Source organism: Fibrobacter sp. UWB1 (assembly GCF_002210325.1).
Lineage (GTDB): Bacteria > Fibrobacterota > Fibrobacteria > Fibrobacterales > Fibrobacteraceae > Fibrobacter.
On sequence record NZ_MWQL01000001.1, the window covers coordinates 1 to 57,671 of the forward strand.

The 57,671-nt window shown below is 51.0% G+C and carries 41 protein-coding genes and 2 pseudogenes (1 of these 43 running past the window's edge); 32 read left to right on the forward strand and 11 right to left on the reverse strand.

From position 1 onward, the window contains the following. Positions 1-395: 395 nt before the first annotated feature. Positions 396-626 carry a hypothetical protein gene (locus B7988_RS00005; protein WP_088656373.1) on the forward strand — a complete coding sequence of 77 codons (231 nt, stop codon included), beginning with the start codon at positions 396-398 and terminating at the stop codon, positions 624-626. 284 nt (positions 627-910) lie between these two features. Here B7988_RS00005 and B7988_RS00010 read toward each other — a convergent pair whose 3' ends face one another. From B7988_RS00010 to B7988_RS15350, 4 genes are read right to left on the reverse strand one after another with little or no spacing between them, the layout of a single operon-like run. Continuing rightward, positions 911-1,420, reverse strand: a complete 510-nt coding sequence (locus B7988_RS00010; protein WP_249268795.1) for a TIR domain-containing protein — start codon at positions 1,418-1,420, stop codon at positions 911-913. Further along, positions 1,407-1,850, reverse strand: a complete 444-nt coding sequence (locus B7988_RS14785) for a hypothetical protein (RefSeq protein ID WP_141225500.1) — start codon at positions 1,848-1,850, stop codon at positions 1,407-1,409. The genes B7988_RS00010 and B7988_RS14785 overlap by 14 nt, the downstream gene beginning before the upstream one ends. Positions 1,851-1,856: 6 nt before the next feature. After that, the gene (locus tag B7988_RS00015) at positions 1,857-2,333 is read right to left on the reverse strand and encodes a hypothetical protein (protein WP_088656375.1); all 477 of its coding nucleotides are present in this window, start codon (positions 2,331-2,333) and stop codon (positions 1,857-1,859) included. Continuing rightward, complete coding sequence (locus B7988_RS15350; RefSeq protein WP_283160522.1) at positions 2,326-2,460, reverse strand: hypothetical protein; 135 nt, start codon at positions 2,458-2,460, stop codon at positions 2,326-2,328. Before B7988_RS15350 ends, B7988_RS00015 begins: the two co-directional genes overlap by 8 nt. A 195-nt stretch (positions 2,461-2,655) precedes the next feature. Here B7988_RS15350 and rhuM point away from each other — a divergent pair. The 6 genes and pseudogenes from rhuM to B7988_RS00050 form a co-directional block, all read left to right on the forward strand. Further along, positions 2,656-2,889: pseudogene (gene rhuM, locus B7988_RS15420) on the forward strand (RhuM family protein); the annotation flags it as partial. Between the two features lie 114 nt (positions 2,890-3,003). Then, positions 3,004-4,176, forward strand: a complete 1,173-nt coding sequence (locus B7988_RS00025; RefSeq protein ID WP_088656377.1) for an AAA family ATPase — start codon at positions 3,004-3,006, stop codon at positions 4,174-4,176. Continuing rightward, positions 4,173-4,640: a hypothetical protein gene (locus B7988_RS00030; protein WP_088656378.1), complete on the forward strand. Its 468-nt coding sequence runs from the start codon at positions 4,173-4,175 to the stop codon at positions 4,638-4,640. The genes B7988_RS00025 and B7988_RS00030 overlap by 4 nt, the downstream gene beginning before the upstream one ends. Positions 4,641-4,658: 18 nt before the next feature. Further along, a complete protein-coding gene (locus B7988_RS00035; RefSeq protein ID WP_088656379.1) occupies positions 4,659-4,841 on the forward strand; it encodes a hypothetical protein in 183 nt (60 codons plus the stop codon). 338 nt (positions 4,842-5,179) lie between these two features. Beyond that, positions 5,180-5,275: pseudogene (locus B7988_RS15205) on the forward strand (integrase core domain-containing protein); the annotation flags it as partial. 876 nt (positions 5,276-6,151) lie between these two features. Continuing rightward, the gene (locus B7988_RS00050; protein ID WP_088656382.1) at positions 6,152-6,346 is read left to right on the forward strand and encodes a hypothetical protein; all 195 of its coding nucleotides are present in this window, start codon (positions 6,152-6,154) and stop codon (positions 6,344-6,346) included. A 286-nt stretch (positions 6,347-6,632) separates the two neighbouring features. On the opposite strand, the gene B7988_RS00060 is transcribed toward B7988_RS00050, so the two are convergent. Then, on the reverse strand, positions 6,633-8,825 hold the full coding sequence (locus B7988_RS00060) for an NADP-dependent isocitrate dehydrogenase (protein ID WP_088656384.1): 2,193 nt from the start codon (positions 8,823-8,825) through the stop codon (positions 6,633-6,635). Between the two features lie 545 nt (positions 8,826-9,370). Here B7988_RS00060 and B7988_RS00065 point away from each other — a divergent pair. The 5 genes from B7988_RS00065 (at position 9,371) to B7988_RS00085 (ending at position 17,100) form a co-directional block, all read left to right on the forward strand. Next, a complete protein-coding gene (locus tag B7988_RS00065; protein ID WP_088656385.1) occupies positions 9,371-10,006 on the forward strand; it encodes a hypothetical protein in 636 nt (211 codons plus the stop codon). Positions 10,007-10,403: 397 nt separating this feature from the next. Beyond that, the gene (gene pelA / locus B7988_RS00070; protein ID WP_088656386.1) at positions 10,404-12,137 is read left to right on the forward strand and encodes a pectate lyase; all 1,734 of its coding nucleotides are present in this window, start codon (positions 10,404-10,406) and stop codon (positions 12,135-12,137) included. Between the two features lie 301 nt (positions 12,138-12,438). Beyond that, complete coding sequence (locus B7988_RS00075) at positions 12,439-14,550, forward strand: pectinesterase family protein (protein WP_088656387.1); 2,112 nt, start codon at positions 12,439-12,441, stop codon at positions 14,548-14,550. Positions 14,551-14,701: 151 nt separating this feature from the next. Beyond that, a complete protein-coding gene (locus B7988_RS00080; protein ID WP_088656388.1) occupies positions 14,702-15,637 on the forward strand; it encodes a hypothetical protein in 936 nt (311 codons plus the stop codon). After that, positions 15,637-17,100: a pitrilysin family protein gene (locus tag B7988_RS00085; RefSeq protein WP_088656389.1), complete on the forward strand. Its 1,464-nt coding sequence runs from the start codon at positions 15,637-15,639 to the stop codon at positions 17,098-17,100. Before B7988_RS00080 ends, B7988_RS00085 begins: the two co-directional genes overlap by 1 nt. A gap of 176 nt (positions 17,101-17,276) precedes the next feature. Here B7988_RS00085 and B7988_RS00090 read toward each other — a convergent pair whose 3' ends face one another. Then, positions 17,277-18,176, reverse strand: a complete 900-nt coding sequence (locus B7988_RS00090) for a cation diffusion facilitator family transporter (RefSeq protein ID WP_088656390.1) — start codon at positions 18,174-18,176, stop codon at positions 17,277-17,279. Positions 18,177-18,341: 165 nt separating this feature from the next. Here B7988_RS00090 and B7988_RS00095 point away from each other — a divergent pair, with 165 nt between their 5' ends. The 9 genes from B7988_RS00095 to rnc all read left to right on the forward strand — a co-directional run bounded on the left by B7988_RS00095 (position 18,342) and on the right by rnc (position 27,481). Continuing rightward, entirely contained in the window at positions 18,342-19,673 is a 1,332-nt protein-coding gene (locus B7988_RS00095) for an efflux RND transporter periplasmic adaptor subunit (protein WP_088656391.1), read from the forward strand. Between the two features lie 70 nt (positions 19,674-19,743). After that, positions 19,744-20,259 (forward strand): DUF177 domain-containing protein, encoded by a 516-nt coding sequence (locus tag B7988_RS00100; protein ID WP_073056896.1) that lies wholly within the window; start codon positions 19,744-19,746, stop codon positions 20,257-20,259. 2 nt (positions 20,260-20,261) lie between these two features. Then, positions 20,262-20,450 carry a 50S ribosomal protein L32 gene (gene rpmF / locus B7988_RS00105; RefSeq protein ID WP_072800982.1) on the forward strand — a complete coding sequence of 63 codons (189 nt, stop codon included), beginning with the start codon at positions 20,262-20,264 and terminating at the stop codon, positions 20,448-20,450. Positions 20,451-20,485: 35 nt separating this feature from the next. Further along, positions 20,486-21,469: a phosphate acyltransferase PlsX gene (gene plsX, locus B7988_RS00110; RefSeq protein WP_073318959.1), complete on the forward strand. Its 984-nt coding sequence runs from the start codon at positions 20,486-20,488 to the stop codon at positions 21,467-21,469. Positions 21,470-21,785: 316 nt separating this feature from the next. After that, the gene (locus B7988_RS00115; protein ID WP_088656392.1) at positions 21,786-24,230 is read left to right on the forward strand and encodes a glycoside hydrolase family 9 protein; all 2,445 of its coding nucleotides are present in this window, start codon (positions 21,786-21,788) and stop codon (positions 24,228-24,230) included. A 145-nt stretch (positions 24,231-24,375) separates the two neighbouring features. Then, positions 24,376-25,296: an ACP S-malonyltransferase gene (fabD, locus tag B7988_RS00120; protein ID WP_088656393.1), complete on the forward strand. Its 921-nt coding sequence runs from the start codon at positions 24,376-24,378 to the stop codon at positions 25,294-25,296. Positions 25,297-25,450: 154 nt separating this feature from the next. Further along, positions 25,451-26,191 carry a 3-oxoacyl-[acyl-carrier-protein] reductase gene (gene fabG / locus B7988_RS00125; protein WP_088627091.1) on the forward strand — a complete coding sequence of 247 codons (741 nt, stop codon included), beginning with the start codon at positions 25,451-25,453 and terminating at the stop codon, positions 26,189-26,191. 51 nt (positions 26,192-26,242) lie between these two features. Then, positions 26,243-26,482 (forward strand): acyl carrier protein, encoded by a 240-nt coding sequence (acpP, locus tag B7988_RS00130; RefSeq protein ID WP_073056887.1) that lies wholly within the window; start codon positions 26,243-26,245, stop codon positions 26,480-26,482. Positions 26,483-26,662: 180 nt separating this feature from the next. Continuing rightward, positions 26,663-27,481, forward strand: a complete 819-nt coding sequence (rnc, locus tag B7988_RS00135; RefSeq protein WP_088656394.1) for a ribonuclease III — start codon at positions 26,663-26,665, stop codon at positions 27,479-27,481. A gap of 207 nt (positions 27,482-27,688) precedes the next feature. Here the strand turns inward: rnc and B7988_RS00140 are convergent, their stop codons facing one another. Continuing rightward, complete coding sequence (locus B7988_RS00140; protein WP_088656395.1) at positions 27,689-28,915, reverse strand: hypothetical protein; 1,227 nt, start codon at positions 28,913-28,915, stop codon at positions 27,689-27,691. 3 nt (positions 28,916-28,918) lie between these two features. Next, positions 28,919-29,764 (reverse strand): DUF4423 domain-containing protein, encoded by an 846-nt coding sequence (locus B7988_RS00145; RefSeq protein ID WP_073318739.1) that lies wholly within the window; start codon positions 29,762-29,764, stop codon positions 28,919-28,921. Between the two features lie 175 nt (positions 29,765-29,939). On the opposite strand from B7988_RS00145, the gene B7988_RS00150 reads away from it, so the two are divergent. Further along, entirely contained in the window at positions 29,940-31,670 is a 1,731-nt protein-coding gene (locus B7988_RS00150; protein WP_088627095.1) for an arabinofuranosidase catalytic domain-containing protein, read from the forward strand. Between the two features lie 221 nt (positions 31,671-31,891). Here B7988_RS00150 and B7988_RS00155 read toward each other — a convergent pair whose 3' ends face one another. Continuing rightward, on the reverse strand, positions 31,892-33,529 hold the full coding sequence (locus B7988_RS00155; protein ID WP_088627096.1) for a fumarate hydratase: 1,638 nt from the start codon (positions 33,527-33,529) through the stop codon (positions 31,892-31,894). A 306-nt stretch (positions 33,530-33,835) separates the two neighbouring features. Between B7988_RS00155 and B7988_RS00160 the strand changes: the two genes are divergently transcribed. From B7988_RS00160 to B7988_RS00205, 10 genes are all read left to right on the forward strand, one after another. Next, positions 33,836-34,522, forward strand: a complete 687-nt coding sequence (locus B7988_RS00160; protein WP_088656396.1) for a hypothetical protein — start codon at positions 33,836-33,838, stop codon at positions 34,520-34,522. Between the two features lie 366 nt (positions 34,523-34,888). Then, positions 34,889-41,404 carry a glycoside hydrolase family 9 protein gene (locus B7988_RS00165; RefSeq protein ID WP_249268772.1) on the forward strand — a complete coding sequence of 2,172 codons (6,516 nt, stop codon included), beginning with the start codon at positions 34,889-34,891 and terminating at the stop codon, positions 41,402-41,404. A 70-nt stretch (positions 41,405-41,474) separates the two neighbouring features. Then, positions 41,475-47,354, forward strand: a complete 5,880-nt coding sequence (locus B7988_RS00170; RefSeq protein WP_088656398.1) for a glycoside hydrolase family 9 protein — start codon at positions 41,475-41,477, stop codon at positions 47,352-47,354. A 1-nt stretch (position 47,355) separates the two neighbouring features. Next, positions 47,356-49,707 (forward strand): ATP-binding protein, encoded by a 2,352-nt coding sequence (locus B7988_RS00175; protein WP_088656399.1) that lies wholly within the window; start codon positions 47,356-47,358, stop codon positions 49,705-49,707. Further along, positions 49,707-50,081, forward strand: coding sequence for a response regulator (locus B7988_RS00180; protein WP_073318720.1), 375 nt, complete (start codon positions 49,707-49,709; stop codon positions 50,079-50,081). Before B7988_RS00175 ends, B7988_RS00180 begins: the two co-directional genes overlap by 1 nt. Positions 50,082-50,090: 9 nt before the next feature. Then, positions 50,091-51,563: a sigma-54 dependent transcriptional regulator gene (locus B7988_RS00185; RefSeq protein ID WP_088656400.1), complete on the forward strand. Its 1,473-nt coding sequence runs from the start codon at positions 50,091-50,093 to the stop codon at positions 51,561-51,563. Then, positions 51,556-52,968 carry a replicative DNA helicase gene (dnaB, locus tag B7988_RS00190; protein ID WP_073318949.1) on the forward strand — a complete coding sequence of 471 codons (1,413 nt, stop codon included), beginning with the start codon at positions 51,556-51,558 and terminating at the stop codon, positions 52,966-52,968. Before B7988_RS00185 ends, dnaB begins: the two co-directional genes overlap by 8 nt. Before the next feature lie 10 nt (positions 52,969-52,978). Beyond that, positions 52,979-53,761 (forward strand): ABC transporter permease, encoded by a 783-nt coding sequence (locus B7988_RS00195; protein ID WP_088656401.1) that lies wholly within the window; start codon positions 52,979-52,981, stop codon positions 53,759-53,761. Between the two features lie 9 nt (positions 53,762-53,770). Beyond that, complete coding sequence (locus tag B7988_RS00200) at positions 53,771-54,556, forward strand: ABC transporter ATP-binding protein (RefSeq protein WP_088656402.1); 786 nt, start codon at positions 53,771-53,773, stop codon at positions 54,554-54,556. Between the two features lie 183 nt (positions 54,557-54,739). Next, on the forward strand, positions 54,740-55,996 hold the full coding sequence (locus B7988_RS00205) for a hypothetical protein (protein WP_088656403.1): 1,257 nt from the start codon (positions 54,740-54,742) through the stop codon (positions 55,994-55,996). 219 nt (positions 55,997-56,215) lie between these two features. On the opposite strand, the gene B7988_RS00210 is transcribed toward B7988_RS00205, so the two are convergent. Then, entirely contained in the window at positions 56,216-56,947 is a 732-nt protein-coding gene (locus tag B7988_RS00210) for a DedA family protein (RefSeq protein WP_088656404.1), read from the reverse strand. A gap of 110 nt (positions 56,948-57,057) precedes the next feature. Further along, a protein-coding gene (locus B7988_RS00215) for a hypothetical protein (RefSeq protein ID WP_088656405.1) crosses the window boundary here: on the reverse strand, positions 57,058-57,671 show its end. 1,057 nt of this gene lie beyond the right edge of the window; 614 of the gene's 1,671 nt are visible here — the last part of the coding sequence; the start codon falls outside the window, past its right edge; it ends in the stop codon at positions 57,058-57,060.

Here is a 57,671-nt window from a genome sequence, read left to right on the forward strand (position 1 = left end):
GGGCGGTCACTGGGAAGTCGTCAAGAAATAGCTTTTATAATCTAGGCAGTTTCAAGTCGCTAATGCAACAATTGTCATTCTTGCGATTGAGTTGGGCCTCCAGCCTCTTGCGACTATGCCGCGAGAGCCCGCCCCTGCGCAGCAGGGAATGCCCGGGGAGGATTCTCCTTTGGTCAAAGCGGATGAAGCGCTTGTTAATACATTGTTGGCAGCTGCAAACTATTGATTGCAAAATGAAGTGTTTTGTAATCATTTCTACAAAGTGCCAGTTTTTGTCATTTTGCGTCAAATCGTTTTATTAGTTTTGTATTGCACAAATTCTGCTATCGGAGGTTGACTTGTTCCGAATATTAATGTATTTTCATGCTGTTAACGCACATGTTTCGAGGTGAAAAATGGATTCCTTTGCATTAATTGAAAAGAATGCCGAAAAAGTTACGGGATTGTCCGTTTCGAAACTTCGTGAATATGGCCCGGGCAGATTCCGTGAGTATCTGGAATCGAGGAAAGGAACGCTTCGTTTTCGTTCTTTTTTCCCTGTTATCGGCCGTGGAAACGTGTTGCGTGACAGCCTAGTCTCCTCCTGCGAAATAGATTCTGAAATCGACAAGATTTTGGAGGACTAGGTGACCGAAATATGGCGGAGAATTCCGCCCACCCAACCCACCCTTTGTAGTTGTTTTATGGTGGTGGAGGCTTTGTAGCGGATTGCCGGTGAACATGCCGCTAGATTGTCTTCCCGGGCTCCGACCCGGGATCTCCTTTGATGAGTGCTAAAGAGGCATTTGGTAATTAAAAAAAATGGAATAACGCAAAATTTAGGGATGATAACAACAAACCGGAGCCGTTAGGCTCCGGTTTGTTGTTATTTCCTTGCAAGTGTGAGCGGCTAATAGATTGAGTTGCAAAGCTACTTCTTATTACTTGTGTTAGAATTTGACGGTTGTAGATTCTTAAGATTGTTGAAACTTGCGCCTGCATTTGTCGGACGAGTTTGAACCTGTATCTTAGAAAGCCCCTCAAAACTATCGTGATGAGTTATTCTAGTATTGTTATCGGCTGTCATTTTTTTTTCCTCTATTATGTGTTGTTTGATAAATAATACAATGTTTTTTTCGTTGTCATTGCTTCTAGTATTTAACGGAACGTGATAAATTGGAATGTGTCTATTAATAGCCTCTTCTACTTCTTTTTTTACCCACACTGATTGTCCTGTTGAGGGGGTTTCTAGTACGCATAGATATTGCGATGTTCTTAGTTCAGACATTACCCGATTCTGCTTGTCTGAGGAATCATTGTTAATCAGGTCTATGAAGACGTCTAATTGAGGCGAAATGTCCTCATAGACTTTTGATAACAAATCTCTATCTATAATTGAATCTTGTAATGTGTAGCTAATGAAAACCTTATTGCGCTTCACATGATTTGCAGACAAATCGGGTGACCTCCAAAATGGTTGGAATGAACAATGATATTAAGAAAAAATAATAAATGATATGCGACCAATTAAAAAGGGATTGTAGTATAGAGGCTTTTTGAGGAAGGGCCGAATCATATGGCCAAGTAGAATCAATTGTTTTAAATTTTTGACCCATTAACCATCTCAATTTCTTTTGATAAAAATAACAATAGGAATCAAGAATCCAGAATAGAAAAGCAATCCCGAAAATACATGATGCAAGATGCGACGCTGACAAAAAAAATTTTTTTTCTAGTGCGATAGGAATGATTGCGGCGATTATTGTAACGCATGCTTTTTTCATCCAGTTGGTTGAATTAGAAAAGTGGTTTGTCGCGCGTTCTAATTGATCGATTTCTTTCAATATGATGGTTTGTTTTGTTTCGTTCATAAGTGTCTACTTACAAAAAGGTGGTAAAACATGGTATGCTACATTGCAGATGTATATCAATGCGAAGACTATTCCCAAAACGAATGTTATCCATGAAAATTTGTCAAAATGTCCTATTGAAGGGGATTCTTTCCCATTGATAATGTTTTCGATTAGCGTGGCGTTTTTTTGAAAAATAACTTCCGAAATGATTATTGTTGTTAAGAAAAATAGAATTGAAACCATCATACAAAAAAAGGTTGTCCAGGAGGCGTTATCTTGATTGCTGCAAAAGCAAAAAAGAGTAATGAGAAGTCCTATTGCTCCTGATGCCAATGTGACTTTTGTTTTGTCATGTTCTAAATTTGTTTGAAACCATGCACCTACGGATTGCTCATAAAAAGCTAGTTCTTTTGAATCGACCTGTTTCGTTTCGTCAGGTGGGCAGTTTGGCTCAGGTAAATGGGAAATCTCGAAAAATTTAAATTTCCAGTTTTTAAGCATTTTTTGAGCGTCCTTTGAATTCTTTTGATATTTCTTCTAAATTTGGCTTGTTTGTCTCATTTGTTTTGGGCTTGGGTTGCTGGAGATTGCCTATCTTATCAAAACTTTCGTCTATCCTTTTTGCCATATTCTTGCTCCTTTGGGATTATTGTCTATTCCTGACATAAATATAATCAAAAATATTCTAGATTATATTAATTGGTTGGGAAAAACGACTTTTTGAGGGGTACGATTCGGTTGCGTTGTGGATTATCAAAAAAAGTGCGAAAATACTTGACAGAGCCTGAATGTTGGTTTTGGAAATGTGCTGCTTTATCAGACGGCCAATCTTTTCCAAAGGAACAAGTCTACAATTTCTAGACACATAAAGGGAATTCTGGATTCCGGCGAACTCGTTGCAGATTCAGTTGTTGCATTTTTTGCAACAACTGCCGCAGATGGGAAAGTTTACAATGTAGCCTACTATAATCTAGACATGATTATCAGCGTAGGCTATCGCGTAAACTCCCACAGGGGTGTACAATTTCGCATTTGGGCTACCAATGTTCTGCGAGAATGCCTCCGGGAAAAAGGCGGAATTCTGCGGATTTTGCCAGCTATTTGATTTTCTTGAACGACTTTGCAGTATTTTTTTCAAAAAATTTGCTATTTTCCAAAGACAGGTTGTAAAATGTCAAAGCTGTCAATAAAAAATTTTGGACCTATCAAGTCAGTTTCATTAGACTTCAAAAGGATCAATGTTCTCATTGGCCCCCAGAGTTCCGGTAAAAGTACGATTTTAAAAATCGCAAGCTTTTGCAATTGGCTAGAAAAGAATATTCAATTGACTCAGAATCCGAGTGAATGGTTTGATTCGAAGGTTATCAGAGATCAGCTTATCACATTTCACAAGCTAGACGGTTATGCATCTGCTGGATCTGAAATCCTATTTAAGACAGAGACTCTACAGCTTGCGGTCAAGTTCCTAGAGAATAATAATATTGATGTAAATTTCAAATGGGGCAAGAAACGTTGGGACTATAAACGAACAAAGAACGCCTACATTCCTGCAGAGAGAAACATTGTTGCCTCTATTCCCAACTGGCTGGACATCAATTTCGATAGATTCAACAATGTCCGCAACTACATGGCGGAATGGGATGTCGCTCGCAGAAAGTTCGACAAGATGCATAAGCTCGACATCCTGGACACGGGTGTGTCGTATTTTTATGATGAATCTAGCAATTCTGACTTTATTTCCTTAAATAAGCGTACGCTTAATTTTTCGAACGCTTCTAGCGGACTTCAATCTGTAATTCCCCAATATGCACTTTTGTCTTATTTGTTTGATTACTCTCTTTTGTTCGAACAGACGAGTCTACGAAGGGTGCTTACAGAGTCGAAACTCCGAGATCTCATCGAGCAAAATCCGAAATTACAAAAAAGGGGCATTGGCGATTATTATCTGAGCAACTGCGGCGTGAAAGTTTTTCTTGAAGAACCCGAACAGAATCTTTTCCCGCAGACCCAATATGCTCTTGTTAAATGGTTGGCTCGCAAATTGAACGGCAATCCTTGCAACTCATTGTTTTTGAGTACTCACAGTCCGTACATTTTGTCGTCCATGAATAATTTAATCCAGGCCAAGGAATCGGCGACCAAGGATGCAGGAGCTTCCGCTCGTGTAAAAAAAATCGTTGGACAATCTGATTTTATGAATTTTGATGAAATCAGTGTTTACGGCATAAACAATGGTCGTGTCAAGAGCCTTTTGGACGAAGAAAACCGCTTGATTGCTCAATCTTTCTTAGACTCCGTTTCCATTGATATTTCAAAAGAATTTAGCGACTTGATAGATGTATGAAAAATAATCCTAAAGAAAACTTAGATGAGTGGACCAAGGGGCTTCCTGATTCTTCGTACACCACAACAAGTGAATCTAACATTAAGTTCGAAGAAAATAAAAGCAAAATCACGTTTTCTAACGAGTCTAAAAAGAAGTGTTTAAAGGTTGACGTTGATGGTGGTGTTTACCCTAAAGGCGGAAAAAAACTGAGATGCGACAAGTTGCTTGTTGAAAAAGAAAAGTTGCGCTTTTACTTTGTAGAGTTAAAGGGCCGTCATATAGAGCATGCTGTTGAACAACTGGCCAGTTCCGTCAGAGATCCAAAACTCAATCCGGATTGTTCTCAAGACAAGTTTGCTTTTGCTGTCGGGAGAAATAATGTTCCAAAGATATCCACACAAATTCAGGGGTGGATAAAAAATTTCAAGAGATCTGGCGTCACATTGAAAATAGAAGATACTCCCGCCAAGTATGACTTGTAAATTAATTGAGGGTTGACCATGCGAGTGATTTCTAAGGAATTTAGGCAGATGTTGAAAGAGTGCTATGCGCTCGCCCTGTTTTCGAAATCTCGCAGGCCTGATTATTCCAAGTTGGATAAGGAAGTCGAGCAGTTTGAGAAGTGGATTGCCGATGAGCATGCAAAAGACCGCCGTCTGCTGCTAGAGGCGTCTAGTAAATAGCTTCTTATAAGCTCAAGTACGACGAAGGCTGCATCTTCATTTGCCAAGTTATCTAGGGCCGAAAGGCCTTTTCTATGGCGCGGGATTCCGCCCGCCCAACCCACCCCTTTAAGGCTGATGATCGCACAGTGCGTTATAATGCGGCTTTAGTGTAAGCTTCCCCATAATTAGGACTGTTCATAACTAGACAAATGGCAATTCTGCCAGCGTCAAAATGCTACCTTTGGTAGCAAAGGAACAGCCATGAAAAAACTCTAGAGCCGAATGTCGCATTGGCCATGCTTGCATGAGCCAATATGACTGAGGCGAATTGGCGATTCATTTCGCATGAATTTCAAGATTGGTGCGATGGAAACGGAATCAAAATTTTGTACACGCAGCCCGGGTGTCCGACACAGAACAGCTATATCGAACGGTTTAACGGATCGTACCGAAGATCGGTTGATGAAAACTGGGTGATTTTGTATACTTTAAACCTGTCCTAAAAATGGGTAGCTGACAATTATGGGGAAGCTTACAGAGGTATTCAGAAAATCAAGGCTGGATTTGAAAACGCCGGTCTTGTTGCACCGTCGATCCAGGCGACTATGGGTGGCATGATGGTCAGCATTTTGAGGCGGGAAAACCCGTATGTAAATCCGCATGTAAATCCGTATGAAAATGCGTCTGGGCTTGATGCGCGAATTATATCAGAAATTCAAAGCAATGCAAGAATAACTATCCAAGCGTTAGCGGAAATATGCGGAAAGAATCGCGATACGATAAGGGTTCATCTCAGAATATGCAACAAAAGGGTCTTGTCAAGCGTGTTGGCCCCGACAAGGGCGGTCACTGGGAAGTCGTCAAGAAATAGCTTTTATAATCTAGGCAGTTTCAAGTCGCTAATGCAACAATTGCCTTTCTTGCGATTAAGTTGGGCCTCCAGCCGCTTGCAATAGAGCATCTTTTTTCCCGCTTTCTGCGTTAGGCCTCCAGCCACTTGGCAACTTTATACGACACTTGGACATTTATGTCCTTAGTGGAGTTATCCTCTTTGGGGAGTTGCCTTAGTGGCTATGGTCCCCTTTAGGGGAGATCGAAGCCCGAAGGGCCGCTGGTGTCCTGCGCTCGGCCCTCTAGGTGGAAAAATTGCGGAGTGATGCCGCAATTTTATGCCGCGAGAGCCCGCCCCTGCGCAGCAGGGAACGCCCGTTTTTTTACAAACTTTGCAATCAATAGATTGCACAATTTTTGATTTTAGTGTCTAGATTTGTATTTTGAAAAGTGCAATTTGCAAAATTCAAGGCAAAAATGTATATTAGGAGTTAATTATGGCCTTAGCGATTAGCAACATACCGATCTTGACGGGTGCGGCTGCGGCGTCTTTCGTAGAGAATGCGAAGGCTGCCGAAGAGAACCGCGGTTCCGTCGATTTCTCCCGGCAGGCAGCTGAGTGGAGCGGTTTCGACATGCGCAATGCCGCACGTATCGCTAAGCTGAAGGCCGAAGGAAAATGGCCTTTCTAACTTCTGCGGCAGGCGTCCTTGATGCGGTCTTCGCTAATGTTCCCTTCGGCAAGATTCATCGACGACGTTGCCCGTAATGGCTGCTTGCGAAAAACCGTAGGCGGCAACGGCGAAAAGAGCGATTTTAGAAAAACTCATAATAATACCTTCCAAGGTAAATTTGCATTCAAAAGGTCTTTGGGTGAAAAAGAACTCGTGATTTCGCATGTACATAAGAAAACGGCCTTATTTCGCGAGGAAATAAGACCGAATTTCGTTTGTGGCGTGCGAATTACAGCGCGTAAAATTACAATGCGTCTATAACCGCATTGAATTCCGCTACCGGGCGCATCCACTTCTTCAGCAGATCGGCCTTCGGCAGGTAATAGCCACCGATGTCGGCGGGTTTGCCCTGCTCGGCGGCAAACGCGGCGACGATTTCGGATTCGTGGGCCATCAATGCGTCGGCGACCGGGGCGAACTTCTTGGCAAGTTCGGCGTCGTCCTTCTGGGCGGCAAGCGCCTCGGACCAGTAGAGTGCCAAGTAGAAGTGTGAGCCGCGGTTGTCCAGTTCGCCGATTTTGCGGGCGGGTGTGCGGTTGAATTCGAGAATCTTGCCGTTCGCTTCGTCGAGCGTGTCGGCGAGGACCTTCGCCTTCTTGTTACCGTCCTTCAGCGCGACCTGTTCAAAAGCGGGCACCAGTGCGAAGTATTCGCCGAGGGAATCCCAGCGGAGGTAGTTTTCGGCCAGGAACTGCTGCACCTGCTTGGGGGCGGATCCACCTGCACCCGTTTCGTAGAGGCCACCGCCCGCCATGAGCGGCACGATGGAAAGCATCTTTGCAGAGGTTCCGACTTCAAGAATCGGGAAGAGGTCGGTGAGGTAGTCGCGCATCACGTTGCCCGTGACGCCGATGGTATCGAGACCGGCCTTCGCGCGCTTCATGGTTTCGACAATCGCCTTGCGCGGGCTCATAATCTTGATGTCGAGACCGTTCAAGTCGTGTTCCGGCAAGTAGGCTTCCACCTTCTTCTGGATTTCGCGGTCGTGGGCGCGTTCCGGGTCGAGCCAGAAAATCGCGGGCGTGTTGCTGAGGCGAGCGCGCGTCACAGCGAGTTTCACCCAGTCGCGCACCGGAGCATCCTTCGCCTGGCACATGCGGAAAATGTCGCCCGCTTCTACATTCTGCTGCAAAAGCACTTCGCCCTTGCTGTTCACGGCACGAATGACGCCCTTGCTCTTTGCGACAAAGGTTTTGTCGTGGCTGCCGTATTCTTCGGCGCCCTGAGCCATGAGGCCCACGTTCGGCACGGTGCCCATGGTCTTCGGGTCGAATGCGCCGTTCTGCTTGCAGAATTCAATCGTCTCGTCGTAAATACCGGCGTAGCAGCGGTCCGGAATGCAGGCGATCGTCTCTTGCAGCTTGCCTTCTTTGTTCCACATGCAGCCGGAATTACGGATCATCGCAGGCATCGAGGCGTCGATAATCACGTCGCTCGGCACATGCAGATTTGTAACGCCCTTGGCAGAATCGACCATGGCGAGATCCGGACCCGCAGCGAGTGCGGCGTCAATGGCGGCCTTGACTTCAGCTTCCTTGGCGTTGCCTTCGAGGCGCTTGTACAAATCGCCGAGGCCGTTGTTGGCATCGATGCCGAGTTCCTTGAACAAGTCGGCGTACTTCGTGAATACATCCTTGAAGAACACGCGCACGAACGCACCGAACAGCACCGGGTCAGAGACCTTCATCATGGTAGCCTTCAGGTGCACCGAGAACAGCAGGCCCTTCGCCTTCGCTTCGGCCATGGTAGCGGCGATGAACTTTTCGAGCGACGCCATGCGCATGACGGTCGCATCGATGATTTCACCCTTCAGGAGCGGCTTTGCAGCGCGGAGTTCCGTGACTTCGCCTGCTTCATTGACAAATTCAATCTTGAACGTGTCGGCGTCAGCCATGGTGATGGATTTTTCGTTGCCGTAAAAGTCGTCCGCATCCATGCTTGCCACGTGAGTCTTCACGGAGGTGTTCCAGTTGCCGTTGCTGTGCGGGTTGTTGCGGGCAAAGTTCTTCACTGCCTTGGGGGCGCGACGGTCAGAGTTGCCCTGGCGAAGCACCGGGTTCACGGCAGAACCCTTCACCTTGTCGTACTTGGCACGAATTGCCTTTTCTTCGTCGTTCGCCGGAACGTCCGGATAGTCGGGCACGTCAAAGCCGTTCTTCTGGAGTTCGGCGATGGCGGCCTTGAGCTGCGGCACAGAAGCCGAAATGTTCGGGAGCTTGATGATATTTGCATCCGGTTCAAGCGTGAGCTTGCCGAGGAAATCCAGGTCGTCGCTCGCCTTGCCGAAAGCGGCCAGAATGCGGCCCGGCAGCGAGATGTTCTTGGTTTCTACATCGATATCGGCGGCCTTTGCAAAACCGCGCACGATGGGGAGCAGGGATTGAGTCGCCAGGAACGGCGACTCGTCTGTGAGGGTATAGTAAATTTTGGTATTCATACGGGGGTAAAGATAGAAAAATTATTTATGGCATTCCTCTTTCGCTGTCATGCCGGGCTTAGACCCGGCACCTCCTTTAATACATGAAAAGGGGAGAAGTCTCTCCCTCGCTACAGCCTAGCCTGTGTCATCCTGAGCTTGTCGAAGGATCTAGGCAAGGCTTCCGCTACCCTCTCTAACGGGCACTCAATCGCCGTGCCCGTAACGCCTAGGCTTTGGATTGTCCGCAGCTCCAGAGATAAGCTCGCCTCGCTCACATGGATTCGGCCTTCGGCCTCTAATGTTCGCTCACCGACTTATCTTCTTCCGCCTCGCAAGATTTCTGTGAGGTGATCAAGATGGCTACATTTTTTATGAGATAACTTGTTTTTTATATGAGTGATGCGCATCTAGTTGCCATTAATGTATATTTTTATTAATATGATGCGTTAGAACTGTTCACCTGTTTTGATGTAGATGATTTTGGAGAACATTTCTAAAGCGTACCTCTACTATTCAAAAAAGTTGAAATTTGATTTTCTAAAAATTCAAAGGAGGTTGGCGTTATGAAGCCAATTTTAAAAACAATAGATTTGTTAATGATACTAGGTTGTGTATTGGGAGTATTGATTTCCTTTTATTATGTTGAACGCCTTTCGCATGTGTATGAAATGCTAAAATACATATGGATTATTTTGTTGCTGGAGGCTTTTTTTGTTGCTTTAACCGGACGAGGACTTTGGTTAGTCATAAAAGAATATAAGAAAGGTTGTGCTGCGGAAGATGATTCGACAGGCAAATTAGATGATGATATTTATTGTTCTGGTAAAGTAGAAATAAAGAAAAAATCCCTTGTACGAAAAATTGTTGATGCAATGATTTATGTAGTGGATTGTATAGCTTATATTGTCGTTGGTTTTGAGTACCTTGGCTTTTTGTTTCTCCCTTTGGGAGTGTTTTTTTGGTTGTCTAAAGAAAATCACGTTGTTCAACTTGAAAATATGGAGCCGATAAGTCTAGATTCCATTGTGTTTGCAATCGTTGCCTTTGTTCTCCTGCTTTTATCAGGTTTGTATATGATTTTTGAGCGTGCGATGAGACAATACTCTCTTGATTTGAAAAAGGATATAAAGCTTTTAACTGATAATTGCGAAAAAATGGCTGCCGAAATAAAAAGCTTAAAAGAAAATTCGTTAAAATAGCGATAATCATCTAGAAAAAAACTCGTTCTTCTGAATCGCGAAAAACGGGGTTTTAGGGGTGGAGCCCCTAGGCGTGAGGGTGCTGGAAGACCCGGCTAGATCCTTCGACTTCGGCACGGCGTGCCTCCGTTCAGGATGACAGAGCCGGGGCTGCAAGCAGGGAGAGACTTCTCCCTTCTATAAATCCTTTCCCTGACGCACCGAATTGTAGACATCAATTCGTGTAAATTTTTATCACTATTTTGCACAAAAACCTTCATTTTTGTACAAATGTGGACTAAAATACACGAAAAAGTTGCCCGCAGACTACGAAAAATTGCTTTTATTTGACCGCAATTTCTATAAATAAGGTAGATTTAAAACGAATGTGCGGGTGTGCCCGCAAAATGAGGATGCTATGAGTGTTTGGAAAAGGTCTACGCCGGTAATGGGCGTGTTCGGTTTGGCGTTTGCGGTGTCGTCGTATGCGGCGGATTATGTTCCCCCTTCGACGGCGGTTTCGAAGGTTAACAGCTACCGCGGCTATTCGGAGCTTACCACGGCTGCGTCTGGCATGGACATTGACCAGTACACCTACAACATGACCACGTGGCAAATTGGCAACGGCGGTTTTTACAAGGCCATGGCCGACAAGTACAAGAGTGCCTATTCCGGCGGGCAAAAATCGGAATGGCGAGCTAAAGATGGCGGCGACCTCGGCACTATCGACAACAATGCAACCATCCAAGAAATGCGTTTATTGGCTCTCCGGTATAAGGAGACAACGAATTCCAACTACAAGGCTGCTTTTAAGACAAGCTTTAACAAGGCTCTGAACTTTATTCTCACCATGCAACGCTCCACGGGCGGGCTTCCGCAGGTGTGGCCCAAGCGCGGTAACTACAGCGACCACGTGACGCTCAACGACAATGCCATGGTGCGCGCTATGGTCACGATGATGGATATCGCTAACAAGACTTCGCCTTTTGATTCCGATATCATTGACGATGCGACACGAAGCAAGATGAAGTCTGCACTCGACAAGGCAATTCAATACTTGCTCAAGGCGCAGATTGTGAACAATGGAAATTTGACGGTTTGGTGCGCCCAGCATGATACCGCAAATTATGCACCGCGCCCGGCCCGCGCCTATGAACTGGAATCTAAGTCGGGGAGCGAATCTGCCGGCGTTGTGTGGTTCCTGATGAATTGGCCCGAACAGACCGAAGCAATCCAGAAGGCGGTCAAGGGGGCTATTGCTTGGTACAAGAAGACTAAGGTTACGGGGCTTTACTTTAACAAGAAAGCGGGTACATTTGACAAGCGCGATGGTAATGTTTTGTGGTATCGCTTTTACGAAGTGAACAACGACAACTATTTCTTCTGCGACCGCGACGGGGCTAGCACCAAGACGCAGGACTTTACCAAAATTAGCGAAGAACGTCGCACGGGTTACCAGTGGGCGGGCGACTACGGCAGTGCGCTTCTCTCGACGGAAGCCGCTTATTTAGAAGCGCTTGAAAAGATGTCTGGCACCTACGTTCCGCCTCCGCCGCCGGCAGTACTTTGCGGGAGCGATACCTGCAAGACATTCATCGATGGCGTGAACTTTGTAGACATCAAGGGCGCTAAAGAAGTGACCAACACGGGCTTTGTGGGCGAGGGCTACGCCAATGTAGACAACGAAACGGGTAGCTACGTAACTTACGGCGTGACCGCTGCGAAGGCGGGCGAATACGATTTGACAATCCGCTTTGCAAATGGTGGCTCGGGCGCTCGCGGCTACGACATATACGTGGGCGATGTGCTTGTTGTTCAAGGCGTGAGCATGGGCTCTACGGGTGGCTGGACCACTTGGGAGGCACAAACCATTAAGGTGCCGTTCGAAAAGGGCTACAGCGAACTCAAGTTTGTGAGCACCTCGAAAGACGGCATGGCAAACATCGATTACGTTGGCTGGATGAGCGCTGACCTGTACGCCGGCGAAAAGGATATCGGTGGATCGACCGTGATCGGGGACCGCGCCGTGCAAGCTGTTCCGGCAAATGCTGCCGCCCGCTACTATGTAGACTTTGGTAGCCGCGACAACGCCGCCGGCGTTTACCTGAAAAAAGCAAACGGCAAGATTTTCCGCATAAACGGAGCGAGGTGACGAACGTCTTAGTGTGAATGTCTTCCTGGCTTGCCAATATCCACTTGCAGATTCGCTGCATAGTGGATATGGTCCTCGGGACGGGGAAGCCGGGATCTCCTCTAGCAGCCTACAAGAAAAGAATCTTGGAAAGCCGTAAAAGGAGGTGCCACCTTGGTGGCCATGCGCACTAAGCACTTCCCCAAAGAGGATAACTCTACTATGGCAACAAGTTGCCAAGTATCGTATAAAAGTGTTAAGTGCTGTCCGCCCGGGTCAAGCCCGGCATGACAGTGGGAGAGGAACGAAGAAAAGGAATTTTATGAATACGAATACTTGTAAATTTCTTCTGGTAACGACGCTTGCTTTTGCGGTAAGTGCCTCCGCAGTCGAGAAAAAGAAAATCGATTTCGTGGTCGGTGTCGATGGCGACTTTAAGGCGGCTGTTGCGGCAGCGGGCAAGTCGGGAGCATCTGCCAGCAACCGCTTCGTCATTTTTGTTCCCGATGGCGAATACGATATCACCAAGCTTACGGGCGACAGCCACGGAAAATCGACTGTGAGCGCGTCGTACCTCTCGATTATCGGGCAGAGCCTTGAAAAGACAATCATCGCGAACAAGACCGATACCGAGGGCATCAGCCTTACGGCGACAATATACTTCCCGAAGAACAACGAAATGTACATGCAGGATATCACCCTGCAGAACAAGGGCACCTATAACTCTGGCAATGCGGCGCGTCAGGTGGCGTTGCAGCAGAACGAAGGCGACAAGTTTATCTACAAGAACGTGCGCCTTTTAAGCGGCCAAGATACCTATTACACCAAGAAAGGCCGCACTTACTGGGAAGGTGGCGAAATTGACGGAACGGTCGACTTTATTTGCGGTGGCGGCGATGTGTTCTTCGAGGGCACCAAACTCGTGATGACGCGCAACGGCGGGTACATTACCGCATCGCAAAATCCGGGAGACTGGGGCTACGTCTTCAACAACGCGACCATTACCGTGAGCAACAACAGTTTCAACGGTACATTCTATCTCGGGCGTTCCTGGGGGCACGCGAAGACGGTCTTCCTGAACACGAAAATGATTGCGCAGCCCAAGGGCGAAGGCTGGGGCCCCGACATGAATTCGGCTCCGCAGGTCTTTGGCGAATACAACAGCAAGGACGGTAACGGCAATGCGGTGAACACGAGCCAGCGCAAGACCTATTTCAACGGCGGCAAGGACGGTTCGACGGCGACTACGCTCAAGACGGTGTGGAACGCAAGCGATGCTGCCAAGTACACGCTCCAGAACGTACTCAAGGGTAGCGACAACTGGGATCCGACCAAGTTGACGGCGCAGGTTTCCGCCCCGAAAATCACGCAGGAAGGCGCCGAAATCGTATGGGCCGACGACAATAATGCCCGCTGCTGGGTGGTGTTCGTAAACGGCAAGTACAAGGCGAATGTAGTCGCTCCGAGTTTTTCGCTCGAGGGTGTTGTCACGGGTTCCAAGATTACAGTGCGTGCTGCAAACAGCATGGGTGGCCTCGGCGCGTACTCCAACGAAGTCGCAACAGTCGACGCGAATGTGACTTACTACAAAGTAACGCTTGGCGATGCGATCGGCGGCAAGGTGACGACAAACCTTTCGGGCGACAAGGTGGCCGAGGGCAAGACGGCGACCTTTACCGCAGTCCCGAATGCGGGCTGGGAATTCGCAAGCTGGAGCGGCAAGAGCGCGAGCCAGATTGATGCGGGCAAGGCTGCGGTTGAAATCGTCGCGACGGGCGATATCGAACTCATTCCGAGTTTTACCGCCAAGGGAACGACCGTGTTCCAGGCGGAAGACGGTATCATTACGAACGCCGCAGCCGAAAGCAACAATGCGGGCTTTAACGGAAGTGCCTTCGTGAATTTTGCAGCCGGCGACTTGAGCATGATTCAAGTGCCCGTATACGCTGAAGTCGCGGGCGAGTACGAAGTTATGGTGCGCTACGCCAACGGTAGCGACAATGCACGTAGCCTGGCGGCCGCGGCCCCGGGCGTGTGCACCGTCGGCATTGACGGCTGCAAGAGTGCCGAGTCGCTGTCCTTTGCGGCAACCACGAATTGGACGACCTGGGAAACGCTTTCGTTCAAGGCGAAACTCGCCGAGGGCGCAGGCTACATGACGTTTGCGACCATAGGCGGTAGCGATGGCCCGAACCTGGACCAGGTGGAACTCAAGCTGCTCAAGGCCGATGCGACGACTGCAATTCGCGGGCTTGCAACGCCGAGCCAGTCGCTCACTCCGACAACTCGCGTGCGCCTGTTTACCTTGACGGGACAACTGATTCGCGAATCCGTGGGGCCAAGCGTAAGCACCGAAAATCTGGCGCCGGGCATGTACTTGCTGCAGCGCGGCAACGGCTCCCTACTCCGCCAGCAAATCATCCGCGTGAAATAGTTTGCAGAAAAAGACGATGTATAATGTGTGATGTGTAATGAGTAATTTCACATCTCACATCTCACATCTCACCCCCCACACCCCACGCCTCACACCCCACACCCCACACCCCACACTCCACACTGTCTACTTTTACTATATTGCTCCCAGTATGTTAGGTATTGAGCAGAAAAAAGGAAACGACGACAACCTGTGCGGGCGTATGATTGCCTACGCCAAGATTTTGCCGAACCCCGACGAACGCGATAGCGGCACACCGTTCGATGACATGATCAAGAACGGGCTCTTGGCGCTCGAAGGCGATTTCCGCATGTTCTCGCCGCGCGTACCTAGCAAGAAGGCGATTGACCGTGCTGTCGATGACAAGCTGAACGACATGCTGGAATCGATGCAGGCCGATGGCGTGGAACTCCCGCCCGATATGGATGTAGAGCAGATGCGCGAACGCCTGCATGAACTTTCGAGCATGGAAGTCATCCCGATTCCGGCAAAGATCGGCAACTTCACCCGCGAAGAGGACATTCTCGCCGAAGACGCCGACATTTATTACATCGGAGAATTCATTGGCGCGGGGCAGGCTCACTTTTGCCTCACGACGCTCCCGATTTATTACCAGGCAAGGTTCCGCGAACAGGCCCGCAAAAAAGAGATGGACTTTTTGAACGAGGCGCTCACGCAGATCGAATCGGGCGAATTCATGGATACCGAAGACCTGCAGAACGATACTGAGGAATTGTTCCCGAAGGGGCTCACGTTGAATACCTTCGTGGGCGACTTGGGCAAGCTTTTGAACGTGCGCGTGATTCCGTTTTTGCTTGCGCTTGAAACCGATGCGCAATACGACGAACAAATCAAGTTGTTCTACGACTTTATGAAGGGCTACCCGGCGCAGGCCGACATCAAGCTGATTGACTTGGCCATTCGCGACTTGCGCAATCAGAAGGATTCTGCGCTGGCCCGCCGCATTCTGGAACTGGGTTGCAAAAAAATCGATGCCATCTACAACGAAGATACACAGAAGGCAAACGAAATCGCAGAAGAAATTGTCAAGTTCGCTAAAGAAAAAAATAGCGGGGAGCTGCCGTAATGAATTGGCTCAATAAAATTTCGTGTGGTGTGGCGCTGGCCGCTGCCTTGTTTACGCAGCCTTTTGCACAGGTGAACTTGGTGGTTCACAAAGAAGTCTTGCCGAACGGGCTCACGGTGCTTTTGCACCCGAACAAGCAGGCTCCTACGGTGAGCTGTCGCCTGTTCTATGTGACGGGTTCCGTGCACGAGGTTCCGGGCAAGTCAGGCCTGGCACACATTCTGGAACATGAACTCTTTAAGGGCACCAAGAAGGTGGGCATTACCGACAGCATTGCCGACGCCAAGTTCATGGCGGTGCAAGATAGCCTGCAGGCTCTCATCCGTCCGGCAATTTTGGCGGGCGATACCGCGAAGGTGAAAAAGCTCACCGCCGAACATGATTCCGTGGTGAACGAACACCGCAAGATTTTTGTGAAGGACGAACTCTGGAGCGCTTACCAGGCCGCAGGCGGCACGGGCTTGAACGCTTTCACCAGCGACCTCATGACCGCCTACATCGTGACGCTCCCGAAGAATAAAATTGAACTGTTCATGTGGCTGGAAGCCGACCGCATGCAGAACGCCGTGCTCCGCGAATTCTATTCCGAACGCATGGTTGTGCGCGAAGAACGCCGCATGCGCTACGATGATAAACCTACGGGCCGCTACTACGAAACGCTGAATTCCATGATTTACGAGGCGTTCCCGTACCGCGTGCCAACAATCGGCTGGCCAAGTGACATCATGAACTTGACGCGCGAAATGGCCGACGAACATTACCGCAAGTATTACAAGCCGCGCAACGCGATTCTCGTGCTGGCGGGTGACATCGATACCACCGCCACCATGGAAATGGTCAAGAAGTACTTTGGCCCGATTCCTACAGGCGAGGCGTTCCCGCCGCTGACGATTCGTGACCCCGAGCAGGCCGGCGAAAAGCGCCTGACCGTAAAGCGCCCGGATGCCCCGAACCTGTATACGCTCGTGTTCACGACGCCTGCCGTGGGCGACCAGATTCTGTACCCACTGGACATTGCCGAGGGCGTTTTGAATGGCCGTTCCGGCAGACTCTACAAGCGCTTGATTCAAGAAGAAAAGCTCGCCGTGAGCGTGAAGGCGTCTAATTCGCCCAACAAGTACGTGTCTGAATTCGGTGTGACGGTGAACTTGCGCCCGGATGCCGACCCCGCGAAGGTCGAAAAAATCGTGTGGGAAGAACTGGAACGCCTTAAGACCGAAACGGTGAGCGAACGCGATTTCCAGAAGGTGAAGAACCACGCCTACGCCGGCCTGGTTCGTAGCCTGACCGATATGGAAAACGTGGCCACGATGCTTGCCTGGTACGAAATGTACGGCGACTACCGCATTTTCCTCAACTGGGCGGACGAACTCAATAAGGTCTCTGCCGCCGACGTACAAGCGGCCGCGCAGAAAACCTTCGTCCGCGAAAAGAGCGTCGCCGGCTTCCTGCTAAAGAAGTAGCCCCGATTGTCTTCCCGGATGCTTCCTAATTGTCTTCCCGCACGTAGATGCGGGATCTCCCTTTACGGCTTTCCAAAGCGCTTGCAGTAAAAATGCAAGCGTTTTTTCAAACAACTAGAGGAGATGCCGGGTCAAGCCCGGCATGACATGTGCAATATCCGGGAAGACAGTATGGATTACACTTTCTTAGGATCGTACGGGTCGATGTGCACAAGCGCATCGACTACATTTTCGCCCGCCTCGATAATACGGCGCTCTACTTCTTCGGCCAGGTCGTGGGCGGCCAAGAGTGTCATGTCGGCGGGAACGACCACATGCAAATCCACGTGCAAATCGCTGCCCACGTAACGCGTGCGGAACCCGTGAATGCTAATCACGTTCGGGCAGGCGAGTGCGACTTCGCGCAACTTTTGGGCCACCTCGGCGCTCGCGCCTTCGTCGGCCACGCGGTGGATTCCCGGCCATGCAATTTCAAAGCCCGAATGCAAAATGAAAACGGAAACGATAATCGCGCCTACGGAGTCTGCAAACCAGAGTGTGGGGCAAAGAATCCCGAACAAGACCGCGATCAAAACAGGAATAGAACTGTAGGCGTCGCTCCTATGGTGCCAAGCGTTTGCTTCGACGGCCTCGCTGCGTATGGCGCGACCTTTCGCTCGCGTGTAGCGGAAAAGCGCCTCTTTCACGACAATCGAAACCGCCGCCATAATCGCCGCAATCCATTCGGGGTGCGACTGCTCGCCGTTCTTGAGTGCCACGACGGCATTGTAACCGAGGCCGAGACCCACGGCGCAAACTGCAAGCCCGATTCCGACTGAAATCAAGGTCTCGAATCGCCGGTGTCCATACGGGTGTTTCGCGTCGGGTGGCGAATTCCAGAAGCGGGCCCCTACGATAATCGCTATGTCCGTGATAAAATCAGATGCACTGTGAATGGCGTCGGCGATAAGTGCCTGTGATCCGCCAAAATAACCCGCAAAAAACTTGCCTACTGACAAGACCACGTTCCAGCCGAGCCCCACCCACGTAACGCGGCGGACCTCTGCGCTGTCATCTTTTTTTGCAATACGAGTCATAGGTAGTAGGAAGTAGACGGTAGGAAGTAGACAGTTGTTAGCGATTAATGCTGCATAATATAAAAAAATGGGGATAAACTCTTGCGAATAGGCAACCTTTTGTCGTGTGTGCGCATCTAAATACCCGAAAACGTCGGTAATACTTTTTATTTTTGGGTCTGTTGTATGAAACGATTGCTCAAATTCATCATAAAATTTATCGTGGTGCTTGCCGTATTGGCGGGTATCGGGTTTGGGGTGAAAACCTTTTTCTTTGACGCGAAGACTGAAAATGCTGCAGGTCCGCTCGTGAGCGTGAAGGTTACGCAGACTACGATTTCGACCACCATTTCGGCGACCGGTACATTGGAACCTGTCGACCAGGTGGAAGTGGGTACGCAGGTGTCGGGTGACATCGCAAAAATCAACGTAGACTTCAATTCCAAAGTCAAAAAGGGCCAGGTCATTGCCGAACTGGACAAGTCCAAGCTCAAGGCCACGCTCACGCAGGCCGAAATCGCCTACAAGTCGGCCGAAAACGATTTCAAGTTCAAGGAATCGACCTACAACCGCGTCAAGAAACTTTCCGAGAGCAATTCCGCGAGCGCCGTGGAACTTGAAACCGCCGAATACAACATGAATTCGGCAAAGCTCGCCGTAGAACGCAGCCAAAATGAAGTCAACCAGGCCCGCCTCAACTTGAGCTACGCGACCATCAAGAGCCCCATCGACGGCGTGGTTTTAAAGCGTGCGGTAGAAGTCGGCCAGACGGTGGCCGCCTCCATGAGCACTCCTACTTTGTTTGTAATCGCAAAGGACTTGAGCCAAATGAAGGTGATGGCCGATGTGGACGAAGCCGATATCGGTCAGGTCAAGCAAGGCCAGAAGGTAACCTTTACGGTCGATGCCTTCCAGAACGATACATTTAACGGAACGGTGCAAGAGGTTCGCCTGAATCCGACGACCACGAGCAACGTGGTGACTTACACCGTGGTGATTACCGCCGAGAACCCGGACCAGAAATTGCTCCCGGGCATGACGGCGACCTGCACCATCGTGACCCAAGAAATCACCGACGCCATCGCGATCCCGGTGAAGGCCCTCAAGTTTACGCCCGCCGACGGTACCCCGATGGCAGAACCGCCCAAGGGCATGCGCCCACCGCACGGCGAATCCGGCGACTCCACCTCCGGCGATTTCACCAAGGGTAATTTCCCGAAAGGCGATTTCAAGAAGGGTAACTTCCCGCCTCCTGGCAGTTTCCCCAAATCCTTCAAAAAACGCCCCGACGGCAAAAAGCCGAGCGGCAACCTCGTATGGGTAAACATCGACGGCAAGGCCGCCCCTCGCCCCGTCAAGACCGGCATCAGCGACGGCGTGAACATCCAAATTCTCAAAGGGCTTTCCGTGGGCGACTCCGTGGTCGTAAGCCAAGAAACCCTCGGCAGCACTAAGGAAAAGTCCGCTGCTAGCAGCCCGTTCATGCCCGGTCCCCCCGGCAAAAAGAAGAAAAAGTAAACGCAAACTTTAACCGGGATACTCGTCAAATATTGACTTGTATCCCTGTTTTTACTAAATTTGGGCTACTTTGAGATTAGATATCGCACAAAAACTTACTGATTCCGAAGACCGCCGGGTGGTCTGGTGCCGTACCGATGCCCCCGAAATCTTCGACGAACTGCACCTCAAGGGCGATCTGGTAGCCGAGGTGCTGGTAAGCCCCGAAGGCGAAAGCAAGTGTCTTGTGACCGGATCTATCTCCGGAGTGCAAACTCTGACCTGCTCCCGTACCTTGGAACCGTTCGACCGCCCCTTTTCGACCGAAATCGTGGCAGAAATAACGCGCACCGGGGTTTCGCAACAGGAACTCGATGAAGACGATGTAGACGTCTTTGCCTACCGAATTCCCCAGGGGCAGAACTTCGTGGACCTTTCCGAGTGCGTCCGACAGCTGGTTATTCTACAAGAACCGCAAGCGCCCGTGAAAAATCCTGACGAAGATTTTATCTTTGTAACAAACAAACCCGCCGACGAGGAGCCTCAAACCGACCCTCGTTGGGACAAACTCAAGGCTCTTAAGAGCAAAATGGAAAATAGGAGTTAAAAATGGCAGTACCTAAAAGAAAAACCTCGACCGCCCGTCGTGACAAGCGCCGCACCCACTGGAAGATGGAAGTGCCCGCTATGGCTACCTGCGATCATTGCGGTTCCGTGAAGCGCCCGCACCGTGTGTGCCCGGTTTGCGGCTACTACAATGGTGTCGAAGTGATTAACATGAAGGATGCCGAAGCCTAATTTGGCGTTGCAATTGAATTTGCAAGGAGATGTGCATGGTTAAAGTTGCTCTTGATGCTCTCGGTGGCGATTTCGCCCCGGACGTAGTGATTGAAGGTGCGGTTAACGCCGTCAACAAGAATGCCAACCTTCACGTGGTTCTGTGCGGACCGGAGGCCGAGGTCAAGGCTAAGCTCCAAAAGCTTGGCTATGCTGGCAACGGTATTTCCGTGGTCGATGCACCGGACCCTGTGGCCATGGACGAACACCCCGTACAGGTTCTCAAGACGAAGCCCCATTCTGGCTTGGTGACTTGCGTTGCCTTGCAGAAGAAGGGCATGGTAGATGCCTCCGTGAGTGCCGGTAACTCCGGCGCCATGATGGCTAGCTGCCTCATGCTCTTGGGCCGTACTACAGACAAATTCAGCCGTCCGCCTATCGGTTGCGTGATTCCGACTGCTGACCGCCCGATCATCTTGGTCGATGCCGGTGCTAACGTCGATGAACGCGCTGCTACTCTGGTGGATTTCGCCATTGCCGGTTCCGCCTTCGCCGAAACCTACTTCGGTTACGAAAACCCGAAGGTTGGTTTGTTGAATATGGGCGAAGAAGAACACAAGGGCCCGGCCGTGCTCCAGGAAGCTCACCAGCTTCTGAAGTCCGCTCCGGTAAACTTTATCGGTAACATCGAAGGCGAAACCCTTATCGAAGGTGTCGCCGACGTAGTCGTGACTTCTGGCTTTACGGGTAACGTGGTTCTGAAGATGCTCGAAGGCTTCTACGAACTGCACAAGAAGATGTTCGGTGTTATCGATACCCCGAACGGCCGCCGCTTCGACGAAATGTGGGACTACCGCATGACGGGTGGTGCTCTTCTCCTTGGCCTGAATGGTACGGGCATTATCGCTCACGGTCGTTCCGATGCTCTCGCCATCGAAAAGGCTGTCGAAGTGGCTGCCAAGTACGCCGAAAAGGGTGTGTCCAAGAATGTGAACGAACGCCTGCTCGCAATCAAGGACGATTCCTCCGAAGCAAAGTAACGCTAATTTGTGCGAAAATTTTGAACAGAGCCTGCCTCGCGCGGGCTCTGTTTTTTTTATGGGGCTGCTCGACCCCACTCCCAATCGCTTGCAGACAGAATGTCTTCCCGCACGTAGATGCGGGATCTCCTCTTGTAGCATGAAAAAAGAACACATGCAGTAAGAAATACAAGTGCTCTGGAAAGCCGTAAAAGGAGATCCCGGGTCAGAGCCCGGGAAGACAGCGGGCGGCGTGCAGGAAGACAAGAATTGCTCAAGTCCTCAGCAGACTTTTGTTATATTACGTATTACAGAGAACAAAAGAGAGGAGAAACACATGCGTTTAGCATCCATTATTCCGTTTATAGCGGTGGGCGCGTTTGCCGCCGACACCCCGTTCGACCTGATTCGTCCGGTTTACCCGATGGAATGGAGTACGGCCGCCGTTGAAGAAGGCGGAACGGTCTACGATTTTGCCAATTTCAAGGTAAACGAAGAAGATACTTTTGTCGGTACGCCAAAGTCCGGCTCCAAGCCCGCAGATTTCAAGGCCAACGCCTACATCGCAGACACCTTGAACCAGGCCTACCTCGATGCCTTGATTTTGCAGCCCAGTGACATCCGCGTGAACCAGGCCGGTTACCTGACGGATGATCCCGAAAAGCAGTTCTACTATGTTTCGGATAAATGCGAAGAGGCTACCTATTCCGTTGTGGACTTGGATGGCGAAGAAGTCGCTAAAGGTGGCAAATTCACGGCAAATGGCACATCTGACCAAGTCATCAGAGTGGTGAATGCTTTTGTTAATTCGTTGCTTAAGCGTTATACGGTGGAAAAGACGACTCCCGGAGCCAAGGTGTGTGTAGGCAAGCTTGCCGAGTTGGCGGCCCTCCCCACGGACAAACGCCTTCGCATCAAGGTGGGCAAACAATATTCTTCGACCTTTATTGTGAGCGACAAGGTCTATTCCATGGTGCGCGACGCGAACCTCAAGTTCTTTGGCGTCCAGCGCAGTGGCGATTCGGAGTCCTGGTTCCACGGACCGAGCCATGTGCACGACACCATTACCGGCGGTTGGTATGATGCTGGCGATTTCTTGAAGGAGGCGCCGACCATGGGTTATGCCTTTATGATGCTTTCGGTGCTTTCGACAGTTCACCCGGAACGCGACGAAGACCATTACGCCTTCAACCACAACGAAATCGTAAAGACGGACGGCATTCCGGACATGCTGCGCGAAGCGCGCCATGGTGCAGAATTTTACCTGCGTTCTTATGAGTACGCCAAGGGCGAAATCAAGGATATGATCGTAAACATTGGTGATGAAACTGATCATATTTATTGGACTCGTGCGGATAGTATGGAATCGATTGACCCGGTGCCTCCAAGACCGGTTATACATGGCATTGGCCCAGGCATGTCTGCTCAGGTTGCGGCTGGCCTTGCCCTATTGAGCGTGAGTTATGCAACGTATGATAAACCTTTCGCAGATAGTTGCCTTAAAGTGGCTGAAAAACTGTATGCCTATGCCAAGGAACACTTTGGTGAAGAGGAAGTTTGTTACCAAGCTTTTTATTCCTGCAGCAATCCATCGAAATATGTTGATGTTCTTGCGATGGCGGCCATTGCGCTTCATTATGCGACTTACGAAAAATCAAAGAAGATGGATTACCTGAATGATGCTGCCGAAGACAAAAAAATATCCGACAATTCTCAAAATCATAAATATGAGTCGGGTTTTGCGGGTGGCTGGCTTGGTAGACCTTCTGGTTTTTCTTCGGCGGGTTGGACTTCAACTTACGATGAACGCTATGCGATTACGTCGTACGCCTTTTACAAGTTGCTTTTGGCAGATAAGGAAACAGCTGCTAAATATGGAATTCAGGATTCCTTACGCATTGACTATACGAGCAGATTAAAGGATGCTCTTGCAAAAAATGTGTATAATGATGCTGGGAGTGATGGTGATAATTCTGTGACTCTACATTTTGGACCGGTTGATCATCGTCAAGTTGAAAATTTTTATTACGCTACGCCATGGTATGTAAAGCCGTTTTTTAATTACGCCCCTGTTCGTTATGAATCTGGTTTGATATTAAATATGCTTGCGTATGCAGAAGTTGCAAAATCTGATGAGATTCGTCAGCTTGCCATAAACAAGATGAATTACATTCTGGGTGCTAACCAATGGGATATGTCTTTTATGGTGGGTGTGGGCGACAAGAACGATGCGCATGCCCACAACCGTACGGCAAACCCGGAAGGTTGGAATAGGTTTGATAAGGAGAATATGGCGGAACGTCCTGTGGGTTATAGCAACAGACCGCCGGTCGGCGCTCTCTTGGGTGGGGCGATGAGCGATACTCTGCTTTCTGACTGGAATAAGTATGGTTCAATAGAAACGGCCATAGACGTTAATGCCACCTTCCTTGCGGCAAACGTGCTTCTTTCTTCGGCTGCTACCGCTGCCGACACGTCTAAGAAAGATACGACCAAAAAGGATGCCATTGTCAATGTACCTGAAATCGGTGTCGCTGGCCTTGAAATCGTGAACCGCGGCATGACTCTGGATGTGAACTACACGCTCCCCACCGAGCAGAACGTGAAAATCACGCTGGTGTCGGTGAAGGGCAAAGTCCAGAGGCTGTATGCTCCGGGCCGCCAGACCGCCGGCAGCCACGCCTTGCAGTGGAATACGGAAACAATCCCCGCCGGCGCCTACATCGTGAATTACACCGCCGGCAGCTTCCACCAGCACAAACTGGTGAAGATTACCCGGTAACCTGGTTTATTACAAAAAAGCGTCAAAAATCTTTCATTTACAATTTCTTGTATACAGGGGCAGGCGGTCCGATGACACCGGCCCTTATTTTCTAAATTGTAGCGCGAAACAAAAAATGCGGTCTAGCCGCAGAGGTATATATATAATGTCTAAGACGATTCTTCTTTTCCCCGGCCAGGGTGCTCAGTATGTGGGCATGGGCCAGACGCTCGCTTCTACTTTTGAACCGGCCAAGAAGCTCATGCAACAGGCCGATGAAATTCTCGGTTTCTCGCTTTCCAAGCTCATGGCCGAAGGTCCGGAAGACGTGCTCAAGAGCACCGACAATACCCAGCCGGCTCTGTTTACCGTGTCTGCCATGGTGATGGAACTGCTCAAGTCCGAAGGCTTTGCCTTTGATTACGTGGCCGGTCACTCCCTCGGTGAATACTCTGCCATTTACGCCGCCGGCGGTTTCAGCTTTGAAGAAGGCCTGCGCCTGGTGCGTACCCGTGGCGAACTCATGGCCAGTGCCGGTTCCAAGAATCCGGGTGCCATGGCTGCTATCATGGGTCAGGACGAAGCCAAGATTCTCGAACTCTGCGAAGCCGTGAAGGATGTCGGTACCGTGGTTCCGGCAAACATCAACTGCCCGGGCCAGATTGTGGTGTCCGGTGCGGTCGCCGGCGTGAACAAGCTCGTCGAAAACTGCGCTGCCGCCGGTATCAAGGCCATTCCGCTCGCCGTGTCTGGCGCCTTCCACAGCCCGCTGATGCAGTTTGCTCAGGCTGGCCTTGCCGAAGCCATTGCAAAGACCAAGTTTAACGATGTCAAAAAGCCCGTGATTGCTAACGTGATTGCCGAACCGGTCACGAAGGGTGCCGAACTTGCCGAACTTTTGGTGAAGCAACTGGTATCTCCGGTCCGTTGGAACGACTGCATGAACAAGGCTATGTCCCTGGGCGTGACGCAGGGTGTCGAAGTGGGTTCCGGCAAGGTGCTCATGGGCCTGATGCGCAAGATTAGCCGCGACGTGAAGGTTACTCCGGTCGAAACCATCGAGGCTTTCCAGGCATTGAAGGGGTAATGAGCAGTGAGCGATGAGGTCGCTTCGCTCTGAGCTAAAGTAAGGCGCCGGAGGCGCGATTATAAAAAGCACAAAGGGGCGTAGCCCCGACCTCATACCTCAAAGTGCGAAGCACGACCTCAAAGCTATTAACTACTAACCACAGGTAACTACTATGGGTAAACTTACTGGTAAAAAGGCAATCGTGACCGGCGCTTCCCGCGGTATCGGTCTTGCCATTGCAACCAAGCTCGCCAGCGAAGGCGCTGACGTCGCCATCCTTTCCACCTCGGTCAAGGAAGATTTGGCCGCCAAACTTTCCGCCGAACTTGGGGTGCAGGTCAAGAGCTATGCTTGCAACGTGGCCGACTCCGAAACGGTGCAGAACGTGTTCAAGCAGATCATTGCTGACATGGGCACGGTCGACATCCTGGTGAACAACGCCGGTATTACCCGCGATGGCCTGCTGATGCGCATGAAGGACGAAGACTTCGACGCCGTGATCGCCACGAACCTGCGTTCCGTGTTCCTTTGCACCCGCGCTGTGGCCCGCACCATGATGGGCAAGCGTACCGGCCGTATCGTGAACATTTCCAGCATCAACGCCCTGCACGGCCAGGCCGGTCAGGCCAACTATGCCGCTGCCAAGGCTGGCATTATCGGTATGACCCGTTCTAACGCCATGGAATTCGCTTCTCGCGGTATTACCGTGAACGCCATTGCCCCGGGCTTTATCGGCACCGACATGACTGCCGCCATGGACGACGCTACCAAGGAAAAGTATGCTGCCCAGATTCCGCTCGGACGTATCGGAAAACCCGAAGATGTGGCCAATGCAGTCGCATTTTTGGCGTCCGACGACGCCTGCTACATCACCGGCCAGATTCTTGGCGTCGATGGTGGGTTGAACGCCTAGGCATTTTTTACTAAATTTGAACTCAAACAATCAATCCAAATGGAGATTACAATGAACGAAGAAATTTTCAAGAAGGTCACCGCTGTTATCGTTGACAAGCTCGGCGTTAAGGCTGAAGATGTGAAGCCGGAATCCGAATTCGGTAACGACCTCGGTGCCGACTCTCTCGACCGCGTGGAACTCGTGATGGCCCTCGAAGACGAATTCGAAGTCGAAATCCTTGATTCTGACGCCGAAAAGTTCCAGAAGGTTGCTGACGTGGTCGCCTTCATCGAAGCGAAGAAGGCTTAATTTATTAGCCTCTCTCGATAAGAAACTAGACTGGGTGGCCCGGAACGGGTTGCCCCTTCTTTATTTAGTTCGGAGTTCGGATTTCAGACTTCTGAATTACAATCAGCTAAGTGATTCATAATTCCGAAATCCGAATTCTGAATTACTTCTAACTTCCAACTTCCTACTCCCTACTATTTAATGTCTGATACAAACCTTCTCCACAAAGTTCTAAAACTCTGGTTTCGCCAGAAGTCCGATGGCGGGCTTGAGGCGAAGCTCGGGTACCGGTTCAAGGACCCCGAACTGTTGGCGCATGCGCTGGTGCACCGCTCGTTCTTGACGGGCACGGACATGCCCTACGAGAGCAACAACGAACGCCTGGAATTTTTGGGCGATTCGGTGCTGAACATGCTCACCACCGAATTCCTTTACAAGACTTACCCCGACGACCCCGAGGGCGAACTTTCCAAGCGCAAGAGCGCCATCGTTTCGGGACATGCCTGCGCGCAGTCTTCCAAGGAATGGAGCCTGAGCGAATACGTGAAGGTGGGCAAGGCCGAAGAAAAGCTCGGCGGCCGCGGCAAAGAAAGCATTCTGGCCGATGCCTACGAAGCGGTTCTTGGCGCGGTCTACTTGGATGGCGGCCTCGACGAGGTCCGCGTGATTCTGAACAAGTTCCACTTTCCGCGGGTGCAAGAGATTATCTCTGCCGAAGACTTCATCAACCACAAGAGCGAACTCCTGGAATACCTGCAGGGCAAGCTCCGCACGGTTCCGGAATACGTGGTGGTCGATGAATCGGGCCCGGAACACCAGAAGCTGTTCACGGTCGAAGTCCATGTGGACGGCCGCGTGTACGGTCGCGGACAGGGCGGCAACAAGAAGAAGGCCGAACAGGAGGCCTCTCGCGTTACGCTCGAAATGCTTTTAGCTGAGGCTGCCAAGGCCGAATCGGAAAAAGGCCCGGAAGAACCGAAGCCTAAGAAACAAAAGCAGCGCCACGTCGGCCTGCCGTAATCTTGTCTTTTGCTTTGTCATCCCGGCTTACGACTTAAAATCAAGCACTTGCTTACTGCTGTCTTCCCGCACGTAGATGCGGGACCTCCTCTTGTTTTTAGCAAAAAAAAGAACGCTTGCAATCTGAATTGCAAGCGCATGGGAAAGCCGTAAAGGGAGGTCCCGGCTCAAGGCCGGGAAGACAGAGGGCGAGGCCGGGATGACATTTTAGCGTAAAAAGTCGCTGGGTTTGACGCCGTAGAACACGACGTCGTCAATCCAGAATTCCGTGCTGTCGTAGGCGGCGATCGAAATCGTCGTCACCGACTTGCTGATGACTTCCCAGCCGAGGTTCCCGTACTTGTCGTCGCGCGGCTTGAAGTTTTCGGGCTTTATAACTCGGCGCGTCCACTCGTCGCTAGTCTTGAGCGTGTCGTAGGCGAGTGTCTTGCCTTCGGTGTTTGATTCGCCCAAGGTTTCCAGGATAATCGAGATGACGCCTGTGCCGCGAGCGTAGTAAACGATAGAATCGGTCGCGGACAAGTCGCAGGGCGATTCTTCCTTGCAAATCCAGATTCCGTAGAACGACCAGGAACCAGGCTTTACTGCCGAAGTTTCCCAATAAATAGCGTTCCCTTCGCGGTCTGCGCCCGCTTCGACAATGAATTCCGAGAGGTCTTTGCGGGTTTCGGGAATGATTTCGACTTCGGGAGTCGTCTTGACGCTTGTGTCGGTAGAAGACATGTAGCCCGTTTCGCTGATGCCGAGTTCCTTGATTGTGAATTGGGCGCTTGCCGATTCAAAATCCAGCACCTTGACCGAGTCGGGCTCGAAGGTGTGCACGTTTGCAGAAACATTCTCGCCGGCGTCGATTTTCGCGGACTGTTCGATAATGCTGTCGCCAACGATCACGCGCATGTCGTATTCGTACGGCGGCAGCGAATCCATTTCGTAAAAGCCTTCGCTGTCGGTTTTAACCAGACGGTCGGTGCCGTACACTTGCACCCAGGCGTAGTCGACGCTGTCGGGCAAGTAAACCTTGCCGCGCAGGCTGCCCGTTTTTTCGAGGGCGTACTGTACGGAATCGCCTTCTTGAATGTCTTCGGCAGAAATCTTGGTGAACAGGCCTTCGCCGGCGTCCACAATTTCAATCGTCGCGACGTCGACAGCGAGGCTGTCAATACGGATTTGCCCCAAGGAATCGGTTTTGAATTCCTCGAAGAATTCGGATTTCGCGGAATCCCCGTTGCCGCTATTTTCAGAAACGCTTTGAACAAAGTCCACGGAGCGCATGCGGGCGACAACGCCCACCGCCGGTTTAGAATCTTCACGGACAATCTGAATCAAGAAGGCGTTTTCGGTTTCAACGGTACTAATGCCCGCGACTTCTTTGTCGGAGCAAGCCCAAAAGGCCAGGGGCGCTAAACACGCGAGTAGCAAAAACAGTCGTTTCATGTTTTACCCCTCTTTCTTGGTTCGTGGATCGTTAGAAATGTCGGCCACCGGGTAAAGCGCAAATACAAACTGCATAGCGCGGTTAGGCTTGTTGACCTCGGCCACTCTGCGTTGTACCTGGCGCCTGAACTCCAGAGTCATTTCGTTCAAGTCGGCAAAGCAGTCCTCATCGACTCCCACCAGCAGCGAAGAAATGTTGCGCTTGGCAGGTTCCACTGCAATCAGGGAGTTCTGCGCGAGCGCCAAAAGTTGATTCTGGTAGCTGCGGATGGCGGCGGTCTTTGTGGCTGACCCTGCCGATGTAAAGTTAGCAGTTGTTGCGGCGTAGCGTTCCGAGGCAAGCGGCGTAATGAGCTTTAAATCCTTCAAAACGGTTATGGCTTCGCGGACTTGGTCTTCAGAAACCGTCGGCGATATCTGTTTGACCAGGTGCGAAACTTCGGCATGCCCGCCGTTCATTTCAATCAGGGCGCGCACCACGGGAATCCACCACTTGCTTAGGAACAGGTATTCGCTTGCACTCAGCTTGCGCAAGTCCACATCTTGCAAGGCGAGCGCCATCTTGTAAAGCTTGTCCTTTTTGGCGGGGGACTTGGTCTTGGAGGCGGCAACGAGGATTTCGAAAAGTTCGCCCTTGCGGCCCTTCAAGTCGAGCAAGTCTTTTGCCAAGGGAATGCTGCGGTTCGGCAGGTGCAGTTCCTTGTTCAGCACGCGGAAAACCTGACTCGTGTCGAGCCCGAGCTTTTGGCCCATCATTTTATAGGAATACAGCGGCATATCCAGCTTGCGCTGGGTGTAGTAATTCTTGAGCAAGTCCCTGTAATCGCTTATTTCGTCAATGTTGAGCATAGGCCAGTTCCCTAAACAGTGATCCATTCAATAAAATAACCTTTTCTCGGGCCGAAAAGCAAAAAAAGAGCGAATCATTTTTGACAAAAATGCAATAGAAGAATCTCCAAAGGCGTGATTTTGGCCCGTTTTAGAGGTAATTTGATATTGGTTGGTAAAAAAGAGGGATGTTGGGATGAAATACAATTCATTTTTGACAGTGCTGGCGCTTGTGGCGCCCACCATGGTCTTGGCCAAAGAAGGCCCCTGTGACATTTACGCAAAGGCAAACACCCCGTGCGTGGCGGCGCATAGTTTGACGCGCGCGCTTTTCGGGGAGTATAATGGCAACCTGTACCAGGTTCGTCGAGCCGATGGAGCCACTAAAGATATTCCGCTCGAAGAAAAGGGCGGGTATGTCAATTCCTCGGTGCAAGACGAATTCTGCAAAGGTTCCAGGTGTACCATCTCGATCATTTACGACCAGTCGGAATACAAGAACGACCTGAAAAAATCGCCCGTGGTATACTGGCTTAAAGAAGGCGGTAAAGAGGCGATTGCGGACAAGGCTCCCATTTACATTAACGGGCGCAAGGCTTATGGCTTTTATCGCGACGCCTGGTCTGCCACCGGTTACCGCAATAACAATACCAAAGGTGTAGCCACCGGCGACGAAGAAGAATCCATGTACATGGTCGTTGACGGCAGACATTACAACGACTTGTGCTGTTTCAACTACGGAAATGCAGAAACAACCGGTAACGATGACGGCCCTGGAACCATGGAATGCATCTACTTCGGAAGCGACAAGGACTGGGGCGGTCCAGGACAAGGAAACGGTCCGTGGGTTGCCGCCGACTTGGAAGACGGCGTATTCAAGGGAAACGATGCTGGTTGGCAATGGGGCAAGACCCATACAACACCGTGGCCAGACGCACTTTCTATTGAAGCAGACTATGTGACCGCCATGCTCAAAGGACCGAATGACGGAACGTTCAAGCTCAAGGGCGGCAGCGCTCAAAAAGGAACCCTCAACACCATGTGGGACGGACCGCGCAAAAGAGGCTACAGCCCACGCAAGCTGCAAGGCGCCATCGTGCTCGGCAATGGCGGTGACGGCAGCGACGGCGGTGCAGGAACGTTCTTCGAAGGTGTGATGACCATCGGAAACCCGCCCGATTCCGTTGACGATTTGGTACAGGCAAACATCGTTGCCGCCGGTTACGGAAGCAAAATTGACATTTTCAAAAAAGTCGAAATTGAACCGTTCAAAGATACACTTACCATCCCCGGAAAAATCGAAGTCGAGAACTATGATAAAGGCGGCAACGGCCGCGGATTCCTGGACAGCGATATCGAGAACGAAAACAGCCTCTACCGCGATGACAACGCAGGCCTCGACAGCGCAGAAGGCGCCATCATTTACGGCTGGGGTTATGCCGATGACTGGTTACGTTACACGGTAAAAGCGTCCAAGAACGACTCGCTCACGCTCACGGCGCGCGTCGCCTCCCCAAGCGATAGCACATTCTTCTCCGTACTCGTTGACGAGAAAAAAGTCGTCACCGTGATGGTCCCGAATACCGGCGACTGGAAGACGTTTGAAACGGTTGTGGTTTCCGTGCCCGCAATTGCAGAAGGTGCGCATGTGCTAAAAATAAAGATTGACAAGCCGTACTTCAATCTCGACTGGATTGAATTTACAATCGCAAAATCCACCACCCAAATGCCGAGATTCAAAAGCAACTTCACTTCAACACCACAAACGGCTACCGTATATGACGTTCTCGGAAATCGCGTTATCACTTTCCGTGCAGATGAAAAGACGATATATAGAGCATGGGATAAAGTTCGTATGAATCTTCCCAACGGAATTTATGTCATCAAAACGAACAATAAAATTGTCCGAGCAGTAAAGACAAAATAAGACACCTCCACACACCCCAAAAACACCCCGCAGGCTCTAGCTTGCGGGGCGTTTCTATTGAAAGGGTGGATATCTGACTAAATGAGACCTTCGAAGAAGTTGTTACCCCAATGAGACTCCGTATTTGGCTATCGCATTAAAGAACTTACGACGCCAAATACTCCGCGCTTCTACGGCTCGTTAATACGAGCCGCATCCGCTTGGCGCAAGGGCAACATCTTTTAAATCAATCCTTCGAAGAAGTTGTTGCCCTTGTCATCCACAAGGATGAAGGCGGGGAAGTCCTTGATGGTGATCTTGCGGATGGCTTCCATGCCGAGTTCCGGGAAGGCCACGATGTCGTTGCTGAGGATGTTCTGTTCAGCGAGGATGGCTGCCGGACCGCCGATAGAGCCGAGGAAGAATCCACCGTACTTCTTGCAAGCGTCGGTGACGTCCTGGCTGCGGTTGCCCTTCGCGACCATGATCATCGAGGCACCCTTGCTCTGGAAGCGCATCACGTACGGGTCCATGCGGTTAGCCGTCGTCGGGCCGAAGCTACCGGTGGGCATGCCTGCCGGAGTCTTGGCCGGGCCGGCGTAGTAAATCGGGTGGTCAGAAACAACCTTCAATACAGTCTTTTCTTCGTCGGTGAGTTCTTCGCCGCGTTCCTGCTTGTCGAAGATTTCGGCAATCTTCGCGTGGGCCATGTCGCGAGCCACAATCATCGTGCCCTTGAGGCTCAGGCGCGTCTTCACCGGATACTTGGTGAGGTCGGCAAGCACTTCCTTCATCGGGCGGTCAAGGTCGATTTCCACTGCCGGAGCGAGGTTCACGGCGTTGCCAGCCGGGATGTAGTTTTCCGGATGGTGTTCCATCTTTTCGAGCCAGAGGCCGTTTTCGTCAATCTTGGCCTTGATGTTACGGTCAGCAGAGCAGCTCACGCCGATAGAAACCGGGCAGCTTGCTGCATGACGCGGAGCGCGAATCACGCGGACGTCGTGCACCAGGTACTTGCCACCGAACTGGGCGCCAATGCCCGTCTTCTGGCAAATGTGGAGCACCTTTTCTTCCATTTCGAGGTCACGGAAAATACGGCCGCCTTCGGAACCGCTGGTCGGAATATCGTCGAGGTAGCCGCAGCTAGCGAGCTTCACCATGTGGGTGTTCATTTCGGCAGAGGTACCGCCAATCACAATAGCGAGGTGGTATGGAGGGCATGCGGCTGTACCGAGAGTCTTCACCTTTTCGGCGAGGAACTTTTCCAAGGACTTGGGGTTGAGGAGCGCCTTGGTCATGGGCCAGTAGTAAGTCTTGTTGGCAGAGCCACCGCCCTTGGCCACAAAGAGGAACTTCATTTCAGCGCCTTCTTCGGCGTGGATGTCGATCTGAGCCGGGAGGTTGCAACCCGTGTTCTTTTCTTCGTACATGGTGAGCGGTGCAATCTGGCTGTAGCGAAGGTTCTTGGTGGTGTAGGCGTTGTAGACGCCTTCCGAAATGGCTTCGGCATCGTCAAAACCAGTCCAGACCTGCTGGCCCTTGTGGGCAACGCAAATAGCAGTACCGGTGTCCTGGCAGAACGGCAGGATGCCCTTGGCGGCAACGCAGGCGTTCTTGAGCATAGTGAGGGCGACAAACTTGTCGTTATCCGAAGCTTCCGGATCTTGGAGAATCTTGGCGACCTTGGCCGTGTGGGCCGGGCGCAGGCAGAATTCCACTTCTTCGAAAGCTGCCTGGGCGATCTTGGTCAAGGCTTCCTTGGAAACCTTGAGAATCTTCTTGCCTTCGAATTCGGCGACGGTCACGCCGTCTTTGCCGAGGTTTACGTATTCGGTAGTATCTTCACCGTGCTGCACGGTCGCTTCGTACTTGAATGCCATAGTTAATTAGGGGTTAAGGTTAGAATCAAGGGTTAGTGAAAGGTGTGTAATGTGGAATGACTAATTACACATCACACATTTCACATTGTTTTTTATGCGTGTAATTTAAAATTTCTTGCCCCCTCCGTCCTAAAAAGGCGGTCTGAATGGAGCTTTTTTGCCTGCGGCAGTGTGCGAAAAATCGCAAAAAGGCGATAAAAGGTACAAAATGGGCGACAATTTGAACTTTTTTTATAAAAAAGTTGGCGGATGACCGAAATATGTACTATTTTTTACAGCGTAAAAGTTTAAACTGAAGAGGATACTATGAAGATCAAGACTCTCATGTTGGCAACTATGCTTGCCTCTGCTGTTGTTTTCGCCGCTCCGGCTGCCAAGAAGGACGCCGCCCCGGCTGCTAAGGCCGCTCCTGCCGCCGAAGCCCCCGCTGCTGCTAAGGCTGAAGCCGCACCTGCCGCTGCTCCGGCTGCCGCTCCTGCCAAGGCCGAAGCTGCCAAGCCCGCTGAAGCCGCTAAGACTGAAGCCAAGGCCGAAGCAAAGCCTGCTGAAGCTCCGAAGGCCGAAGCCGCCAAGGCTGAACCGGCCCCTGCCGCTGCCCCGGCTGCTGCCGCTGCTCCGGCTGATACCGCCAAGGCTGCCGAAGCTGCTGCTCCTGCTGCTGATTCTGCTGCAGCCGCTGCCCCGGCTGACTCTGCTGCCGCTCCGGCCGAAGCCGTAGCCGCCGCCGACACCGCCAAGGCCGATAGCGCCGAAGTGCTCGAAGCCAAGGCTGAAGAAGCCCCGGTCGACAGCGCCGCTCTCGCCAAGGCCGAAGAAGAAAAGAAGGCTGCCGAAGCTGAAGCTAAGGCCAAGGCCGAAGAACAGGCTGCTCTCGAAAACAGCACTGCCGGTTCTGCCAAGACCTCTATCATGGAAAACCCGTGGGAATTCCTGATCGTGTCTGCCGCCTTCGTTGCTTCTGTGCTCGTGATTATCTTCACCGGCAAGGACTAATCTAGCGGTTTAAAATCCACAGATTTTTAAAGGTCGATGCCCACAGGCACCGGCCTTTTTTGTTGCCAGCATGTCATGCCTGCTTTTTTTTGTCATGCCGGACTAGGTCCGGCATCTCCTTTTCCACCGCTCGCCTGTAAACAATTTTAAACCTTGTTCTATATATTTCTTACTAAAATCTTTTATACGAAACTGCGTGTCCCAAATCATTGAAAATTGCCGTTTTTGAGAGCAAAAAGCGAACATTTTATGATTTTCACGCAACCGCTTTTTGACTAATAAATCTATTTTTAAAATGTGTATTTGGGCGTTTGCTTACGGGTGCTGACCGCATCCGCCATTTGGTTGTATACAAAGGAGGCTATTGTGCCTAAAACGAAGTGTCTTGTGTCTGCGATGCTTATCGCGATGTCTGCCGTGACCGCCATGGCGGCAACTCAGGAACAACCTACTCCTTACGACTTGATCCGTCCGATTTTCCCACTTACATGGGATAGCACTGTATTTGACAAGTTTGACACGACGGTTACGATAAAGCACAACATGGTGCCCAAGAACCGCACCCCGGCCTCTTACATGCCGAATGTCCTTATTCCCGATACTTTGAACCAGGCCTACCTGGATGCCATGAACACGCATATCTCCCCGATTCGTGTGAACCAGGCCGGTTATTTGGAAAAGGACCCTGAAAAGCAATTTTTCTATGTGGGTAACGCTTCTACTTTCGAAGTGGTGGATATCGATGGTAAATCCTTGGACCCGAAGGTGACGGGTACATTCCAGCCCAGCACTAAGACGACTTCTTCTACTTGGCGTATCGTGGCCGGTACCAATGCTGCAACAAACGATAAACTGCGCTACGAAGTTAATATTACAGGTCCTTCGGGAACCATTCAAATTGGACATATTCCGCCAGGGGTTCCCACCAAGACCCGTCTTCGCATTAAAGTCGGGAATGAACTTTCTAGTACGTTCATTGTAAGTGATGAAGTTTATTCCATGGTCCGCGATGCTGCTCTTAAGTTCTACGGGATCAACCGTAGCGGTAATAGCGAATCCTGGTTCCATCCAGCAAGCCATACTTTGGACGGCATGGGCGAAGTTGTTGGCCTTGTTGCTACTGGTCCAGACGGCCAGGGTAGTGGTGAATTTCGAACTATTTCGGGCGTTAATCAGGCTCTGGCGGGAACGTTGGCCGGCGGTTACTATGACTGCGGCGACCACCTGAAGGAATCCCAGACGCAGATGTTTGCCATGGCGGTGGCCGCTGTGATGACAGCTACAAATCCGGATGCCGACGATGACGTTTATGCCTTTAACCAAGGTGAAACGGTGAATACCGACGGTATTCCGGACATGTTACGCGAAGTAAAACATGCTGCTGATTGGGTCCTTAAAGCCTATGTGCGTGCCAAGGGCGTGATTGATGATATGGCCCTTTCGGTGGGTGATTTTGGTTCGGACCACGGTTGGTGGGGCCGTCCGGAAACCCAGGACAAGTTGCCTTTGGATTCGAGCAAGGGTGATCCGGCTCTTCGCAGAGGTGGTCCTTTAAGTAGAAACGTTCGCTTGGGTGAAATTGGATCTACCGTTGCCGGTGAAACGGCTGCAGGTCTCGCTATTTTGGCTAAGAATTATGCCGAATACGATAAACCCTTTGCCGATAGCTGCTTGATGGTTGCTAAAAAGATGTATGAATTTGGTAAAAATATTGCTACTGGTAAAACAGAAGGGTATACGCACAACAAGACCCCTATTTTTAACACTCCGGCATATAACGGTTCTACCATTTATCATGACGATATGGCTCTTGGTGCAGTAGCTTTGCTCTACGCCACCAAGGATACGACCTACCTTTACGATATCGCTGAAAACCCCGCATTGCGCGGAGGTCAAGGCAAACAAGACTTTGCCTATGGTAATCCTTATGGATTCTTCCGTGGTGGGTGGTTCACCTTCAAACAGGCCAGTTTCTTTAAAGATGGTGCCAATACGGACTGGGCGAGTACCTTCACGTTTGCCTTGTATGCGTTCTATAAATTGATCCTTAAAGATGAAGCGACTGCAGCTTCTTACGGCATTAGCAACGATAGACGTTTGGAATATGTAGAAGATTTGGCTTATACTATGGCTACCAACGTGTCTGCGGTTTCTTACACTGATGGCGCGACAGAATCCATCGTTTTGCCGAAGGGTGGTGGATGGTCTTCGGATGGTTCTGTGAAATACGAACCCATCTGGTACACAATGAAAACCCAGCAACAGTGGATTTACAACCGTTACCAGTTGGGTAACACGATTGACGTTTTTACTTACGCTGATGTGACGAAGGACTTGGAAGGCGTGGCGCTTCCTCAAAATGGTATTCAAAACTGGAAGTCTGACGAAATGTATCAGTTGGGCATTAACCAGTTGAACTACATGCTAGGCATGAACCCTTGGGATATTTCGTTTATTTATGGTATTGGTGACAAAAACGATGCTCACCCGCACCACCGTGCCGCTAACCCCGAAGGTAAGAATATGCCGGGGGCAGCCTATAAGTACAGGCCGCCTGTAGGTGCTTTGTTGGGTGGCGTTAGAGCAGACCAAGCATGGGATCCCCTAGGCCAAGGAGGTGCTAGTGGAACGAGTTGGGAAGGTTATAAAATTTCTGAAGCTTGTCTTGATGCTTCTGCTATACTCATTGGAAGTACGATGTTGGTTGCTCAGGAATCTGATAGAACTGTAGCTCCTGATGTTAACGTGGAAATCCGCCACGTGAGTGCGGACTCAGCCATTGTGGTGGTCAAACTTTCAAAACGTGGAACTTCGACCATTTACTACGGCACTAGCGAAACTTCAATGACCGAGACAGCTGTTCCTGATAGCGATGCGGCGGGAGTGCGTCATGAAATTATCTTGCGTGATCTGCAGCCGGGAACGGGGTACTACTTCTACGTTGTGGGCGCAAATGCTTACAATCCGGACAACAAGACCACCAAGTACATGGTTGATTCCACGCAGACCCCGTTTAGCTTTACCACGCTCAATACGGTGGAAAGCGCCCAGATTACGAACGTGACCGTATGTAACCTGTTTGGCGACAGTGCCGAAATCATGTGGTACACCCCGAACGGTGAATACGAATCCAAGATTTACTGGGATACGGTTCCGCATACGAACCCCTCTGATTATGCTTTTAACAGTGGCGCAGGCAATGCCGATGTATCCGGCATTCCGACCAAGTTCCACTATGTAAGAATCGGTGGCCTTAAGGAACAGACGACTTACTACTACATGGTCGAAAGTAACGGTCAGCGCACCAATGTAAACGATAAGACGGGTGATATGCTCAAGTTCACCACGCCGGTAATGTGGTACGACTTTAGCGTCCGTGCCTACCAGTATATGGACAACGGGCTCGATGCCTTGGATCTCAATATTTACAATAACGAATCAAGGCCTTTCGATAGTCTTGAATTGCGTTTGTACTTTACGGCTACGCCCGAAGAAGTTGAAAATTGCGCCTTCCTTGTGGATACGGACATTTTGCAGGCTTACGACGAATCCGGCTTTAACCATCCGCTCCTCGACAAGAACGGAAATGACGTCGGTAATACGGTCCGCATGCTTATGAGAGATGCCCAGCCGGTACCGCTGCCCGATACCTACGATCCGGCAACGGGCAAGAAGTCTTACTACTTCCCGGTACCTCTCGGTCCTACAGAAATGAAGTCCGCTTCTAGAATCCGATTGGATTTCGATTTCTCTTATGGCCTTACAAATGATGGGGTGCATTGTGAAACGCTCCGCCAACGCCAGAAGAAAAAGTTGGATGTAAGCACTGGCGACTGGTCTTGGGCACCGCATAAATTCCTAGTGGATGGTGCTGATTATGTGGGTATGCCGGTCGAAAGCAAGGACTATGGCGATTTCGATACGGATATTCCTATCAACCAGTTCATTACAGTTTACCGTAAGAATGAATTTATTTGGGGTTATAGCCCGTCCCATCAGGAAATGACCACCAAGCGTGCCCATTACGAAATGGATGTCCATTTCGATGCTCCGTTCAATGTGTCTGACGGTTCCTACGTGCAGATTGACCAAACCAGCAGTACCGTGTACGTGAGGGGCTATGCCCAGGTTTCGGAACAGGGCTATATTACCCGCATCTGGGCGAACGGCCAGGAAATCAAGACGTATATCCAGAGACATGGTGACGAAATCTTCTTGATCGATGCCGAAAACAATGTTGACATTGCACACTACAATGTAACGAGTGGCAACGGCGCTATTGACTCGACGGGCCTTTGGACCTTGAATATTCCTGTGAAGATGAAGATCGGTAGCAACAAGATTGACTTGACGATTTTCGCAGGTGCGAACCCGGAATGCGAAGAATGTGCCGAAAACGGCGGTTGCGCTTTCATTAACCGCACCTATTACGTGCAGTTCACTCGCGGTAACATGACGCAGTCCTCGCTCACTATCAAGGATGAATCGGGCAACCCGGTGACATCGCCGGCCGACCCGTCCAAGACTCGCTTCTATGTTTACCTGAACGACAAGGACAAGGCCGGTTCTTCTGCTCCGGTCGAAGTCTTGATTGTGAACAACAAGAAGAACGATACCCTGAAGGTGAAGATGGTGGAAGACGCCTCTAATCCGGGTAGCTTCAAGAGCGCATTTGCCATTACGGCAACTTCTGTTGCGCCGGAAGCCAGAAACGGCAACCAGATTTCGTTCTTTGCGGGCGACACCATCCAGGTGATTTATGTGGACCCGGACGACGAAGAAGACGTCTCGAAGCAGAGTTTCTATGCCGAAGCCAGGTACCCCGAACCCACGAAGGTGCTGGCCCAGGATACCGACTGCGACAACGTGGCCGACAAACTCTTGGTAGAGTTCAGCAACACGCTCATTAGCGATTACAGCTTCGATAGCGTTCGCGTGTATCTGCCTGGCATGGCCGACACGGTGACCTTGAAGGTTGACGCCTCCAAGGCGCTCAACAAGTCCGAGGTGCAGGTTGACCTGCCGGCAACGCTTGGCATTGCCGAAAATGCGGCTCCTGCTGGAAAGGCGACGGTTTACCTGAAGGCAGAAGGTGCAACCAACGCGACCAAGGTGGCGATTGGCGACGGCATTATGCCGCAGCTGTTGAGCGTGACGATTCTCGAAAACGAAGGTCACGAATATCCGGAAGATACCTTGATGGTCGCCTTTACCGAACCGGTGATCTTGGCGTCTGAAACGGAATGGCCCTTGGAAGTTGTGGGCGCTACGGGTGCTGTCTTTAGCGTGGTGGGCAGAGCTACCACCAGTAACGATGGCAAGAGCTGGATGTATGCCCTTTCTGGAAACACGAACGGCCAGTTTATCAAGGAAGGCGTGACTGTCACCGTGAAGCCGAATTCCGTGGCCGACAATGCCTACAACTTGCTTGACCCGTCTTTGGCCTGTAAGACGGTCAAGGTGGTCGAAACGCCGAGACCGGTGCCTGTGACGCTTGCCGAAATGCGCGACAACGAAGGCGACGGCTACGCCGACGAGCTCTACATGAAGTTTGCCAAGAAGCTCCGCGACAAGGACATGCTCGACAGCTTTGTGGTAGAATGGGGCTTGAAGGGCGAAATCAGGAACCTGAAGCCGGAATGGGAACATACGTTCGAATTCGGCGAACGCTGGGAAAAGATTTCGTCTGTGGATTCTTCGGGCGCAACGCCTGTCGTAAAGATTGATTCTGTGCTCAAGAAAGATACGGTGTCTGTCATTACGATTAAGTTCAATACCGTGAATGGATTTGCCCGCGGCGCAACCACAGGCCCGTACGGCACCTACGGCCGCGTGACTCCGCGCCTTGGCCCCGAAGGCGGATTCTTCGACAAGTTCTATCCGGTTGTCGACAAGTGCCCGCCGATTATTATGACGGCGGTGTGGCAGGGCTTTGACGTGGACGACGATTCTTACGGTTCTCGCGACTACGTAACCTTGACTCTGTCTGAACCGCTCGATACCGTTGCCGGCCACCCGTATGTGGTGGAACGTAGCCGCGACGGTTCTGCGGGTGTGTTCTTCAACCCGAGCCGCAACCCGAATCTCTCGGTAACCTACCTGACCAATTCGACAACGGTAAAGCTGGGTTACAGGCACAAGTATGACGAAGCCATTTGGATTGCCGACTCCGTGCGCCTGATTTCGGATATCGAGACGAGTTACTTCAAGGATATGGCGGGCCAGTATCCGGGCTATGCGACACCTTGGGTGCCTGTGACCGGTACGGTGTCTAACATCAAGTTCACCATTACGGCGGTCGATGGCGTGACCAAGTCCAGGAGTCCCGATTCCATTTACTACGGTGGAATCCCGCTGGATCCGAACGTGAACTTCCGCTTGACGACGCTTAACAAGAACGAAGAAACGATTGTGATTGCCGAAGGCGACAGCAAGCTGCATGACGTGTTTGGCGCTCCGATTAGGGGTTACCGCAATGCAGGTCCGACGTTCATGATCGAAATTGCCTTGCCCGATGTGCTCGACAAGACCGAACTCGGCGAAGCCAAGCGCGACTACAAGGTCAATCTCGAAATGGATATCTTCAGCAACCTCGGCCACTACGTGAACAAGGCGACGTATTCGTTCATGTCTTCTGCCATGCAGGAATACATTTCGGCGGCCAGTACCATGACCTTGTACCTGGAATGGTGCGCCCCCGAAGATTACCCTGTAAGTTCGACGGGCAAGAAGATCGGTACTGGGCCTTACATTGCGAAGTTCAATACCGAGGCGAAGAGCGATTACCTGCCGGCGAAGGCTGACGATGGTGACCGCACCGAAGCTCTGAAGGACTCCGATACGTTTACCAGAACATTCGGTTTCAGAAGGGCTAAAAAGTAAAGTGTAGGGGGAATGTGCCTGGGGAGGCGCATTCTCTTTTTTTTAATGTTTTGGGAGGAAGAGTAAGATTATGAAAAAAGTGTTAAAGGCTGTATTACTGTTGATGTTCTTTGCCGTGGACTTTGCCGTGGCAGATGCGCTTCCTGATCTGGACCGTACCGACAAGGTGCATAGCCGAAAATATCTGGACTCGATAAATGTCTACCATCGTAGACCGATTCGTGTGAACCAGAGTGGCTTTAGGCCGCAGGACTACAAGTATGCCTACGTGGCTGACCCTTCGGATACCAAGTTCAAGGTGATTGACGCCAATAGCGGTGCCGAAGCCTGGAGCGGTTCGTTGAGCTTGATTAGCAATAATGTGGTAAAGCCCAATATGTACGTGAATGGTGCGTTCAACTCCATTACGTCTTATTACCATTATGGTAAGCTAGACAGCAGTACTACGACAGAAAAACTTTACCGTGCAGACTTTACGGGACTTTCTCCAAGTACGCCAGGTGAATATTTTGTGGTGGTGGGTAAAGATACTTCGGCCACGTTCCATATTCACCCTGCCATATTCAACGCTCTCCTTGAAAAATCGCTGATGTTCTTTGGTATTCAGCGTTGCGGTAATACCAATTCCCACTTTCATGCGCCGTGTCACTTGAAAGACGGTTCTGAAATTGGACGAGACTTGACGGGTGGCTGGCATGACTGCGGTGACCATTTTAAGGTGGCCGAAACAGTGGGCTATGCCACTTATGTGCTTTCGATGGTGTACCTCACGTATCAGGACAAGGCCGAAGACCGCTTTGGTCATTCTTACGGCGATACCATACCGGACGGTTACCCGGATGTTTTGTGGGAAGCCAAAGTCGGTGCAGACTACATTTTAAAACTTTATAACGCATCGGTTGAAGACGGCCTGATTGCAAAGGGTGACATGTACCATACGGTGGGTATGAGCGATGAAGACCATCGCTATTGGGATTTGCCTGAGCGTCAGGATAAACAGCCGCGTGAGCAGGGTGGTCCTGACCGCTTTGTGATTAAGGATATTGGTACGAATGTGGCCGGTATTTACGCTGCTGCTTTGGCGAACGTGGCAGAGGGCTTCAAACCTTATGATCCTGTGTATTCTGACTCTTTGTTGCAAGCGGCCAAAACAATTTATGCTAAAATCGTCAAGCCGACGTTTAAACCTTATAATGATATTGGTTGCGCTAGAATGGGTAAAGCAACCATGTATAAGCATGGTGAAACTTTTAATGGTGATGGCTACTATTCCGGTAAGGGCCTTTGCGAAGACGACGCCGCCGCCGCTGCCGCATCGCTCTGGCTGGCCACAGGTGATACGATATATGGCTATGACTTGTATAAAAACAAAGAACTGAATGACAACTACGATATTGCCAAATACGATCTTGCGTTTTTTGAAGGTGGCTATATGGGCACGCCGCCTGGTTTCAACAACTCTTGGGCAACGGACTACCAGAATATTTTCGCCTATGTGTTGTTTACTGTTCAGAAACTGATTTTGAACGATCCTGATTACGAAACAAAATTTCATTTGAGCAAAGAAGAAAGAGATGCCTTGTCTAAGCGAGTTATGGCCTCAATGCGTAAGCAGATTGAAACCAATTCGAGTGGAGATTCTGTTGCTGCCGTTGGTCCTGCAATCGATGGAGAACCTCGTGAAACTCCGGCTCGGCTTAATATAACGCGCCCTTATAATCTTGTTTGGCCCGGCTTTGACTGGGGCTTTAACCGTTATAACATGGGCTCTGCAAATGCGGTATTCTTGCTGTATGAATTGACTGGTGATGAACGTTATTTGAAAGTCGCTCTTGATAACATGTACTATAACTTGGGCGCGAACCCTTGGGATATTTCGTTCTTGATGGGTACTGGTGACAAGAATGAAAACCACCCCCATAACCGAGCTTCGAACCCCGATGGCTATAATGCGGGTGGCATACCCTATGAATACAGGTGCCCAATTGGTGCTTTGATGGGTGGCCGTGATCCGAACATGACTTTGCTTGATGACTGGAATGAATATACCGCAACCGAAACCTGCATTGACTTCTCGGCGCAGTTCCTGTTCCCGGCGCAGAGCTTGGCGCAGACACTCCCGATCGATGCCGAAGGCCCCTTGTTCAGTAACATTCAAGGTACCCCGATTACCGAGACGTCTGCTATTGTAAGCTGGGATGCCAACGAAGTTGCCTTGGTAACGGTATTCTACAATACGACTCCGGATTTGGCCGGCGCAAAGTCGGTGGGCCAGACCAAGGCCACCAAGGGTGGCGAAGTCACGCTTGAAGGCCTTGAAATGGGCCAGACCTACTACTTCTTCTTGGAAGGCATGGATACCAAGCGTAACATGACGACGGACGATAACCATGGCCAGTGGTACCAGTTTACCATGACAAATGTGAAGCCTAATATTAGTGGCGTGACGATTTGCCAGGTGGATAACCGCAGCGCCAAGATTTACTGGTGGACCGATATCCGTTCTAATGGTGTGGTGAATTATGGCACCTCTATGTCGGCGTTGAACGAAACGCAGGCTTCTAGCGATGGGGCGGTGTTGTTCCACGAGGTGACACTCACAAACCTCCAAGCGGGAACCACTTATTACTTTACGGTGTCTTCGGGCATGAGCACTGACAACAACGGTGGCGCGGGTTACAGCTTTACCACCGAAAGCGAAGCGACTTATGCGGATCTTGCCATTTTCATTAAACCCAGTAGCTATCAAGCAGATTGCTCCAATTGGCAGGACTGCTATGAATTCTGGGTGACGCTGACGAATAACGATACCTTGGATTTCCATGATTTCGAAGTAAGACTTTATTTGGGCGATAATCCTAATGTCAAAGTCATTGAATGGGCTAACATGAGCCAGAACTGGAAGGGCAATGGCCAGATGACCTCGATTAAGCAGGGTGGACTTATCTATGGAACCCCGCAATTGGAAGGCTCTAGCTACTATTTCCCCATAACGATCAAGGATACACTTACCGTTTCCGGTCGTATGATTTTCCAGCTTAAGTTCGAATCGGGAACATTTAAGGATTTTGAAAATGGGTGGTCGATTAGGCCGCATACAGCCGATGACGATCCTGAGAGATTTGAAGGAATCGATCTCAAGCAAGGGCCGTATTTTAAGCTGAGTGAAACGAGTGACATTGAGGTGAACGACAAGGGCGATACGGTTATTGCTTTTACCCGTGACCCCTATGTGACGGTCTATTACCATGGCAAGCATATCTTTGGTTATGGCCCGGATTATACGCCAGAAAATGGTCCGCAGGTACACCGTACGGTGACGCTTGAATTCGAAAAACCGTTCAAGACTCCGTTCTATTCTGTAGAAAAAGAAGACTACAAGACAAGTTATGAAGGCTATAGCAAGGTAACCCCCACCGGAATTCTTGATGATCTGGAAATGAACGGTAGACCGCAGAATTTTGTATACGACAACGGAATACGAACCGATTCCTATGTCTTTGCTAAGGATACGACCCTTGCTTATGGCAATAACTATATGGAATGGGTGAGTTGGCACAATCACGTGGCGGGTAAGCCTGGCTATACGGGTAAAAATCAGTATGACTGCGCTTGCGCGGTGGTGCGTAGCAACGTAGAAATCGATACCATTACGACTCCGCTCGAAAAACGCTATCTCAGCTTCGACAAGAATTCTTACAAGACTTATCAGACGTCTGCGGGCGGTACACCCAAGATGGTCGAAGTCCGTGTGCAATTGCTCGATTCCTTGGCCCAGCTTTTGGATACGGTGAACGTTACGCTCACTTTGGGCACTACCAGCGGAAACGTTCTCTTCTGGAGTTCTGCAACTTCGACGATTCCTATTACGAGCATCCAGTTGGTGAATGGCGAAGCGACGTTCTACGTAAGCTCCGAACAGGTGATGGTGACGACCTTGTTCGCGAAGGTCGGTAACTCGACCCAGTTCGATTACGAGCCTGCAATGGCTGACTTGATTATCGAGGAACTGCCGCCTTGGCCGATTATCGATGTCGCGAAGATGGTCGACATGGATTGCGACAACAAGCCGGATGCCATAAAGATTACGATTTCGAACGAATACCAGGAAAACCAGTCGTTCAACTCGGTGCAGTTCGTTTATAACGGCGACACGCTCAAGACGACCGATGTCATTAGCCAGAACGGCAAGGAAATTGTGGTGAAGGCCAACATCAAGGATACCGCCATCAACACGAACCCGAGCGGCTCCATTACGCTGTATTCTAACGTGGGCGGCAAGGTCGAAAGCCATACGGACTTCTACCAGGACGGCATTGCGCCGACGTTGTTGGCTGTCTCGGTGTTGGAACGCCTAGATACCGCGACGAGCGACCGCGTTTACATGCAGTTTAGCGAACCGATTTCTAGCCCGGGCACCGATTGGCCTACACAGTTGTTCGCGACGAACGGTTCTACAGCGGTCAATGCGCCTACGGTCAAGTTCACGCAGATTTATAACGAATCGATGAACGTTTGGGAATTTGTAATCGGTTTTGACGCCAGCGGTAATTCCATTGTGACCGAAGGCATGTTCGCGCAGCTCCTGTCGAATGCATCCATTAAGGACAAGAGCGGTAACGAAGTGTCGGCCACTTGCGGCCAGCCCAAGCTCCCGATTACCTTGAAGCTGATTCCGGTGCCCATGACGTATGCCTCTATTTCGGATGCCGACGAAGACGGCGTTGCCGAACGCGTTTACATTGAATACGCCCGCGCCATTGACCAGAAGCATTATCCGGACAGTATTTCGGTAATCTTTGGCCGTACCGCTCCCGAAACCCTTTGGGTGGCGGGCACGGTTCCGACTTACGCTGCCGACGGCATGACTTCTGTTCTTGACTTGCCCAAGCCCTTTACCTATGGCATTACCAGCGGTACTTACGAGGGCGCTTCGAAGGGCGTGAATATTACGGGCGCAGGCCTTGTCGCCCAGCACTTGGGCAAGGGCGCTTCTTACGAGACGAATTCCGTGCTCGGCGAAGACCTGGCCGGCCCCGTGATCGTGACGGCGACGATTGACATGTCCAAGTCCGATAAATTCGACATGCTCGACATGGTGCTGAGCGAACCGGTGGCTGTCGTGGATTCTTCGCTGGTGTATTACCGCGAAAAGATTGCCGATGTCGACACCGCCATTTACAAGCGCTCGGTGCAGACGCTCACCATTGCGGCCACCAAGACGAGCATGGCTGCCATTTACGACAAGGATAGCCGCCTCGCTGTAACCGACGGTGACTTTGTCCGCCTGCATCCAAAGGAATTCAGTGCCCTGCGCGATGCGCACGGCAACATGCCGGCAACCAATTCCCCGTGGATTCCAATCTTGAGCAGCGGCAATCCGCAGGTCAAGTTCGTGGTGACCATGCAAGACGTGGTGTCCCGTTCGGGCGGCGAATTGCGTTCGCAGGTGCCGTCGCAAGACAACATGCGCATGTACGTGCTGAACCCCGCTACCCACAAGCTCGACTTGATCCAGAACGGTCAGGTGGTTGCAGCGGGTATCGATTCCGCAAGCGTGCAGGGGGCGGTCTGGAAAATCGAAATGACTGTTCCGAGAGGTTCTTCGGGCAACGAAGAGCCCGCCTGGGATTCCTTGCGGGTCAAGTACAACATGCCGATTTATACCAACCTGGGTAGCTACGTGAACCGCTTGGCTGGCAGGTACAGCGTGCCGTCTGGCGTGTACCTGTCTTCGTCCGGCAAGATCGTGTTCTACGTGGAATGGGCAAATACGGCCGTCGGATTGCAGTCTGAACAGGGTAGGGCTGTTGCCACGGGCGCGTATATTTATAAATTGGATATGGAAACGCAGTTCGTCCCGAATGAAAATTCCACGAACGCAGAAAAATTCAGCGGTAAGAACTCTTACGATAAAACATCCACATTTGGTATTAAACGGGTAAAGTAAAATGGCAGAGAGCCTGTATTCCGATTCTTCATACCTTTTGGTGCTTTCGGTACTAGCCCTTCTTGTATCGTTTTACTACCCGGTACTGCTTGAACACAAGATGACGGCACGTCGCTTGCCGAAACCCTTGCGCATGATGGTGATTTCGAACATCGCCTGGAATGCGTGCAGTATTTTGGGGATTCTCTTTTTCAGCGGTACCATCACGCCCGAAATGTCGAACTATTACATAGGTCGCCAGCTTATCTTTGGCTTGCAGGCGCTTTGCTGGGTTCGCGTGGGAGTTGCCCTTTACGACATGGGCGAACTGGTGCTGTTCAGCCACCGCACTCCGTACAAGACGATTTCGGGTTCTGTGGGAATCATGATTGTCATTGCCCTCACGTTCCTGTTCGTGGTCAGTCCCGAGACCATTTCGGGATTTGACTTTTTCGGAATCTTGCCGTTTGCGTACATGCCGATATTCAAGACGTTCACCGTTGTGTATTTGCTGTTCTTCTTGCCGGCATGCCTGCTGATTATTTACCAGCTCATGCGCAGTTCGCTACGCTCGCTAGATCCGACGGTGTTGCATACCGGCGCCTACATGGCGGGTAGCCTGAGCGTGTGCCTTGTGGTGGCGGTGCTGTTCGACTTCGTGATTCCGCTGATCAAGGGCTATGGCGCCTGGAATGGCGGTTTCCAGTTCTTTGTGTGGCACCAGTTCCTTACATTGTTCATTGCGGTTCTTTGCGGCCAATACTATACCTCGGCCAGGTTCCGCGATATGGGTGCCTACTGGTTCTTGCAGAAACTGATCAACAAGATCGAAGACGGTATCATCTATTATGACGAAGCCGGAAAAATCAAGGCGGTAAATCACGGCGCAACCAAGTTGCTCGGCCAGTCTTCTATTAGTTTGTGTGGAAGGTCCATCAAGAACGTGCTCCCGCCGAACCTCGACTTTTTCAGGGAGACGGTGTATAGCGATGTGCGCATGAACATCAATGGCGAAACCCATGTGATGAAGATTTATTTCTTCAAGTGCCGTCAGACGTTGATGACGATTGTGAATGTCGCATTTTTCATGGACCAGTCCAAGACGCTTTTGCTGCAGCAGAACCTGAAAACCTTGAACGAGCAGTACGTGGAATACACGCATGACCTGGTGCGCTATCAGGACCGCTTGAACAAGGAAGCGTCTATCAAGGTCGAAAAGGAAAACGTGCTGAACACGCTGATTAACGCCTTGCCGTTTAGAGTGTGGTACAAGAGCGAACTCGGCGTTTACCAGAAGCAGAACCGCTTGGACTTGGAAAAACGCGGCTCGCGCGAAGGTGCCCGCGACAACGACGAAGATATTTCGGTCTACGAAAAGGAAGCCCGCGAAAAGGGCGAAGTCAAGATGTACACCTCGTTCGAGGACAAGGACGGCGCCGAGATTTCGCAGGACGAAGCGAACCGCCTTACGGGTATGGGCGAACTGGTGCAGACCTTCGACAACATGTATATCCCGATTCTGCAGGCGGGCAAGGCTCCTTACAAGACGCTTTGCCTCAAGGTCGACATGACCGAACAGCGCAGGCTCGAATACGAACGGAACATGTTGCGCGAACAGAAGTTCATTCATTCCCGCCTCGAAGAACTGGGTACCATTTGCGGCGCGTTCGCGCACGACTACAACAACATTTTGGGCTCGCAGCTCGGCTTCCTGGAAATTGCTCAGGAAGTGATTGAAGACAAGCAGTCCCAGGTGTACACGTTTATTTCGGAAGCGAAGAAGGCCGCCCAGCGCGGCAAGGATTCGCTCAACGAACTGCTGAACGCCATTCGCGGCAATGCAAACGCGGCAACGCCTGCGATCGTGTTCTCGCCTTACATGATTATCGAAGATGTGGTCCGCAAGATTTCTTTGACCTTGCCGCCTAACGTGAAGGTGCATAGCGAAGAACTCGACAAGAGCCTCAAGATCCGTGGCATTGTGGCCTCTCTCGATCGCATTATCAGTAACCTCGCCAACAACGCCCTGTTCGCCATGAAAGAAACGGGCGGCGGTTCGCTGACCTTCAAACTTTATCCTGAAACCCTCGAATCCCAGCTGGTAACGCCCTACGCTCCGCCGGTACCTGCGGGCAGTTATGCCAAGTTCGAAATCTCCGATACGGGTACGGGCATGGATTCGGGAACGCTTGAACGTATCTTTGCACCGTTTTTCACGACAAAGGCCCCCGGCGAAGGCCTGGGACTTGGTCTATCTTCTGCCTTAAGGCTGTTAAAAGAGGGAAATGCCTACTTTACGGTGCAGACAATTTTGGGCAAAGGAACTACATTTTATCTATATTGGCCTATGGAAACTGAAACGAAGGAGGGCTAGTGCCTACGATCCTGATTATTGATGACGACGAGCAGTTTAATTTGATGCTCAAGTCCGCTCTTGAAATCAAGGGCTACAATGTGGAAACGGCTAAGAACGGTAAGGAAGCCAAGGCTCTTTACCAGAATAAGACCTATGACGTGATCATTACCGACATCATTATGCCGGATGTCGATGGTTACGAAGTGATTTTGGACCTGCGCCGCTTGAACATGAGTGACCGCACTATCGCCGTGAGCGGTGGTGGCCGTACCTCTGCCGAAGACTATCTGATGACTGCCCAGCACTTTGATGCCGCGGCAACCTTCAACAAGCCTGTGGACTTGCAAGCCCTTCGCGCGAAGGTCGAAGAAATCATCAAGAGCCATTCGTAGTAGGTCGCGATGAATATCCTGATCGCGGATTTGGATCAGAAATTTGTCGGCGATATCCAGCACTCTTGGTCGGTTGCGGGGACAACCTTGTTCACCTGCACCCGCGAAAGTGACCTCATGCCCATCGTCAAGAAGAATTCGATAGACCTTGCGTTTATCGAAGTTCCTTTCTTAATGCAAGACAACATGGACATGGTGAGCTTTTTAAAGGAACGCCACCCTGGAATCGAAATCTTTGTGTTGTGCGATGACCGCAACTGGCAGGGGGCCGCCTCTGCAATTACCCGCGGCGCAAACACCTTCCTCAAAAAGCCGATTTCGATATCTCAACTTGAATCGACGGCTCAAAAAGTTCGTGCCCAGCAACTGAACAAGTCCAACAACCAGCTCATGGAATCCCAGGTGCTGGACGGCCTTTTGGGGAATACCCCCGAAATGCGCAAGATTCTAAAGACCGTCTACAAGGTCGCTCCCACCAACAGCACCGTGCTCATTACCGGCGAATCCGGCTCGGGCAAGGAATTCCTCGCTAACGTGATTCACCGCTACAGCAAACGTGCGGGCGAACCGTTTGTGGCGGTAAACTGTGGCGCCATTCCCGAAAACCTGGTCGAAAGCGAACTCTTCGGAAGTAAGAAGGGTGCGTACACGGGGTCTACCGCCGACAAGAAGGGCCTGTTCGAATCCGCAAACGGCGGAACGCTCTTTCTGGACGAAGTCGGCGAACTCTCGGCGGCGACCCAGGTCAAGCTTTTACGTTTTTTACAGAGCCACGAAATCAGGCGTGTGGGCGATACCCAGCCGCAGTACCTGGACGTGCGCGTGCTTGCTGCAACGAACCGCGACCTGCAAGAGGCCATGCAAGAAGGCCGCTTCCGCGAAGACCTTTACTACCGCCTGAATACATTCCATTTGCTTTTGCCCCCGCTCCGCGAACGCAAGCCCGCGCTCCCGAACCTGATCAAGTATTTCATCTTGAAGAACAAGGACGCCCAGGGCAAGGACATTGTGGACCTTGAACCGGCGGCCCTGTATGCGCTGACTAAGTATTCGTACCCGGGCAACATTCGCGAACTCGAAAACATTATCGAGCATGCGACCGTACTTGCCGAAGGCGGGGTGATTCGCCTGGAAGACTTGCCCGAAGAGGTGCAGGCCTGCGCCCGCGAACAGACGATGGCGATTCCGCACATCAAGGGCGACCACAATGCCGACTCCCAGGTGATTGAAGCCGAACCGATCGACTTGCCGGGAATCTCGTTTGAAAGCAGCGCGAAACCGGAAAAGAAACCTGCCGCCGAAACCGAAGACGATGGCGAACTCTTGTCGCTCGAAGAAATGGAACGCAGGCATATTCTGCGCGCCCTGAGCGTGTGTGGCGGCAATCGCACCGAAGTCTGCAAGCGCTTGGGCATTAGCCGTGCGACCCTGTGGCGTAAATTGAAAGAACTTAAGATTATGATGGATGGCGACGATGCCTGATTTTGAAAATCAACAGAATTCTTACGAAGGCCGCCAGGTCCCGATGGACCTGGATGCTGAACGTTGCCTGCTTGGAAGTATTTTGCGCGATCCTGACGTGATGGGCGAAGCCATCATGATTATCAAGGACGAAAGCTTTTTCTACCTGGAAAAGCATCAGTTGATTTGGACTGCCCTGTGTACGCTCAACCGCAACGTGACGCCGATTGACTTGGTGACGCTTGCAGCCGAGCTCGAGACCATGAACAAGCTTACGCTGGTGGGCGGTCGCGAATACCTGTTCGAACTGATGGAATCGGTGGCCTCTTCGGCCAACGCCAGCTGGCATATCGAGCTCTTGCGCAAGAAGGCGACGCTCCGCAAGCTGATCAAATCTTCGTCTGCGGTTATCAAGAATGCCATGGACCCGGCGGCGGTGCCCGACGAGGTCTTGCAAGATGCCGAACGCGATATCTTCGCCATTGCCGACGACCAGATTCGCGATTCCTTGAAGCCGATCCAGAATTTTGTGACGCCTCTTTTGGAACGCCTGAACAACCGCAAGGACGGCATTACGGGCATTCGCACGGGCATTACCGAACTTGACGAACTCACCAACGGCCTGCAAAAGTCCGACTTGATTATTCTCGCGGCACGCCCGGGTGTAGGTAAGACGTCTTTCGCTTTGACGATTGCGGCGAATGCGGCCATCAACTTCCAGCAGAATGTGGCCTTCTTCAGCCTCGAAATGGATGGCGTGCAGCTGGCCCAGCGTCTGCTTTGCTCGCAGGCACAAATCGACCAGAGCAAGCTCCGTAACGGCTACCTCAACAGCGACGAAAAGAAGAAACTGATTGCCGCCGTGACGCCGATTCAAAAGGCACCGCTCTATGTGGACGATAACGCTGACCTCGGCATCATGGAACTCATGAGCAAGGCCCGCCAGCTCAAACGCAAAGGCAAGCTCGATCTTTTGATTATCGACTACCTGCAGCTCATGAAGACGGGTAAAGAAGAAAACCGTGCCGTCGCTATCGGTGCCATTTCCCGCGGCCTCAAGATTCTTGCAAAGGAAATGCAGATTCCGGTTATCGCGCTCGCACAGCTCAGCCGTAAAGTCGAAGAAAAGGGCCGCGAACGCCCGCAGCTTTCTGACCTTCGAGAATCGGGTTCTATCGAACAGGATGCCGACATGGTGTGGTTCGTGGAACGCAAGTTCGTGCAGACCCACCGCGAAGAAGACAAGCATACCGCAGAACTGATTGTGGCCAAGCACCGTAACGGTTCGGTCAAGGATATTCCCATGACCTTCATTCCGGAATACACCACGTTCTACGATGCCGCCCCCGAAGGCGAAGGCGGTGGCGAAGCCTATGCCTACGACGACGCAAGCGACATGGGCCCGACGGATTTCGGAAGTTACTAAGGGGTTCTAGATGCAGATTCTGATAGCTCCATTTCTCTGGATTGGCGAGGTTATCGTAACCGGTATTTCGGCTATTGGCGAAGTGGTCTGCATTTTTTTGAACACGCTCAAGCAGTTGCGTTTTATTCACAAGAATCCGGTGCTCATCGTAAAGCAGATGATTTCGATTGGCGTGTCGTCGCTTCCGCTTTTGTTCGTGACGTCTATTTTTACGGGCATGGTGGCCACGGTGCAGGCAGAATTCGAATTCCATAACCTGGTGGCCGACAAGTTCGTGGGTACGGCTGCCTGTAAAATGATCCTGATCGAGCTTGGCCCCCTGCTGACGGCGATTGTGCTTTCGGGCCGCGTGGGTTCTGCCGTCGCTGCAGAACTGGGCTCCATGAAAGAAAAAGAGGAACTGGCCGCCTACACGGTGCTGGGCCTTGACCCGTACCGCTATTTGGCGATGCCGCGCTTTGTGGCCTTCTTTACCATGGTGCCTTGCCTTACCGTTATTTCGAATGCGCTGGGTATTATCGGTGGCTGGATTGTTTGCGTGCTCGGCCTCGACATTACCACCTATACTTACGTGACTGGTATGCAGTACTTGTTTGACCCCATGGATTTGTGGTCGGGTACGCTCAAGTCCTTTGTCTTTGGAACCTTGATTTTCTTGCTGGGTTACTACCATGGCATTAATGCCAAGCCGGGTGCCCGCGGTGTCGGAATTGCGACCATGAGCGTGGTGGTTTCAAGCTGCCTCATGATTTTGATTGCAGACTTTGTTTTGGACGCTATCCTATTCTTCTAAGGTGTCACTATGCCAAACGTAAAAATAGACCCGAACGATATCGCTATCCGTCTTAAGGGATTAAAGAAGTCCTTTGGTCCGCAGGACGTTCTTTGCGACGTGAACCTGGATATTCGCCGTGGCGAGACGATGGTGATTATCGGAAAGTCCGGTGGCGGAAAGTCCGTGATTCTAAAACACATGATTGGGCTTTTGCAACCCGATGGTGGCGAAGTGACTGTGGACGGCGTGACTATCAGTACGCCCAAGTTCTTCGACACGCACACGATTCGCCGCAAGATGGGTATGCTGTTCCAGATGGGCGCCCTTTTTGACTCCATGGACACGGGCGAAAATATTGCGTTTGCCTTGCGCGAACATCACCCTGAAATGAGCGAAGCCGAAATCCAGGACGTGGTGACCGAAAAGCTCAAGATGATCAACTTGGTGCCGGAATTTAGAACCAAGATGCCGTCTGAACTTTCGGGCGGTATGCGCAAGCGTGTGGCCCTTGCCCGCGCCATCGCCTTGAACCCGGAAATCCTTTTGTACGACGAACCCACTACGGGTTTGGACCCCATTACCAGCGACGTGATCAACGACTTGATTCTCGATATGCAGAGCAAGCTTGGCGTGACCTCGGTGGTGGTGACTCACGACATGGTGAGTGCTTTCAAGGTGGCCGACCGAATTGCCATGCTGTATAATGGTCGTATTATCGAAGTGGGCACAGTTGACGAAATCAAGAACACCAGTAATCCTTACGTACACCAGTTTATTACGGGCCAGCGCAGGATTTCGGTGGACGAAGAATAGAATAAATTATCGTCATTGCGAGGAGCCGTAGGCGACGAAGCAATCTTTGTAAACATGACTTTACGTTTGTCAAGTGGTCATGGCGAATGTATGCAAAAAATATGTGCTTTTCTGCACGAAATTTAGCACGCCTATAGCGTTTTGATTTTTAAAAATGTATTTTTCCGACAAAGAGGTTTTATTATGAATAAGAAACTATTCGTAGGTATTTCTATGGTGACTGCGGTCAGTGCAGGCTTCTGGGCCTGTGGTGAAGGCACCATCAATGAAATGACCGAAATGGATAATGTTATTTCGATGCAGTATCCCTTGGATCCGGCGACTGGCGCCGCTAGCCCGGAACTTCAGAACCTGAGGGACAACGCCAAGAACACTTGTAAAGAAGACATGGGTTGCTACACCCAGTATCAGGGTTACCTCGAAGGTACGGAACCGGTAGATGTTCCCGAATCCTCTTCCTCCGAAGAAAATCAGGGCCCAATCACGAACCCCACGATGTCGTCCTCTTCTCGTGGCGATTTCAACATCGTGACCAAGCCGTCTTCTTCTTCCATGCAGATTATCGATAACCCTGAGCCGACGTCCTCTGCTGGTGGAGAAATCATTGTCCCGGTAACCGGTCTCGGTTCTTGCGCTCCGGCCTCTACGCCTATCAGCAAGAGTGGTAAGGTCAAGTGGAAGTTCACTGCAAACACGAACAATCCGACTTACAGGCCCGCTGATTTCGCCAAGGCCCAGTTTGCCTGGACTTTCGAGGGCGGTACTCCGGCTACGGGTACTGGTGCTACGACTGGCGACATTACATATAGCGCATCCGGTGCTGTAGGTGCTTCTTTGACCGTGACCATGGGTGATGGCGCTTCTGAAACGATTCAGTGCTCTAAGCTCCAGGTGAACGGCGACCCGATTACGGGTTGTAAGTGTACCTCTCCGGAAGCAAAGGTTGACTACTTGACGCAGCCGGATGTATCTTGGACTGTGGAAGGTTGTACCTCTGCATCTGACATTATCTCCTATACATGGGATGGTGTTGAAGGTGGCGCAATCTTTACCAAGACTTTTGATGCTGCTCAGAATGGCTATACTCCGAAGCTCGTGGTTGGCAATGCCGACAATACCGCAATTGAAGTGTCTTGTACAACCGTGAAGACGACGAAGGGTTCTGAGTTCACGTTTGAAAAACCAGATACCAAGATTGCTCTTCCGGCAGGTGAGTCAAGTGTAGAATTTGATCTCCCGGCTACATGGCACAATGGTACGGAGGGAACTTGTACCTTCAGATGTGATGGTGCCAACCAGCCCATCACGATTACCATTGGCACTCAATCATCAAAGCCTGATTACTCGGCAACGTTGCAGATTCCCATTGCAAAAACAATTAACAAGACTGCAATGACTGTGACGCTTGATGTTGCTGCTAATTGCCAGGTCGGCTACTAATTGACAGAAACTGAATAATAGAAAGCTCCCTTCGGGGAGCTTTTTTGTTGCCTACGTTTTATGCCTACGAAAAAAGAGACGTCCTAAAAGGACGCCTCTTTTTCTTTCCGGTTAGATCCTGTCTCAGCCCATAGCCAACTTCCTGCTTCCAACTTCCTGCTTCCAACTTCCTACTTCCAACTTCCAACTTCCTACTTCCAACTTCCTACTTCCAACTTCCTACTTCTTCTTGATAGCATTCCAGACCATGTAGCCGATGAACAGGGCGCCAAAGGCAAGGAGCGCGATTGCAAGCTCGGAGTTGTACTTCTCAATAATATCCTTCTGGCCGTGGGCGAGGTAGCCAAGACCTGCCAAGACGCAGTTCCAGATGGTGGCTCCCAAGAAGGTGTAAACCGTAAAGGGCAACAGCTTCATGTTGGCAATGCCGGCCGGAATCGAAATCAGCTGACGGATCACGGTAATCAGGCGGCCCACGAAGGTAGAGATGGCGCCGTGTTCGCGGAAATAGTTCTCGGCCTTTTCAAGTTTCTGCGTGTCGAGCAGCAAAAAATGCCCCAGGCGGCTGTCGGCAAACTTGTAGATAATCGGACGGCCCAGGAACTTGGCCAAGAAATAGTTGATGTAGGCGCCCACGAGTGCGCCGATGCTTGCGGCAACTACGATCAGGGCTATGTTCAGGCCGGACTCGGGCTGCAGGGCCTTGTAGGCGGCCGGCGGCACTACCAGTTCCGACGGGAACGGAATGAAAGAACTTTCGATGGCCATCAGGAGCGCGATGGACCAGTAATTCAGGTGTGCGTTGTACCAATCGATAATTTGCGTGTAGAGTCCGGCGGACTTGGCGGCTGGGGCCGCCTGCGCGACAGAATCGGCGGCTGCGTCGGGGGCGGCAAATACCACAGTTGCAAACAAAGTAATAATTGCGAGGGCTAGGAGTTTTTTATTCATAGGGGCAAATATAGAATTTGGGAAAGGGGCCGGGGTGACATAGGAGGGGAATGTCGATAAACAAAAAAGTCCAGACGCTGTCTGGACTTTTAAAAATCAGTTAAAAGAGATTATCTCTTTTTCTTCTTGGCGGCGCGGGCCTTCTTGGCTTCGAGCTGCTTCTGTCTAGCCTTCTTCTTGGCTTCCATCTTGGCGGCTCTCTTGCTTGCGGCTGCGCTGTTGTTGTGCTGAACGGCAGGCTGTTCTTCTTCGACAGCTTCTTCGGCGTCCGGTTCTTCGGCCGGCTGTTCCGGTTCGCTGTAGCTTTCGCCAGTCTGGTATTCAATGATAGACTGTTCTTCGGCTGCCGGAGCGGCGCCACCGTTCTTGGCCTGCTGCAATGCTGCCTTGGCTTCTTCGACGTACTTGCCGTTCGGGAAACGCTTCAGGTAGATTTCGTAGTCCTTGAGACGGTTGCCGGCCTTCACCAGTTCAAAGATTCCGGCTTCGGCTTCGTCGCGGAATGCACCGTTCGGATTGTCGTTCAGGTACGTGAGGTAAGCCTTGAAGGTGTTCTGGGCCTGGATGGCGCGGAACTTGTCGTATTCGCTGAGAGAGCGGAGCTTGGCTTCGACTTCGGCTCTACGCGGAGAGTCGGGGTAGTACAGCAAGAACATTTCGAGCATTTCGGGATCGTTGCTTGCCATGACCTGGTCGAAACGAGAATCTTCTTGCTTGGCCTGGT

Excerpts from the sequence above, each read along its gene's own strand:
- plsX (WP_073318959.1), top strand. The coding sequence starts at position 20,486 with ATGGTTAAAGTTGCTCTTGATGCTCTCGGTGGCGATTTCGCCCCGGAC.
- B7988_RS00035 (WP_088656379.1), top strand. The coding sequence starts at position 4,659 with ATGCGAGTGATTTCTAAGGAATTTAGGCAGATGTTGAAAGAGTGCTAT.
- dnaB (WP_073318949.1), top strand. The coding sequence starts at position 51,556 with ATGCCTGATTTTGAAAATCAACAGAATTCTTACGAAGGCCGCCAGGTC.
- B7988_RS00145 (WP_073318739.1), bottom strand. The coding sequence starts at position 29,764 with ATGCTCAACATTGACGAAATAAGCGATTACAGGGACTTGCTCAAGAAT.
- B7988_RS00160 (WP_088656396.1), top strand. The coding sequence starts at position 33,836 with ATGAAGATCAAGACTCTCATGTTGGCAACTATGCTTGCCTCTGCTGTT.
- B7988_RS00210 (WP_088656404.1), bottom strand. The coding sequence starts at position 56,947 with ATGAATAAAAAACTCCTAGCCCTCGCAATTATTACTTTGTTTGCAACT.
- B7988_RS00140 (WP_088656395.1), bottom strand. The coding sequence starts at position 28,915 with ATGAAACGACTGTTTTTGCTACTCGCGTGTTTAGCGCCCCTGGCCTTT.
- fabD (WP_088656393.1), top strand. The coding sequence starts at position 24,376 with ATGTCTAAGACGATTCTTCTTTTCCCCGGCCAGGGTGCTCAGTATGTG.
- B7988_RS00195 (WP_088656401.1), top strand. The coding sequence starts at position 52,979 with ATGCAGATTCTGATAGCTCCATTTCTCTGGATTGGCGAGGTTATCGTA.
- B7988_RS15350 (WP_283160522.1), bottom strand. The coding sequence starts at position 2,460 with ATGGCAAAAAGGATAGACGAAAGTTTTGATAAGATAGGCAATCTCCAG.
- B7988_RS00025 (WP_088656377.1), top strand. The coding sequence starts at position 3,004 with ATGTCAAAGCTGTCAATAAAAAATTTTGGACCTATCAAGTCAGTTTCA.
- fabG (WP_088627091.1), top strand. The coding sequence starts at position 25,451 with ATGGGTAAACTTACTGGTAAAAAGGCAATCGTGACCGGCGCTTCCCGC.
- B7988_RS14785 (WP_141225500.1), bottom strand. The coding sequence starts at position 1,850 with ATGAACGAAACAAAACAAACCATCATATTGAAAGAAATCGATCAATTA.
- B7988_RS00185 (WP_088656400.1), top strand. The coding sequence starts at position 50,091 with ATGAATATCCTGATCGCGGATTTGGATCAGAAATTTGTCGGCGATATC.
- B7988_RS00030 (WP_088656378.1), top strand. The coding sequence starts at position 4,173 with ATGAAAAATAATCCTAAAGAAAACTTAGATGAGTGGACCAAGGGGCTT.
- B7988_RS00060 (WP_088656384.1), bottom strand. The coding sequence starts at position 8,825 with ATGAATACCAAAATTTACTATACCCTCACAGACGAGTCGCCGTTCCTG.
- B7988_RS00080 (WP_088656388.1), top strand. The coding sequence starts at position 14,702 with ATGTTAGGTATTGAGCAGAAAAAAGGAAACGACGACAACCTGTGCGGG.
- B7988_RS00200 (WP_088656402.1), top strand. The coding sequence starts at position 53,771 with ATGCCAAACGTAAAAATAGACCCGAACGATATCGCTATCCGTCTTAAG.
- rpmF (WP_072800982.1), top strand. The coding sequence starts at position 20,262 with ATGGCAGTACCTAAAAGAAAAACCTCGACCGCCCGTCGTGACAAGCGC.
- B7988_RS00115 (WP_088656392.1), top strand. The coding sequence starts at position 21,786 with ATGCGTTTAGCATCCATTATTCCGTTTATAGCGGTGGGCGCGTTTGCC.
- B7988_RS00095 (WP_088656391.1), top strand. The coding sequence starts at position 18,342 with ATGAAACGATTGCTCAAATTCATCATAAAATTTATCGTGGTGCTTGCC.
- B7988_RS00075 (WP_088656387.1), top strand. The coding sequence starts at position 12,439 with ATGAATACGAATACTTGTAAATTTCTTCTGGTAACGACGCTTGCTTTT.
- B7988_RS00170 (WP_088656398.1), top strand. The coding sequence starts at position 41,475 with ATGAAAAAAGTGTTAAAGGCTGTATTACTGTTGATGTTCTTTGCCGTG.
- pelA (WP_088656386.1), top strand. The coding sequence starts at position 10,404 with ATGAGTGTTTGGAAAAGGTCTACGCCGGTAATGGGCGTGTTCGGTTTG.
- B7988_RS00175 (WP_088656399.1), top strand. The coding sequence starts at position 47,356 with ATGGCAGAGAGCCTGTATTCCGATTCTTCATACCTTTTGGTGCTTTCG.
- B7988_RS00205 (WP_088656403.1), top strand. The coding sequence starts at position 54,740 with ATGAATAAGAAACTATTCGTAGGTATTTCTATGGTGACTGCGGTCAGT.
- B7988_RS00015 (WP_088656375.1), bottom strand. The coding sequence starts at position 2,333 with ATGCTTAAAAACTGGAAATTTAAATTTTTCGAGATTTCCCATTTACCT.
- B7988_RS00005 (WP_088656373.1), top strand. The coding sequence starts at position 396 with ATGGATTCCTTTGCATTAATTGAAAAGAATGCCGAAAAAGTTACGGGA.
- B7988_RS00085 (WP_088656389.1), top strand. The coding sequence starts at position 15,637 with ATGAATTGGCTCAATAAAATTTCGTGTGGTGTGGCGCTGGCCGCTGCC.
- B7988_RS00090 (WP_088656390.1), bottom strand. The coding sequence starts at position 18,176 with ATGACTCGTATTGCAAAAAAAGATGACAGCGCAGAGGTCCGCCGCGTT.
- acpP (WP_073056887.1), top strand. The coding sequence starts at position 26,243 with ATGAACGAAGAAATTTTCAAGAAGGTCACCGCTGTTATCGTTGACAAG.
- B7988_RS00155 (WP_088627096.1), bottom strand. The coding sequence starts at position 33,529 with ATGGCATTCAAGTACGAAGCGACCGTGCAGCACGGTGAAGATACTACC.
- B7988_RS00050 (WP_088656382.1), top strand. The coding sequence starts at position 6,152 with ATGGCCTTAGCGATTAGCAACATACCGATCTTGACGGGTGCGGCTGCG.
- rnc (WP_088656394.1), top strand. The coding sequence starts at position 26,663 with ATGTCTGATACAAACCTTCTCCACAAAGTTCTAAAACTCTGGTTTCGC.
- B7988_RS00065 (WP_088656385.1), top strand. The coding sequence starts at position 9,371 with ATGAAGCCAATTTTAAAAACAATAGATTTGTTAATGATACTAGGTTGT.
- B7988_RS00150 (WP_088627095.1), top strand. The coding sequence starts at position 29,940 with ATGAAATACAATTCATTTTTGACAGTGCTGGCGCTTGTGGCGCCCACC.